Source organism: Pelatocladus sp. BLCC-F211, from assembly GCF_041928655.1.
Lineage (GTDB): Bacteria > Cyanobacteriota > Cyanobacteriia > Cyanobacteriales > Nostocaceae > Pelatocladus.
Window position 1 is genome coordinate 115,343 of record NZ_JBHFLM010000201.1, and the last position, 57,671, is coordinate 173,013.

General features: G+C 39.3%; 49 protein-coding genes and 1 pseudogene (1 of these 50 cut by a window edge). 36 read left to right on the forward strand and 14 right to left on the reverse strand.

What is annotated here, in order from left to right; translation table 11 throughout:
- Nucleotides 1–764 precede the first annotated feature (764 nt).
- Both ACE1AT_RS24450 and ACE1AT_RS24455 read left to right on the forward strand, forming a co-directional pair.
- Complete coding sequence (locus tag ACE1AT_RS24450; RefSeq protein WP_374873114.1) at nt 765–1,718, forward strand: ParM/StbA family protein; 954 nt, start codon at nt 765–767, stop codon at nt 1,716–1,718.
- Nucleotides 1,719–1,725: 7 nt separating this feature from the next.
- Complete coding sequence (locus ACE1AT_RS24455) at nt 1,726–1,980, forward strand: hypothetical protein (protein ID WP_374873116.1); 255 nt, start codon at nt 1,726–1,728, stop codon at nt 1,978–1,980.
- Between the two features lie 67 nt (nt 1,981–2,047).
- On the opposite strand, the gene ACE1AT_RS24460 is transcribed toward ACE1AT_RS24455, so the two are convergent.
- The 5 genes from ACE1AT_RS24460 to ACE1AT_RS24480 form a co-directional block, all read right to left on the reverse strand.
- Nucleotides 2,048–2,980: a ParB/RepB/Spo0J family partition protein gene (locus ACE1AT_RS24460; protein WP_374873118.1), complete on the reverse strand. Its 933-nt coding sequence runs from the start codon at nt 2,978–2,980 to the stop codon at nt 2,048–2,050.
- Between the two features lie 59 nt (nt 2,981–3,039).
- Nucleotides 3,040–3,822, reverse strand: coding sequence for a ParA family protein (locus ACE1AT_RS24465; protein ID WP_374873120.1), 783 nt, complete (start codon nt 3,820–3,822; stop codon nt 3,040–3,042).
- Between the two features lie 71 nt (nt 3,823–3,893).
- The gene (locus tag ACE1AT_RS24470; RefSeq protein WP_374873122.1) at nt 3,894–6,074 is read right to left on the reverse strand and encodes an ATP-binding protein; all 2,181 of its coding nucleotides are present in this window, start codon (nt 6,072–6,074) and stop codon (nt 3,894–3,896) included.
- A gap of 397 nt (nt 6,075–6,471) precedes the next feature.
- Nucleotides 6,472–7,905, reverse strand: coding sequence for a DUF4157 domain-containing protein (locus ACE1AT_RS24475; RefSeq protein WP_374873124.1), 1,434 nt, complete (start codon nt 7,903–7,905; stop codon nt 6,472–6,474).
- 73 nt (nt 7,906–7,978) lie between these two features.
- On the reverse strand, nt 7,979–9,433 hold the full coding sequence (locus ACE1AT_RS24480; protein WP_374873126.1) for a DUF4157 domain-containing protein: 1,455 nt from the start codon (nt 9,431–9,433) through the stop codon (nt 7,979–7,981).
- Nucleotides 9,434–10,010: 577 nt separating this feature from the next.
- Between ACE1AT_RS24480 and ACE1AT_RS24485 the strand changes: the two genes are divergently transcribed.
- From ACE1AT_RS24485 to ACE1AT_RS24585, 21 genes and pseudogenes are all read left to right on the forward strand, one after another.
- Nucleotides 10,011–10,589, forward strand: a complete 579-nt coding sequence (locus ACE1AT_RS24485; RefSeq protein ID WP_374873128.1) for a DUF4255 domain-containing protein — start codon at nt 10,011–10,013, stop codon at nt 10,587–10,589.
- A gap of 88 nt (nt 10,590–10,677) precedes the next feature.
- Entirely contained in the window at nt 10,678–11,313 is a 636-nt protein-coding gene (locus ACE1AT_RS24490) for a carboxypeptidase regulatory-like domain-containing protein (protein ID WP_374873130.1), read from the forward strand.
- A gap of 231 nt (nt 11,314–11,544) precedes the next feature.
- A complete protein-coding gene (locus ACE1AT_RS24495) occupies nt 11,545–12,993 on the forward strand; it encodes a phage tail sheath family protein (RefSeq protein WP_374873132.1) in 1,449 nt (482 codons plus the stop codon).
- 131 nt (nt 12,994–13,124) lie between these two features.
- A complete protein-coding gene (locus ACE1AT_RS24500; protein ID WP_374873134.1) occupies nt 13,125–14,243 on the forward strand; it encodes a phage tail sheath family protein in 1,119 nt (372 codons plus the stop codon).
- A 141-nt stretch (nt 14,244–14,384) separates the two neighbouring features.
- On the forward strand, nt 14,385–14,825 hold the full coding sequence (locus ACE1AT_RS24505; RefSeq protein ID WP_374873136.1) for a phage tail protein: 441 nt from the start codon (nt 14,385–14,387) through the stop codon (nt 14,823–14,825).
- 36 nt (nt 14,826–14,861) lie between these two features.
- Entirely contained in the window at nt 14,862–15,224 is a 363-nt protein-coding gene (locus ACE1AT_RS24510) for a phage tail assembly protein (RefSeq protein WP_374873138.1), read from the forward strand.
- A gap of 17 nt (nt 15,225–15,241) precedes the next feature.
- Nucleotides 15,242–15,376: pseudogene (locus ACE1AT_RS24515) on the forward strand (DUF6760 family protein); the annotation flags it as partial.
- Nucleotides 15,377–15,448: 72 nt separating this feature from the next.
- Entirely contained in the window at nt 15,449–15,931 is a 483-nt protein-coding gene (locus ACE1AT_RS24520; RefSeq protein WP_374873140.1) for a phage tail protein, read from the forward strand.
- Between the two features lie 3 nt (nt 15,932–15,934).
- Nucleotides 15,935–17,365, forward strand: coding sequence for a hypothetical protein (locus tag ACE1AT_RS24525; protein ID WP_374873142.1), 1,431 nt, complete (start codon nt 15,935–15,937; stop codon nt 17,363–17,365).
- Nucleotides 17,362–18,024, forward strand: a complete 663-nt coding sequence (locus tag ACE1AT_RS24530) for a LysM peptidoglycan-binding domain-containing protein (RefSeq protein ID WP_374873144.1) — start codon at nt 17,362–17,364, stop codon at nt 18,022–18,024. The genes ACE1AT_RS24525 and ACE1AT_RS24530 overlap by 4 nt, the downstream gene beginning before the upstream one ends.
- A 94-nt stretch (nt 18,025–18,118) precedes the next feature.
- Nucleotides 18,119–19,183 (forward strand): phage late control D family protein, encoded by a 1,065-nt coding sequence (locus tag ACE1AT_RS24535; protein ID WP_374873146.1) that lies wholly within the window; start codon nt 18,119–18,121, stop codon nt 19,181–19,183.
- A complete protein-coding gene (locus tag ACE1AT_RS24540; RefSeq protein ID WP_374873148.1) occupies nt 19,180–19,887 on the forward strand; it encodes a phage baseplate assembly protein V in 708 nt (235 codons plus the stop codon). The genes ACE1AT_RS24535 and ACE1AT_RS24540 overlap by 4 nt, the downstream gene beginning before the upstream one ends.
- A complete protein-coding gene (locus tag ACE1AT_RS24545) occupies nt 19,887–20,273 on the forward strand; it encodes a GPW/gp25 family protein (protein WP_374873150.1) in 387 nt (128 codons plus the stop codon). Before ACE1AT_RS24540 ends, ACE1AT_RS24545 begins: the two co-directional genes overlap by 1 nt.
- A 6-nt stretch (nt 20,274–20,279) precedes the next feature.
- Nucleotides 20,280–23,975, forward strand: coding sequence for a baseplate J/gp47 family protein (locus tag ACE1AT_RS24550; RefSeq protein ID WP_374873152.1), 3,696 nt, complete (start codon nt 20,280–20,282; stop codon nt 23,973–23,975).
- Between the two features lie 31 nt (nt 23,976–24,006).
- Nucleotides 24,007–24,369, forward strand: coding sequence for a four helix bundle protein (locus ACE1AT_RS24555; RefSeq protein ID WP_374873154.1), 363 nt, complete (start codon nt 24,007–24,009; stop codon nt 24,367–24,369).
- A 50-nt stretch (nt 24,370–24,419) separates the two neighbouring features.
- On the forward strand, nt 24,420–25,376 hold the full coding sequence (locus ACE1AT_RS24560; RefSeq protein WP_374873156.1) for a baseplate protein J: 957 nt from the start codon (nt 24,420–24,422) through the stop codon (nt 25,374–25,376).
- Complete coding sequence (locus ACE1AT_RS24565; protein ID WP_374873158.1) at nt 25,357–26,955, forward strand: phage tail protein; 1,599 nt, start codon at nt 25,357–25,359, stop codon at nt 26,953–26,955. The genes ACE1AT_RS24560 and ACE1AT_RS24565 overlap by 20 nt, the downstream gene beginning before the upstream one ends.
- Nucleotides 26,956–26,970: 15 nt before the next feature.
- A complete protein-coding gene (locus ACE1AT_RS24570) occupies nt 26,971–28,293 on the forward strand; it encodes a polymer-forming cytoskeletal protein (RefSeq protein ID WP_374873160.1) in 1,323 nt (440 codons plus the stop codon).
- A gap of 50 nt (nt 28,294–28,343) precedes the next feature.
- The gene (locus tag ACE1AT_RS24575) at nt 28,344–28,916 is read left to right on the forward strand and encodes a hypothetical protein (protein WP_374873162.1); all 573 of its coding nucleotides are present in this window, start codon (nt 28,344–28,346) and stop codon (nt 28,914–28,916) included.
- Nucleotides 28,917–28,983: 67 nt separating this feature from the next.
- Nucleotides 28,984–29,412 (forward strand): hypothetical protein, encoded by a 429-nt coding sequence (locus tag ACE1AT_RS24580; protein WP_374873164.1) that lies wholly within the window; start codon nt 28,984–28,986, stop codon nt 29,410–29,412.
- Between the two features lie 7 nt (nt 29,413–29,419).
- Nucleotides 29,420–29,641, forward strand: coding sequence for a hypothetical protein (locus ACE1AT_RS24585; protein WP_374873166.1), 222 nt, complete (start codon nt 29,420–29,422; stop codon nt 29,639–29,641).
- Nucleotides 29,642–29,648: 7 nt separating this feature from the next.
- On the opposite strand, the gene ACE1AT_RS24590 is transcribed toward ACE1AT_RS24585, so the two are convergent.
- Entirely contained in the window at nt 29,649–30,728 is a 1,080-nt protein-coding gene (locus tag ACE1AT_RS24590) for a hypothetical protein (protein WP_374873168.1), read from the reverse strand.
- A 773-nt stretch (nt 30,729–31,501) separates the two neighbouring features.
- Here ACE1AT_RS24590 and ACE1AT_RS24595 point away from each other — a divergent pair.
- Nucleotides 31,502–34,900, forward strand: a complete 3,399-nt coding sequence (locus tag ACE1AT_RS24595) for a DUF3987 domain-containing protein (RefSeq protein ID WP_374873170.1) — start codon at nt 31,502–31,504, stop codon at nt 34,898–34,900.
- 238 nt (nt 34,901–35,138) lie between these two features.
- Nucleotides 35,139–36,137: a hypothetical protein gene (locus tag ACE1AT_RS24600; protein ID WP_374873172.1), complete on the forward strand. Its 999-nt coding sequence runs from the start codon at nt 35,139–35,141 to the stop codon at nt 36,135–36,137.
- Nucleotides 36,138–36,146: 9 nt separating this feature from the next.
- On the opposite strand, the gene ACE1AT_RS24605 is transcribed toward ACE1AT_RS24600, so the two are convergent.
- The 3 genes from ACE1AT_RS24605 to ACE1AT_RS24615 all read right to left on the reverse strand — a co-directional run bounded on the left by ACE1AT_RS24605 (nt 36,147) and on the right by ACE1AT_RS24615 (nt 39,689).
- Nucleotides 36,147–36,929, reverse strand: coding sequence for a MinD/ParA family protein (locus ACE1AT_RS24605; RefSeq protein WP_374873174.1), 783 nt, complete (start codon nt 36,927–36,929; stop codon nt 36,147–36,149).
- A gap of 417 nt (nt 36,930–37,346) precedes the next feature.
- The gene (locus tag ACE1AT_RS24610) at nt 37,347–38,621 is read right to left on the reverse strand and encodes a sensor histidine kinase (RefSeq protein WP_374873176.1); all 1,275 of its coding nucleotides are present in this window, start codon (nt 38,619–38,621) and stop codon (nt 37,347–37,349) included.
- 213 nt (nt 38,622–38,834) lie between these two features.
- Entirely contained in the window at nt 38,835–39,689 is an 855-nt protein-coding gene (locus ACE1AT_RS24615; RefSeq protein WP_374873178.1) for a phosphate/phosphite/phosphonate ABC transporter substrate-binding protein, read from the reverse strand.
- Between the two features lie 102 nt (nt 39,690–39,791).
- Here ACE1AT_RS24615 and ACE1AT_RS24620 point away from each other — a divergent pair, with 102 nt between their 5' ends.
- Nucleotides 39,792–40,694 carry a DUF3365 domain-containing protein gene (locus tag ACE1AT_RS24620; RefSeq protein WP_374873180.1) on the forward strand — a complete coding sequence of 301 codons (903 nt, stop codon included), beginning with the start codon at nt 39,792–39,794 and terminating at the stop codon, nt 40,692–40,694.
- Here the strand turns inward: ACE1AT_RS24620 and ACE1AT_RS24625 are convergent.
- Together ACE1AT_RS24625 and ACE1AT_RS24630 are read right to left on the reverse strand one after the other, a co-directional pair.
- A complete protein-coding gene (locus tag ACE1AT_RS24625; RefSeq protein WP_374873182.1) occupies nt 40,691–41,653 on the reverse strand; it encodes a sensor histidine kinase in 963 nt (320 codons plus the stop codon). The two genes, ACE1AT_RS24620 and ACE1AT_RS24625, sit on opposite strands and share 4 nt — an antisense overlap.
- A gap of 287 nt (nt 41,654–41,940) precedes the next feature.
- The gene (locus ACE1AT_RS24630) at nt 41,941–42,588 is read right to left on the reverse strand and encodes a response regulator (RefSeq protein WP_374873184.1); all 648 of its coding nucleotides are present in this window, start codon (nt 42,586–42,588) and stop codon (nt 41,941–41,943) included.
- 406 nt (nt 42,589–42,994) lie between these two features.
- Between ACE1AT_RS24630 and ACE1AT_RS24635 the strand changes: the two genes are divergently transcribed.
- The 10 genes from ACE1AT_RS24635 to ACE1AT_RS24680 all read left to right on the forward strand — a co-directional run bounded on the left by ACE1AT_RS24635 (nt 42,995) and on the right by ACE1AT_RS24680 (nt 53,368).
- Complete coding sequence (locus tag ACE1AT_RS24635) at nt 42,995–43,213, forward strand: CTB family bacteriocin (RefSeq protein WP_374873186.1); 219 nt, start codon at nt 42,995–42,997, stop codon at nt 43,211–43,213.
- Nucleotides 43,214–43,333: 120 nt separating this feature from the next.
- Complete coding sequence (locus ACE1AT_RS24640) at nt 43,334–43,555, forward strand: CTB family bacteriocin (protein ID WP_374873188.1); 222 nt, start codon at nt 43,334–43,336, stop codon at nt 43,553–43,555.
- A gap of 109 nt (nt 43,556–43,664) precedes the next feature.
- The gene (locus ACE1AT_RS24645; protein ID WP_374873190.1) at nt 43,665–43,886 is read left to right on the forward strand and encodes a CTB family bacteriocin; all 222 of its coding nucleotides are present in this window, start codon (nt 43,665–43,667) and stop codon (nt 43,884–43,886) included.
- 109 nt (nt 43,887–43,995) lie between these two features.
- On the forward strand, nt 43,996–44,217 hold the full coding sequence (locus ACE1AT_RS24650) for a CTB family bacteriocin (protein WP_374873191.1): 222 nt from the start codon (nt 43,996–43,998) through the stop codon (nt 44,215–44,217).
- A gap of 97 nt (nt 44,218–44,314) precedes the next feature.
- On the forward strand, nt 44,315–44,566 hold the full coding sequence (locus ACE1AT_RS24655; RefSeq protein ID WP_374873193.1) for a CTB family bacteriocin: 252 nt from the start codon (nt 44,315–44,317) through the stop codon (nt 44,564–44,566).
- A gap of 99 nt (nt 44,567–44,665) precedes the next feature.
- Nucleotides 44,666–44,863: a hypothetical protein gene (locus ACE1AT_RS24660; RefSeq protein ID WP_374873195.1), complete on the forward strand. Its 198-nt coding sequence runs from the start codon at nt 44,666–44,668 to the stop codon at nt 44,861–44,863.
- Nucleotides 44,864–45,218: 355 nt separating this feature from the next.
- The gene (locus tag ACE1AT_RS24665; protein WP_374873197.1) at nt 45,219–46,316 is read left to right on the forward strand and encodes a cyclic nucleotide-binding domain-containing protein; all 1,098 of its coding nucleotides are present in this window, start codon (nt 45,219–45,221) and stop codon (nt 46,314–46,316) included.
- A 109-nt stretch (nt 46,317–46,425) separates the two neighbouring features.
- Nucleotides 46,426–47,865, forward strand: coding sequence for an NHLP bacteriocin system secretion protein (locus ACE1AT_RS24670; RefSeq protein ID WP_374873199.1), 1,440 nt, complete (start codon nt 46,426–46,428; stop codon nt 47,863–47,865).
- A gap of 111 nt (nt 47,866–47,976) precedes the next feature.
- Nucleotides 47,977–50,364 carry an NHLP family bacteriocin export ABC transporter peptidase/permease/ATPase subunit gene (locus ACE1AT_RS24675; RefSeq protein WP_374873239.1) on the forward strand — a complete coding sequence of 796 codons (2,388 nt, stop codon included), beginning with the start codon at nt 47,977–47,979 and terminating at the stop codon, nt 50,362–50,364.
- A 79-nt stretch (nt 50,365–50,443) separates the two neighbouring features.
- Nucleotides 50,444–53,368, forward strand: coding sequence for an NHLP bacteriocin export ABC transporter permease/ATPase subunit (locus ACE1AT_RS24680; protein WP_374873201.1), 2,925 nt, complete (start codon nt 50,444–50,446; stop codon nt 53,366–53,368).
- A 32-nt stretch (nt 53,369–53,400) separates the two neighbouring features.
- Here the strand turns inward: ACE1AT_RS24680 and ACE1AT_RS24685 are convergent, their stop codons facing one another.
- The 3 genes from ACE1AT_RS24685 to ACE1AT_RS24695 form a co-directional block, all read right to left on the reverse strand.
- Entirely contained in the window at nt 53,401–55,872 is a 2,472-nt protein-coding gene (locus tag ACE1AT_RS24685; protein WP_374873203.1) for an acyl-CoA dehydrogenase, read from the reverse strand.
- A 109-nt stretch (nt 55,873–55,981) separates the two neighbouring features.
- Nucleotides 55,982–57,163 (reverse strand): thiolase family protein, encoded by a 1,182-nt coding sequence (locus ACE1AT_RS24690; RefSeq protein WP_374873205.1) that lies wholly within the window; start codon nt 57,161–57,163, stop codon nt 55,982–55,984.
- Nucleotides 57,164–57,256: 93 nt separating this feature from the next.
- Nucleotides 57,257–57,671, reverse strand: partial view of a 3-hydroxyacyl-CoA dehydrogenase/enoyl-CoA hydratase family protein gene (locus ACE1AT_RS24695; protein ID WP_374873207.1) — the 3' portion only. The gene runs 1,835 nt beyond the window's last position; 415 of the gene's 2,250 nt are visible here — the last part of the coding sequence; the start codon falls outside the window, past its right edge; its stop codon occupies nt 57,257–57,259.

A 57,671-nucleotide genomic window follows, 5' to 3' on the forward strand; every position in this document is an offset into this window, starting at 1 on the left:
TAATTAATATTTTAATGATATTCTTAAGTTTTTTATTAAGTAAATTATACATGAGATATAAAAATAGTTTTATTATTCCGGTCATGTATAAGCTGAAAATTTGTGCAAAAACAGGTATTAGACGCATATATTTAGATTTTAGCTTTTGACTACTTAGGAGTTGATGTCTGATAAAGGAGTAAAGTTTCTATTACTGTAAATTTCAGCTACTGCAAAAAATATTTATATATTTTATTTGATAGATTGTTTCGTTAATATGATATTTTTTCCTAAAAAGTTATCAGATTAAATTGATAAAATATCAAATAATGCTGGAAAATATCTAGAGACGTATCAAGAAAATATTATTACATTAATATTAGGAAAAAGTTTAAAATTTTCCCTAACAATTTTCAAAAAATTTATTAAATGTATGCCATATGTACCACATATGGTAGTCGTATTTGACATCAAAAAAGTGGGGTCAAACGAAATTGATCAAGTTATTACACACTTGTATCCGAAAAAATCAGCCAAGCACTTTATGTGTTTATTGATGAACAACAATAGCAATCAATTGCTGTAAGTATTGCCAAGTAAGCTTTTTAGGCATTTTTATGTTCTCAAAAATTAGAGGTAAGCTGCTGGAGATTTACAACTTAGTTAACAGTTTTATTGATTTTTCAAATTTTTGAATGGCAGACAAATGGTATACATGTGACATGCTTATGGGGTACACTCATTCTGTAATCCTTTTTACTCCCACACTTCAGGATAGGTCAGATATGGTACGTCCGAAACAGAATTTTAAGATAGCTTTAGATTTAGCCAACTCCAGCATTAAAATAGCCACTCTTGACTACGAAGATCGCATAGAGAGTTACATCGATACTCAATGCAGTCCATCAGATAGCTTAGGCAATGTCGTGATTAAAGATAGGACTCTTAACAATACAGAAGTATTCTGTGTAGGGTATGGTGCAGCAAAATCTCCAACTGGACGAGCGACAGTCATGGATAAAAGCGCCAAGATCAAAGAGATTCAGAAACTGTATTTAGGTGCTTTGGCGCACTATCCTCAACTTCCGAGTGTGATGAAAAATTATATAGTAGTGTCCTCTCATGCTTGGCAGTCTCATAAGGAAGAAATCAAGGGGAAGTTAGAGGGTTGCTTAAATTTGTGCCTCGCAGGTAAAGATGTGGAATTATCAACAGAAGTACTTTTAGTAGTACCAGAAGGATTCGGTGCAATAGTAGACTACAGCGAAGAAAGAATAGCGACCCTCGATTTTGGAGCAGGAACAACTCTACTGACTCCTTATATTCGCAAGCGTCCGCAAGAGACATTAGTTTCTAATATAGGAGTCAATCAACTGTACCTAATGATCACTTCAGCGATGAAAGGTAAGAATTACGGTTACACAGGTGATGTGCGAAAAATCCGTGAACAAATAGAACTAGGTTCTTTTTATATGGAGGGGTGCAATATCAAAGAAATATATCAGCAATGCCTAGTGCAGTGGTGGAATGAAAATCTCAAAGAACACAGTTATGAAGCTGTGAGATTGACAAAATCTGGTTACAGGGTAATTTGTATTGGAGGTGGTGTAGCCCTACCAGGTTTTTCAAAAGTGCTGACATCTAAGGGATTAGAAGTGGTGAGCGATCGCCCAGAGATGGCTTCTGTGCGAGGGATGTTCAAGTTGGCGATGCAGCAAGCAGCGAAAAAAGGAGTATAGATAGATAATGAGCGATTCACCAAAGTGGGAAAAAGCAAGGATTAGAACCAGAGAAGCTGAAATAGTTCGAGCAGTAGCAGCAGAGAGAGGAGAAAAATTTATTGATGCACTTTACCACATGATTAATTTTTATTGGGATTACAAAAGAGGTTTACTACCACATACTCCGTTCACCTCGAAAGCACCTGTGGCGACAGTTGAGCAGACATCAACACCACAAGATGAAACAACAATAGAAGTTGATCTTGATATGTTTACGTGAACTGAAAAGGTGTGTATCTAAGGTAATGCAGTCAATGATTTCCTCTGCGTGCTGGTGTGTATGCACTTCATGTAGTTCCCTTTGCTAATTGTTGAAGTTCAGCAAGCAGTTGCTGTAGTCGCTGACGTTTTTCCGGTTCTGACCAAATTGTGGATGATTTCAATGTTTTAGAAACTTGATTGAATTGTTGTTTTAAAGCAGCGATTTCTTCTGACTGTATTGGTTGAGTGTGATCATGAATAGCTGCACGAATTTGACTCAGTGACCATTGTTCCGCAATTGCCTGGTTCAAAAGTTGATCTAGCAGAACAGGGTCTTTAATTCGTGCCAGCGCTCTCGCTTTTGTGTACTCAATTTTTCCTGCCCGAAGTGCTTCTAAAATTGAGTTTGGCAGGTTTAGTAAAGGTAAACGATGACTTGCAAAGGATTCCCAACTAATCTTGGCAACTAAAGCAAAGACGGACTCTACTACTAAGAGTGTTGACTCATTTCCGACAACGTTGTCAGAACCCCGTTTTGCCAAACGATGTAGTAACTGAGGAATTTCAGTAGAAGGAACATCCAATTTAGTAGCCAAAAGTGCAATAATTCCTTCTGTTTCTTCAATGGGATTGAGATCCTCTCGCTGCAAATTTTCAATGAGTGCTAGTTCCATTGCCTGCAATTGAGTCATTTCCCGAATTACTACAGGAACTTCACTAACCCCAACTTCTTGTGCTGCTCGATAACGGCGTTCTCCTGCTACTAACTCGTAGTACTCATCTGAAATAGGGCGAACTAGTAATGGTTCCAGAATACCATGTACTCTGATCGACTCAGCTAATTGCTGTAATTTTTGAGGATCGAAGTAGCGACGGGGTTGTTGAGCAGATAGTTGAATCCTGGATATATTAATGACCATAGAATTTTCAACATCTGCTTTAGTTAGTTCTGTTGAGCTAAAAATGCTCTTTGTGGAGCTACCTTTGAAGGGATTGTTACCGAGACCTCTTTTAGACATAAAAACTTACAAATCCTGGATATTTTTCCGACAACGTTGTTGGAATGAAATTATGCAACCTAGAGACGCTGAAGTAATTCATTCATTAAATCTCTGTATGCTCTTGCTCCTGTACCTTTTGGATCGTGTTCAAAAATAGAGACTCCAAAGCTGGGAGATTCGGAAATGCGTACAGTTGTGGGAATAATTGTTTTGAACATACGTTCTTGAAAATACTCTTGCAAATATGTCAATACATCTTTGCTGATCTTCTGCCGTCCGTCAAATTTAGTGGCGAGTACACCCAAGACATTTACTTCATGATCTAAAAAATTTTTAACCAGATTAAAGGCGTATTCAACTCCCTGAACTCCTAGTAACCCAACATAGCTCATATCAACAGGAACAATAACGCCATCACTTGCCTTGAGTGCATTAATTGAGAACACTCCTATATTAGGTGGACAATCAATCAGTATGAAGTCATATTCACTATCAATTTCACTCAGGGTTCGCTTTAGTAAATTTTCTCGTCCAGGCAATCCTGAAATTTGCAGTTCCTCAACAGCAAGCAATATATTGGATGGCAAAACATCAACTTGATGGGAACATTCCTTGATGATCGCTTGCTTAAGGCGTTGCTTTCGCTCGCTGAGAGAATCACTCTGAAGAACATCCTTCAATTGAGTCTCCAATTTCCAAATTTCAATGCCAAGAGAAGCACTTGAAGTTCCTTGGGGATCGATATCCACTAACAAAACTTTTTTGTGCTTAAATCGGGAGATTCCATCTGCCAGGTTTGTTGCAGTAGCAGATTTGCCAACTCCTCCCTTCATATTAAAAATTGCAATTTTGTAAGCCATGATGCTATTTACAGCAACTAAATGTTTTGGATTGTGTTACAAAAATTTTTTAAAGTAAAGATAAACTCGTATTATCGCAAATCCACATATTGACCTAAATCTTTATCCCTAAGAATCTGTCCCATTTTATGATATTCCCGACGTATTGCTCGGATCAAATGTACCATCTCAATTACTCCATTATCGACTGCTGCTAAAAAAGCTGCTGTCAGCGCAATATTGCGAATATTAGCACCTGTAATATCAAAATTCTGTGCCAGAAACTCTAAATCTAGATGGGGGTTACAAGGTGCATGTTTTGGAAAAATTCCTTGCCAAATCAGATGACGGCTCTTTGCATCCGGTAGGGCAAACTCGATAATAAATCGGAGTCGCCGCTCAAAAGCTTCATCTATATTAATACGTAGATTAGTAGTTAAAATAGCAACACCCTCATATTCCTCCATTTTTTGCAACAGATAACCCACTTCGATATTGGCATAGCGATCGCGAGCATCTTGCACCTCAGAACGTTTGCCAAACAAAGCATCTGCTTCATCAAAAAAGAGGATGGCATTAGAATTAGTTGCGGCGGTAAAAATTCGGTTGAGATTCTTTTCTGTCTCACCGATATATTTACTGACTATTTGCGACAAATCAATTTTATAAAGGTCTAATTGTAGTTGATGAGCAATTACCTCCGCAGCCATCGTTTTACCTGTACCAGGAGAACCAGAAAATAGAACATTTAGACCTTTTCCTAAAGATAGCTTATCTGCAAAACCCCATTTTTTATGGACTAAATCTCGGTATTCTGCTTCTTTGCAAATCTCTTGTAGTTGCGTCAGTTGATTGGGATGCAATACAATGTCGTCCCAGGTATATTTCGGCTCAATTTTACGGGCGAGGGTTGCTAAGTCGTGACCGGATTGGGCGCGAGCTGCGCTACATAAATTAACAAATGAGGGTAGTGGTTTTGCTGTTTTGCGGTGGCTGTTGTTTTTAGTTGAGCCGATTTGTTGCCAACGGCCGGTATTATAGGCAGTGGCGACAGCATCAGCAATTTGATCTGGGGTGAGAAGAAAGCGATCGCTCAACACATCTAACTCTGAATCTTCAAGGTTAATCTGGGCTGCTTTGAGGTGAGTTTGCCAATATTCTCTACGTTGGCTAGACTCAGGAATCAAAAAAGGAACTGTAATTAAGCCGGTTATTCCTGTGGCTGTGGGTATCCAATTTTGCACACCTGCGAGGATAGTAATACCTCGATTTTTTTCGAGTTCTGTGAGCAAAGATTGATAGGGAATTTGATTTTCTGGGAGGTAGAGAATATCGAAGTTATCCAGATACAGCAAACGCTGAAAAAACCAGGCTTCTCGTGCCAAAATTTGCAGTTTTTCCTCAAAATTGGCTTTCTCCTCTACCATCTTTGCTAAATCAGCGATTAACAAAGGCACTTCCAGAGTTTTAGCGAGAATTTGGGCTGTGCAGCGTTTACCAGTGCGATGGCGACAGCCACTCCCTGCGGGAGTATCAGTTCCTTGAAAATAGAGGAGTAGGGGTTGTTGTTTTTGCCAATCTTCGATCACTAAGGCTTCTAGAGAAGTTTGGACATCTGCCTTTAAATACAAAGTATCGGAAAATAGCTTTGGCTCTAGTAGCTGACAACAAGAAGTCAGTCGGGAATCTAACCCTGGTTGATGCAAGAGTAACTTAACCACTTGGGGGTCGAGTATCAGACGATGAGAAAGAAGTGTCGGATGCTGCTGATGCGGTTCTGGATACAGATGCAGCAGACAATGGTAAATGAGGGGTGCGTTGCTAGCAAAATGCTTGCGTCGTGATAGTTTTTCGGGAATGCTAGCACAGAGCAAGTTCAAGACCATATCTACTGTAGGTCTTTTGTTGCTCATATCATCTTGGAGATAGGCATAAACCTTTTCATAATAACGATCTAATTCTGGTGCGAGAGCGATCGCTAGTATATCCAAGTCAAAATCCGATAAACTAAAAGTTCTTTGTAACCATGCTACAAGGGAATCTGAGCGAATTTGTATCGATGTTGGCTCTGATGATATCTCGGTTGTTTGCAACCATGACACTCCCAGTTCTCCCTCTGCTTTCTGCTGTGTTTGCAGAACCGAAATAGCTTGTTTGATCAGCCAATCTAGTCGCAGCAAGAGAGGTTGCAAGCCATTTAAATCGGGAGTAATTTCTACTGCTTGGGAGATGGGTTTGGTAAATATTTTAGCTCCTGCTACTGTTGAATCCACTGGATATTCCTTGGGTGAGCAGTTATTTTATATGGAAATGAAACAAAGCTTGTGAGCGATCGCACTTTTTTTATTTTAGAAATCAGGCGATCGCTTCAAATAAATTCTTTGGTTAATTATCTGAACATCTTCAGCCAATCAAAAATCCTATTTGCTGTTAACTCTAAAGGTTTTAGTTGGTGTAGGTTGGGTTAAGCACAGCGCAACCCAACATGAATCTCGGAAACCCAACTCATCCTGACAATGTTGGGTCTCGTAAACTCGACCCAACCTACAAAATCTAACGCATCATTTTAGTCGTGTCAGTCCAATAGATTGGGTTAACGCAAGGAAACCCAACTCATCCTGATGATGTTGAAAATCTACTACTTATGAGTTATTGAATTCTAGTCATCAATTAATAGTTTCGTCTTCTGCGGGCTGTATTGCCCGATGCTGTGACCTGTGAGAATTTTGAATCATATACCTGCCGTTCTTGGTACCTTTGTCTAAATACGTCGAGGATATCCAACCACCCTAAATCTTTGTAGATCGCATAGATATCTACCTCATTAAGACTCCATTGTGGATTTGCGGCAACCTCTGTAGAGGTTGCGAACAATTCAGTTCCCCCACTTAAATATCCTCCAATCATATGTTGAAACATATGAATCCATTCTTCCAGGGCTACGGGTAAAACTTTCATCGCCATGTAGTTATTATTCTCAGGTGTTATTGCTTGCGAGATGTCATTATTAGGCAGGAGCGCGACATCGGGCAAATTCAACTTTTTGTCGTTGACAAAATACATTCCTTTATCTACACCCAATTCTACTTCTACATTGATTTTTTCATTACTTAACCCGGTTATGTCAATGTACTTACTTCTGAGATTGATTGTATGATTGAAGCGGTCTGCCATTGCACGACTATATAAAAGATTATATGCTTGTTGCCACCTGCTATTTTCTATGTGACCGATGATGTCTAATATATGAGTGGCAAGCCTGCTCACCTTTACATCTTGTGATGTTCTGTAGTGATTTAACCTATTTATTATAGGGTTTCGTTGGATGACCGATGAATCTTGATTTTTCGCCTTGAGATTGAGAGTACCTCCCTGATTCTCTGTGGATAGATAATTTAAATTCCTTTTTTCATGATGCAAATTAATAGGGTTAGACTCGATTGATTTAACTGATAGTTCCGCCTTTGCCCCCATTACATCTGCTTCTGTTTCTAATCCCTCATCATCATTAATCTGTACTTCTTTCATCTGCATTGTGGGTTTTACCCTTCCCTGCATCTGCTGGACAACGTGCCAAGCTTCATGGGGTAAATGTTCATCTTGTCCGGGGGCTACATGAATATCCGTCCCCTGAGTGTAAGCTAATGCCTGTACTTGGGCAGGTTTCGGCGAATTATAATGAACTCTGACATCATCAAGGGAATATCCTGATAGATTTTCTACTCCTGCTTTGAGATTATCGGGCAAACCGGTTTTGTTGGGTCGCAGTTCCACTGATGACTCTGGGAGATCAACCGTTGTGTCACCTTTCGCTTGTATGGTTTCTCCCCCATGACCAGCATCAGCCCAAAGTTGCGCGGATATCCCCTGAAATTGTGGAACCCAAGGGGTTTTCTTTCCCGCCAAAATCTCTCGTGTTGACCTTGTACCGATCGCACTCTCTAACTGTTGTCTCTCATCCCCATTAACGGTATTTGGGTCTTGTTGCACTCTTTGTACTACCGCAGATAATGACCCATAAGTTGGACTGGTTGCCATGTCCTGACTTTTTGGCGTTGACCGTAGCGGGGGTGAAGCCTTTTGAGATATTTGCTTTCGGTACATATCATCTCCTACATCTGGCTAACAATAATTGAATGAAAAACGGTGCTTAACTATACTTAACTATTTATGTTGGTTATGAGTCTTCGTCGCTAGAGTAGTTTAAGGATTTCAAAGAGTCTAATATCAAGTCTGTCGTTTCTCCCATTGTTTCACTCCTCGGAGAGGGGGGAATGCGGTCGTAAGACCATCTTGCTTTTTTTCCTTTCTTTGGATTTGGTTCACGAAATTTAAAATATTCCTTATCTCGTGGATCATACGCACTTTTCCTGAGTTTCTTGCGATTATATTTAGTGGGATTGTTAATGTAATCTTTGATATATTTATCAAGTCCAGCACCTTTGCCCATATTCTCGTCGCCCGGACCCAACCACACATTGTCGGGGTGATTAAAAAAGTCCTTTGACATATCCTCAAGGTTGTGACCATATTTGTAAGCATCCTTAAACATGTCTCTATCCCAAGTTTGCCACTCGGAAGGTAAGAAACACCTCTCCTGAAGTTTTTGCATATCTTTTCTAGTCCCCTTGCGAAGGATTGCATTCACTCCTTCTCGCCAGAGAGACCATGCTAGTTTATGTCGCCTATGAATTGTTGGAAGTTGGAAGGAAACTCCATCATCTTGGGAAAACTTCACGATGTATTCCTCCCCATTTTTATCAGCATCGCGGTGAATATCTTTTTTTAGTTCAGTTGTGAAGTCAGGACGACCAGTTATTTGATATACTTTACCTTTCTTCACGATTCTCAATGTGCTTCGCTGGATAACGTCTTTGCTTCTGTTACTGGGAGTTAGAAATAATTGTTTGGGATGAATAGGAGATACTTCTTTAGCTTCTGCTGAATTCAATCGAAGGTCATTAGCCGTACTTTTTGACTGATATTCCTCTCGCTCTGCTTTCTCTCCCATCACATCCGCTTCCCGCTCAAGCCTTGCATCATCATTAATTCCCACTTCCTTCATCTGTATCGTCGGCTTTACCCTTCCCTGCATCTGCTGGACAACGTGCCAAGCTTCATGGGGGAGATGCTTTTCTTGTCCTGGCGCAACATGAATATCTGTCCCTTGGGTATAAGCTAACGCTTGTAATTCAGGGGGTTTAGAGGAATTGTAGTGAACCTTCACATCATCCATCGCCATCCCAGAAAGATTTTCTATCCCGGCTTTGAGCTGATCTGGTAGTCCGGTCTTGTTTTCTGGTTGCACTTCGGACGCACCAACATCATCCTTTCCCTTCGCCTGAATAGGTTCGCCAACTTGCCCAGCATCACCCCAAAGCTGCGCGGATATCCCCTGAAATTGTGGAACCCACGGGGTTTTCTTTCCCGCCAAAATCTCTCGTATTGACCTTGTACCGATCGCACTCTCTAATTGCTGTCTCTCATCCCCATTAACGGTATTTGGGTCTTGTTGCACTCTCTGCACTACCGCAGATAATGACCCATAAGTTGGACTGGTTGCCATGTCCTGACTTTTTGGCGTTGACCGTCGCGGGGGTGAAGCCTTTTGAGATATCTGCTTGCGGTACATGTCATCTCCTGAGTTTGGCTAGGGGTAATTGAATGGAATGAAAAACAATACTTAACTATTACTTAATTATTTCTGTTGAATATAAATTCACTCTCTCTATATTTAGAGAGTTATTTAGTTATTTAGTATTTATTACAAATAGTCACAATATTTATTGACAATACTTAATGAAATTTTTGTTTACTAAGATACTAACCTAACTGTATGATTCTGAATTATAGCAGTCTTAAATTCTTTGCGAACAACAATATATCCGACTTTGATAATAAGTCGGGTATATAGAGCTTGCAATTTTTCAAAAATCAAATGGAATTGCGATAGGATTCCTATTTAATTTCTGAAAAAACTCAGTACAGTTTTTGTTCCCTGTTCCCTGTTCCCTGACTCAAAGAATAATTTAATAAATCAAATTGGATTTCTATATATTAGGATTCTTATTTGGTTTTTGTTGATGTAGCCTGCGTTCTGTGCTTAAGAAATCAGTACGCTTCAAAGAGCTTTTTTGACTGTTGCCTGTTCCCCGTTAAGAGTTCTCTATTTCATGAATGAATTTAATTTTGTTCAACCACTTTAGATTATGTTAGATGCTCTAGACCATACCTTAGAATTGCTATTGAAACGAGAACTTCCACCTGATGTTCCTTCAACAGACACGGAGGTTTTTATCAGTTTTGATACGCCTTATCAAGGAGCAATTAAAAGAAAGCCAGCTATCAATTTCTTTCTTTATGACGTACAGGAAAATCTAGAGTTACGCAACAGTGCATGGTCAGTGGAGCGCCAAAGTAGTGGTAAAGCAATGAAAAAACGTCCCCCGGCGAGGGTGGATTGTTCATATCTAATTACTGCTTGGCCACAAAATGAAGATGATATCCAGACAGAACACCAACTTTTAGGAGCAGTAATAAAGGTGTTACTGCGCTATCGGAAATTACCCGAAACCTTTCTTGCAAATAATTTTGAAGGTCAAGAACTCCCGTTAAGATTAACTAGTTTGCGTCCTAGTAACTTACAAAGTTTTGGGGAATTTTGGCAAGCAATGGGGGGAAAGGAAGGGACTAGACCCAAGGTCGTATTGCATTGTACTGTTACTATTTCCGTTCCTGTGGATGAAGCAGGAGAAGAAGCGGGATTAGTAGGAGTTTTGAGGCAATAGGCAATAGGCAATAGGCAATAGAGAAATAGAGAAACAATCTGTGTAATTAATTTCTGTGTGGGTGCTTAAATTCATGAGGGGAGCGACTATGCTCAAAATGAGTGTATCTAACCAACAAATAGCGATCGCAGGTAAAGTTCTGGAAGGGGAAAGCGAAAAAACAATCTCTGGCGCGATAGTCGAAATTATTGCAATGCCAGAAAAATTTAAAACTCAATTATCTCTGAAAGCACTTCAATACGGTTCGCAATGGGAAAGAATGTTAGAGCGACCTGATCGGAAAATTACAACCAGCGATGGTGATTTTCACTTTATCAATTTACCTCCAGGAGAATATCTTCTAGAAACATTTTTACCAACAAGTGCAACTCGATATAAAAATGGCAGAAAAACAGTAACAGTTTCTGCTGTTGATGGTAAAATCTTAACTACGATGACAGAAATTGTTCTTTTACCAACTGGAATTAAAGGCAAAATCACCGATGCAGATGAGCCAAATAAAGCAATTATTAATGCTAAAGTACAGATCCAAGGCAGTCGAGATAGTACCTTAAGCGATCAAAAAGGTAATTATCGCTTACTAGGTTTAGAATCTTCCAAATCAGGTGAACACACCGTAACTCTAACTGTCTCTGCGATAGGCTATCAACAAGTTTCTCAATCAGTCGTTATTCAACTCGGGGAAGTAATTGCCGAGCAAAATTTTTCTCTTAAACATAAATAAGTTAAGTAGGTAAGCACAAATCAAGCTAACTGGTTAGGGTCGTCATTTGTTATTTGTCATTTGTCATTTGTAAGCGTTGCAGTAATTTTATATTTCTTAACTAGTTATGTTTATTTCCGCTTACTTACCTAAACAGAATTAATCACACATATTATTCCCCTATCCCCTATTCCCTATCCCCTATTCCCTATTCCCTATCCCCTTTTTCTAATAAATCAAGGAGTAAATCAAATGCCAACTTATCTCTCTCCAGGTGTTTACGTCGAAGAAATAGCTTCCGGTTCTGCTCCAATAGTAGGAGTTGGAACCAGTATTGCTGCTTTTATTGGCACGATAAAAGCCAATGCTTGGTCATCAAACAACACCACTAATGCAGCATCAATTAGGTCTGTAGGAAGCTCTACAAATCCTGTTAGTATTGGTGACGGCAAAGGTGGTAATCAAAAAAATTATCCATTGTTGTCGGGAGATTATCCAGTAGTTACCACAGCAGGAACTTATGGGTTTTTTGTTGATGGGAATCCTGTTAATTTAGATGATGTAAACCCGATTACAAATAATGATACAGACAAGTCTGCAACAGTAAAGTTTAAAGATGCGGTAACTTCAGGAGCAAAAATTACCGGATATTATCAAGTTCAAATACCAGCAACACCAATTCCAAGTGATCCTAATATTGCTAAAGAAGGGGAAATTAAACTCTGTACAAACTTTAGTGAATTTAAGAAATTCTTTGGTGACTTTTTGTCTCCTAGTGGCGATACTCAAGGACAAAACACTTTAGCTCATGCAGTTTACGGCTTTTTCAGAAATGGTGGCACTCGTTGTTATGTCACCTGGATCACTGGAGAAAATAAGATTGCCGGCGTTTTAGATGCTTTTGAAGCTATTGACGAAATTACTATTGTCGTTGCGCCAGGAAATTTAGATTTGATGGATGATATCAAAGATCATTGTGAAAAGATGGGCGATCGCATTGCGATTCTCGATAGTCCAGATACCATAGATTTGAGCAAGGCTGAAGATGTAAATAAACTTAAACCCTTCTATTCTGCTTATGCAGCTTTGTATTTCCCCTGGATTCAAGTTTTCGACCCTGCCAGCAATAGTAATATTTATATTCCACCCAGTGGTCATATTGCTGGAGTTTATGCACGGGTTGATGGACAAAGAGGAGTACACAAAGCCCCTGGCAATGAAACGATATTGGGAGCTTTAGATTTAAAATATAATCTCAGCAAAACCAAACAAGATGGACTCAATCCGGACGGAATTAACTGCATTCGCAAGTTAAACGGTAATATCCGCGTTTGGGGTGCGCGTACCTTGGGTGGAGATGCAAATACAGAGTTTAAGTACGTAAATATTCGGCGTCACTTTAGTTACCTGCGAGACTCCATTGACAAAGGAACTCAATGGACGGTTTTTGAACCCAATACCCCCGAACTCTGGGCAAAAATCCGCCGCAATATCAGTGCTTTTTTGATGATGGAATGGCGCAAAGGTGCATTATTTGGCACAACGCCCCAAGAAGCTTTTTATGTGAAATGCGATGAAGAAAACAACCCCCCAGAAGTCCGGGATTTAGGCCAAGTCGTCACAGAAATTGGTCTAGCAGTGGTTAAACCTGCGGAATTCGTGATTTTCCGTCTCAGTCAATGGGCTGGTTCGGGGAAATAGGCAATAGGCAATAGGCAATAGGCAATAGGCAATAGGCAATAGGTAATAGGCAATAGGTAATGACTCTTGACCCTTGACCCTTGACCAATGACAGTCTTAACTAGTTAGCTCTATTTTTTTCTGTGAATCTTATGCCGACTTTAGAGCCAAAAATACCAGGTATCTCTCTCAACCATATTGTTCCGACCCCAGAGCCTGAACTGTTGACAGGTGTTCCGGTTTTCTTTGGCTTGGCATCGGTAAAATCAGGTGCGAAGGAAGCAAAAAAGCTAACATTGGTGACTCATTTTGACCAATATTTTCATCAAGCACAGGGATATCTGCGAGATGCAATCACAGGGTTTTTTGAAAACGGAGGTCGTCTTTGTTATGTCATCGCTTTAGCAGATAATACTCTTGATGCTCTGCGACAGGGGTTAGAAACAAGCGAAGTCCTAGAAAATATCGATTTGGTTTGTGTTCCCGATATCATGCTGCTTGGTGCAGATATTGAAATTATTCAAATGCAACAAGCTATTTTAGAGCATTGCGAGCAGATGAGCGATCGCTTTGCCATTCTGGATGCATTGAATGTAACTGATGTCACACACCTACAGCAACAACGACAGGGGCTTTCTAGCCACAACGGAGCATTATATGCACCTTGGCTAAAAGTAGAACATCGTTCCGATCCGATTCCTCCCTGCGGTCATATTGCTGGAATTTACGCCCTTTGTGACCAAACTGTCGGATTTCATGCTCCTCCTGCTAATTTTGAACTGCAAGGAGTTTTGGATTTGAGTCTTCACCTCACAACTACAGAGCGAGAAGAATTGCTCAATACGAAAATCGGATCGACGGTCAACTGTATCTGTAGCTTCCGAGGGCGAGGAATGCGAGTCTGGGGAGTGCGTACTCTCAGTCCCTTAACTGAATGGCAATATGTTAATGTGCGTCGCTTATTTCTAACTTTTGGACGCTGGGCAAATCGTAACCTGGCCAATACTGTATTTGAACCCAATGCTTTCCCTTTATGGGTGCGACTGCAAAGGGAATTGAGCGTTTATTGTGAATCTTTGTGGCGACAAGGTGCTATCCAAGGTAGTGTACCCCAAGAGGCATTTTACGTTAGATGTGATGCCCAAACTAACCCTCCTGAAAATCGAGAGATGGGACAGGTAGTCGCAGAAGTAGGATTAGCCCCTACTATTCCGGGAGAATTTATCCAACTTTTACTTGTTCAAAGTAGTAGCGGAATTACACTCAAATAGGGAATAGGGAATAGGGAACAGGCAATAGGCAATAGGAAATAGGAAAAGATGGGTAAGAAAGGAGGTAGATATGTGTTGAATTTTTCAAAAATCAAATAGGAGTTCCATAATTGATAACTGATAACTGAAGGAGATAATTTTATGCCAACAATTTCTAATCCCCACGACCCCTATAGCGGTTATAATTTCTGGGTTGAGTGGGATGGTATTGTTCACGCTGGGTTTCGTGAATGCAATGGTTTAACAGCGACTCGGAAGGCGGGAACTTATAGAGAAGGAACAGATAAAGCTTTAAGTCAGCGTCAAATTCCCGGACTTAATAGTTATGGCAACATTACCCTAAAACGGGGAATTACTGACAATAAAGAACTGTGGGAATGGCACAAAAAATTACAAAATGGAGAAACAGATCGCCGCAACCTTTCGATTATTTTGGCAGATGATAAAGGAGAAGAAAAAATTCGGTGGAATTTAGAAAACTGCTGGCCTACGACTTGGAATGCTCCAGACTTTAATGCTACCTCTGACGAAGTGGCGATCGAAACCCTGGAACTAGTTCATGAAGGTATTACTGTTGGTTAATATTTCCTTTGAGCAATATTTCTTTTGATTACAATCATGCAGCAAACTGAATTTCCTTTTATATTGCCCCAAGGATATCTGGATTCAGAAGGTAATACCCACCGTGAAGGCATTATGCGGCTTTCAACTGCTTATGATGAAATTGCGCCAATGCGAGATCCAAGGGTGCAGAAGAATCCAGGTTATTTGGTGATTATTCTCTTAGCACGGACAATCGTCAAACTTGGAACTTTAGATCAAATTAATACCAAGATTATTGAGGGGTTATTTTCAGGAGATTTAGTTTATTTACAAGATTTTTATCAAAGAATTAACCAAAACGGTCACAGTCGTTTTCGGGTAGCTTGTCCCCACTGTCAGGGAGAGTTTGAAGTAGAAACTATTCCGGTGGGGGAGTAGTTTGCTACCCCTCAGAACGACTCTTGGAGGAGGTAGCTTATCTTGCGTACCATTTTCACTGGTCTTACGAACAGATTATGACAATGGAACACCGAGAACGTCAGCAGTGGGTGACACAGGTAGCACAAATTAATCAGCGACTCAACGATTAAAAAAATCTTGACTTTTGTACAGACGCGATTAATCGCGTCTACAGACTCTTGAATTCCAAATGAGACGAAAAAATGAATCCCCTACTTATCGGACTTAATGCAGCTTTAGCGGCAGGTTCAACCCTAAGTTTAGTAGGACACGATCCCTACATGGCTTACAATTTTGCTGTCGAAATAGGGGGAGTTGTCGTTGGTGGTTTTAGCGAAGTTAGCGGCTTAAGTAGTGAAATTGAATTGGAACCCTATGAAGAAGGAGGTTTAAATGGTTATGTTCATAAATTCCCCAAACATACTACCTATCCAAATTTGGTTTTGAGCCGGGGATTAGTCAATATTGATCTGTTTTATATCTGGTATCAAGCAACTAGCCAAGGGCTGATTCAACAGTTAAATGGTACGATTCTCTTACTTAATGATCAGCAAATTCCCATGATGTGGTGGACATTTCAAAATGCATATCCCGTCAAATGGGAAGGACCACGTTTTAACGCTAGTAGCGACGAAATTGCTGTGGAACGAATTGAGCTGGTACATCAAGGAATTTCTAAGTTGTAAATCATGGCAAATTCTTTATCAAATTGGCAAGATTCACTCAATAATGGATTGGTAAATCGACTCACTCGTCCGTTACGTCAACCAAGAATGATGAAAATGGCGATGAGTCAGAGAATAATTAATCGTTGCGATCGCTTTTTAAATCGCTTACCTCTTCTGAACCAACAAATGCAACGTTGGGGTAATACTAACAGCATATCATCTGAGTCTATCCCTATTGTTTATGCACAGCCTGTTTCCTTAGCAAAGGAAGAGGGAATAGACAATAGAGTAGATAATTTTTTGCCAACTGTCCCTCAAAATCAGCCAGATGTTCCTCTCATCCAAAGAAAGTTAGATTCTTCTCAATCTTTACCAAGCAAGATAGTTAATAATACTATACCTATTCAAAATTCTACTAATTTATCAAGTTCTGATTTTGGTGATAAGACAAACCAATCCTGGACTTTAGAAACACAAATTCATCAACATTCTATATCTTCGTCAGAAATTCCGGTAGTTACACCACAAGCTATATCTGACGAATTAACAAAAACATCAGAAATGCCGTTACAAGCTAAATTTACGGATTCTCAAACATCTTCATCATTAAATACCAATATTCCATCGACACCGATTTTAGATGCAGAGATAAACACAACTTCTATATCTTCGTCAGAAAGTTCGATAGTTTTTCCTCAAGTTATTTCTGAAGAATTAGTAAAAACATCAGAAATGCCGTTCGCACAAGAATACGTGAATATTTCTCAGCAACCACTTCCTATTATTCAAGCAAAGTTGCCCAATTCTTCTATATCACCTTTATCTCTTCCTGTAGTCCATAATTTACATACTTTAGATTCTTCAAAGCAAACGCAAATAAATAATTATTCGCAAAATTTAGAGTTAATTAAACAACAAATTTTAGAATCTAATTTTGTTTCTACAAGTCTTCCCATTGTGACCGCTCAATCTCCAAATTATCCAGCCAATTTAAGTAATGAAAGAATATCATCGGCCATAGCTTTGCCAATTTATCAAAATCAACCGACATCTATCATCAACAAACTATCTTCTGACACTTATAACCCAGAAATTAATCAAAATCATCACAATCAAAATATCTCTCCCCTTACGCATATTTATGTAACTTCTCCCATTAATCCCCCCTTGCAGTCTCAATCTTTGCCTTTACCTCTTGTTAAAACTACACCATCATCAAGGAGCATTAGCCAGCAGCCTAACCTATCGAACCAGAATCCAAAAGTATCAACTACAGATTATTTATCATCACCTCCCAAAATTTTCAGCAGCCCTTTATCAACACCAGAAACTTCCATTTCTCCAATAGCAACTCAATCAAATATTGATGTTGATAGCATAGCTAATCAAGTTGAACGCAAACTTATGCGAAGGTTAGTAATTGAAAGCGAACGCAGAGGAAAAATTCGATGACACTAGAGAAATTAACTATCAAAGCAGAAAAAAATAACTCTGGAAAGTTCGACGAAAAATTCAAAGTTCTTTTTAACCCTAATCAAATACAAATCGTCAAAACTGGCTGGAGAATGGAAAAATATGGCCCTGTTGCGTCTCAAGAATTGACTCAACTCAGCCTTGATTTATTCTTTGACACCACACTGCTTGGCTATCCACCTGAAAATGTCCAAAATTATACGCGCAAAATTTTTAGTTTGACTCAACCTCGCGTTGGCACAAATCCTAAACGTCCTCCCCGTTGTCAACTAATTTGGGGAACTATATCCGGTAAAGATAGTGTGTTATTACCTGATGGTTTTTTAGAAAGTGTCACCAAAAAGCTAACTCATTTTCTGGAAGATGGTACGCCTGTCAGAGCAACTTTAAGCTGTACATTTAAAGAATGGAAAGAACCAAGAAAAAAGGCAAAAATTGCCAACCCCATTGATGATCCTGTGAGAATTGTGAAACGAGGAGAAACTTTAAGTAGTATTGCAACTGAAGAATATGGCGATCCTTCTTTATGGCGTGTGATTGCAGAAGAAAATCACCTGATCAACCCTCGTCAATTAAATCCTGGAATGGTTTTGACGATTCCTCCTTTGCGGATTACTAGCGTGACTCAGAGAGGGTAAGGAGGATAAGGAGGACAAGGGAGAGAAGGAAAGGAGGAATAAATTGTGTTGGATCTATGAATTGGATAATTTATTTTTTGGAGCTTTCTAAATCATGCCGAAAGATGCTTCCTTATTAAATCCTAATCTCAAAATTTTGATTCAAGGCAAACCCCTTGCTCCAGAGATACAAGCTGATTTGGTATCGGTTTTAGTATCAGAGGATTTGGAAGCTCCAAGTATGTTTACTCTGCAATTAGTGACTTGGGATTTAGTAAAACAAGAAATGACATGGGTAGATAACAAAGTATTTGATGTTGGGAATGAAGTAGAAATTCAGATGGGATATGAACAAGAACTTAAAACTATCATCGTGGGAGAAATTACGGGATTAGAACCAGAATATAGCCAAAATATGATACCAATATTAGTGGTGCGAGGCCATGATTTACGCCACCGTTTATTGCGAGGTCGCCACACAAAATCTTTTGTGAAAATGAAAGATAGTGAGATTGCTAGTCAAATTGCTAGAACGAGGGGACTGACAGCAAAAGTTACCGATAGTAAAGTGAAATTAGAATATATTTTGCAACATAATCAAACAGATTGGGAGTTTTTACAAGAGCGAGCAGGACGCATTGGCTATGAAGTTGTGGTGGATAGTAAAACTCTTCATTTTCGTCCCCATGAAAATGCTAAATCTAAAGTTTTGACCTTAACCTATGGAAAAGATTTACAAGAATTTTTACCCCGTTTAAGTACTTTGAGTCAGGTGCAACAGGTAGAGGTAAGAGGTTGGATTCCTAAAGACAAGAAAGAGGTAATAGGTAAGGCTGCGGTAGGGAAAGAAGGTGGAACAATGCAAGGATCAACTTCTGGTGCTAAAGCAGTCAAAAAAGCTTTTGGTGAATCTAGTTATACTCTTGTAAATCAACCTGTATCAACTAAAGCAGAAGCTGATCAAATAGCATTAGGACAGTTTCAAGAACGAGCGATCGCTTACATTACTGGTGAGGCAACTTGCCAAGGGGATCTCAATGTACGCGCTGGTAAAGTGATTGAAATTGCTGGAGTCGGTAAAAAATTTAGTGGTCTTTATTATATCATAAGTGCAGAACATTCCTATTCACGGGATCAAGGTTATCAAACTTCATTTACTGTCAGGAGAAACGCCACATGAACGGACTAGATTTGTTAATCAATAATGACAAAAATCACCATGTTTATGGTGTCACTGTTGGAATAGTTACTAATAATAAAGATCCAGATGGATTAGGAAGAATTAAGGTAAGATTTCCTTGGCTTTCTTCAGAAGAGGAAAGTTATTGGGCTAGAATTTTAACTCCTATGGCAGGAAATAACCGAGGAATTTACTTTTTGCCTGAAGTTGATGATGAAGTGTTAGTTACTTTTGAACACGGTGATATTAATTTTCCTTATGTTTTGGGGGCTTTGTGGAACGGAAAAGATAAACCACCGCTCAAAAATGATGATGGTAAAAATAATCAACGAGTGATTAAATCTCGTAGTGGTCATCAGATTATTTTAGATGATACTGATGGAGAAGAACAAATTATTATTCAAGATAAAACTGGCAAAAATCAAATTATTATTAACTCTAAAGAAAATAAAATGAATATAAAAGTTGAGAAGGATTTAACTATTGAGACTAAAGGTAAAATTATCTTAAAAAGTAGTGATGATGATGTTTCAATTGAATGTAAAAATTTATCAATAAAAACTCAACAAAATTACCAATTAGAAGCAGGTTCAAATTGTACGATTAAAGCTAAAGCTAAATATGAGTTGGAAGCCCAATCAGGTTTAGGAATTAAATGTTCAGCCGGAGTCAAAGTCAATGATGGTTCCTTGGAGGTGATGTAATGGAGATTGATTTTTTAGGTGTAGGCTGGACTTTGCCAATCAAACTTAATGAAAATGGTCAAATTGAGGTAGCACGATATGAAGATAGTGTGCGTCAGTCGATTTTGATGATTCTGAGTACGGCTAAAGGAGAGCGGGTAATGCGTCCTGATTTTGGCTGTAGTATTCATGAAAAGGTGTTTTTTCCTAATAGCTTGGGAACGATAGGACAAATTGTTAGTGATGTGCGAGATGCTTTAGTTGAATGGGAACCTCGGATTGATGTTTTAGATGTCGATACGATTCCCGATCCGCAACAACCGAATGTAATTTTAATTCAAATAAATTATCAAATTCGGACAACAAATAATATTTTTAATTTGGTTTATCCTTTTTATTTGCAGTGATTTCGTATGACTTCTTTACCTCCTAAAATTGATCAACGCACCTATGAGGAGATTGTTGAGCAAACCGAGACTTTAGTCCAACAATTTACCGACTGGAAACCTGCACCTGAAGGTAAAACAGATGCAGGAGAAGCATTAATTCGGATCTTTGGTCGGATGGTAAAATTAGTAAGCGATCGCCTTAACCAAGTTCCGGATAAAAATTTCCTGGCTTTCCTGGATTTAATTGGGGGAGAACTCAAACCACCTCAACCAGCTAAGGTTCCCTTAACCTTTTATCTAGCAGAAGGAAGTCCCGTAGATGGGTTAGTTCCTGCTCATACTCAAGTTTCTGCACCACCTGCTGAAGGTTCAGACGCAGAAATCGTCTTTGAAACGACTCGAGAACTGGTGGTGACAACGACGCAATTACAAGCAGTACTTGTGCGCGAACCAAGTCAAAACCAGTATAGCGATCGCACTTTCGCAGCGACGGGACAAGAAGATACAGAATTTTTCGCTTTTGTTGGCGATCGCCCGATTCCACATTCTCTTTATATAACTTGTCCCGAAATTTTCAGTTTACCAGAGTTAAAAACACTAAGACTGATTATTACTACCAATAGTACCAGTCAATTTCAAAGTTTAGTCCTAAATTGGTCTTATTGGGATGGTTTGAAATGGCAAGCTAGTCCAATTCCTACCCAAAGTTACGCAAATAATCAATGTACTATTACTTTTACCAATTTACCGATTCCGGTTGTTTCTGAGATTGAGGGAAAAGCCGCAAGATGGTTGCAAGTAAAGTTAACTAATATATCTCCTAATTTACCTCATATTACGAATATTCAAGGTAGTATCAATATTACGCAATCTAATTTAATTCCAGAAGTTTGTTTATTTAACAATAGTCCTTTAGACCTCAGCAAAGATTTTTATCCCTTTGGTGAACAACCAGAACTTAATGATACATTTTATATTGCTTTAAATGATAAATTTATTAAGCCAAATACAATTGTCACTATTAATATAAACTTAAGCTATAAACCTGTAAATGTAAATAATTTAACAATTAGTTGGGAGATTTATAACGGTCAAACCTGGCAAGAAATTACAAATAAAACTTCGGAACTGAGATGGATAGAAAATTCCTCAGCGATTAAGTTTACTGAATCAGATTCTATCCAAGCAAAGTTACAATTTCCTAATCAAGAAAACCTACCTTCTCCTAGCATTGTGAATGGAGAGACTCGTTACTGGATTCGCGCTCGGATTGCTCAAGGTCGTTACGGAAAAGCAGCAGGTGATCGCAAATATCCTATTTATGATGACTTGGCAGTTCTGAAAGAGGAAATCAAACAAAGAAAAGGCGAAGTTAAAGAAATTAAAGTTGATACTTTGGATTTATTTAAAGTTGGTGATACAATTCGTATTCTGCCTCTGACTGGTGGTTTTCCAGAAGAAAATAAAATTAAAGAAATCATTGAAAAGGATAATAAACTGAAGCTAGAAAACGCAATTTTGAATACGGATTTAGCTGTTGGAACTCGGATTATGCGTAAGCTAATTATCACTGAAACAATTCCCCCAACCTATGACCCACCTCGGATTAAATCATTAAAATTAACCTACGATTTTACTATTACAGAAAACGCCAAGTATTGTGCTGAGAATGATTTTAAATATTCTCATGCAGACAGCTTTACCACACAATTAAAACAAAGGGCTGAGATTGGAGATCAATTACTGAATTTAACTGAAGTGAAAGGTTTAGCGGTTGGTGAGTTTATCACAATTAATTCCGAAACTTATCAAATAGAAGCGATAAATTCCGCCACCAACCAAGTTATACTGACATCGAAAATTAACCAAAAATACAGTACAAATACTACTATTAATCGCTATTTTCGACCCTTTACTCCTTCCATAGATCGAGAGCCAACCCTATATTTAGGATTTGATAATTCTTTTGATAATAAAACTGTTACACTTTATGCACAGCTTGAGCCACCATTACCAGATGAATTATCAACTGATATTACAGCAGAAACCTTCCTCACAGAAACTGCAAACTCTGGACAAACAACATTAAAACTTGCCGATATCACTGGTTGGCAAAATGGCGATCGCCTGGAAATTAAAAACCCACGTAACCCGAAACAATACGATAAATATACTATTAGTAATATTAGCGATCGCCAAATTACTATCAATCAACCTCTGCAACAAAATTATAGTCAGGGAAACCTAGTTATTCGCCCCCAACAACCCGAATTAGTTTGGGAATATTCTAGTCCTCTAGGTTGGCAAGCATTAGGGGTACAAGACGAAACTCAGGCATTTTCCCAACGAGGTTTAATTCAATTTATTGCGCCCGCAGACTTCAGCAAAGAAGAAACCTTTGGGAAACAATTATATTGGTTACGAGTGCGTTGGCAAGGAGGTAATTTTCGGATAAAACCTCGTCTACGTCGCTTATTAACTAATACCATTTGGGCAGTTCAAGCAATTAGTCTCCAGGAAGAAGTTTTAGGTTCAAGTAACCACGATCCAAATCAGGTTTTTATTGCTAGTAATACTCCGATTTTGATGGGACAGCAATTGGAAGTTCAAGAAGGACAAATTCCTTCTCAATTAGAATCTGATCGAGTCAAAATAATTCGAGATGATTTAGAAGAAATCGAAGCAGTGTGGGTACTTTGGCAAGAAGTAGCAGATTTTTACGGTTCTGGTGCGAGCGATCGCCATTATACTTTGGATCGCCAAACCGGGGAAATTCGCTTTGGCAACGGACAAGCCGGGATGATTCCCCCCAGAGGACAGAATAATATCCGACTATCTTTTTATCGGACTGGAGGAGGTAAACAGGGAAACGTCACCTCACAAAGCATTAGCGAACTGAAAACTACTGTTCCCTACATTGATCGAGTCATTAACCTGGAAGCAGCAGCAGGTGGCGCCCAACAGGAAACTATAAATCGTCTCAAACAACGAGTACCAAAGCAACTACGTCATCGCGATCGCGCTGTCACCCTTGAGGATATCGCAGATTTAGCTTATGAAGCTTCCACAGATGTCGCCAGAGTCAAAGTCGTTCCCCCAGATTTGATGACGACTAACTTTAGTCCATTAAACGAACATTTTTGGCTCGATCCAACCAAAGCAGATGTGTCCTTTGAAGATAGTCTGAGTCAGAAATTGCGGGCTATTACCAACGATAGCGAAAGAGCTAATTTTGAAAAGATGATGCGGGAAATTAACCGCCGTGCTGGTCAAGTTCAAGTAATTATTTTGCCCCATAGTAGCGATCGTCAACCAACCCCTAGTTTAGCTTTACTAGAGCAAGTCGAAACCTATATCCGTTCCCGTTCTCAAGCAACGGTAGATTTAACAGTTACAGCCCCAAAATGGCAAGAAGTCACCGTGACTGCAACCATAACTCCTGTCTCCCTCGAAAACGCAGATTTAGTTAGAAACGCCGTCAAACAAAGCTTAGAAGCATTTCTGCATCCCTTGACTGGAGGAAGAGGAGAGGGATGGCAATTTGGTCGTTATCCCCAAAAATCTGATTTTTACGCCATTATTCAATCTATCGCGGGAGTAGATCATGTGGATTCTCTGGAAGTACTAACTTTATCAGAAGTAAACTTATCATCTCTAAGAGCCGATACTTTAATTTATTCAGGTAATCACACTGTCAAAATGGAAGGCAATAGGCAATAGGCAATAGTTTAGTGAGTATAGAGAGTTAAAAATGTCAGATATTCAGGATTTTAAAGACTTAATCATTTGGCAAAAAGGTATGGAAATTGCAGAAAAATGTTATTTTTTAACTAAAAAATTTCCTAGAGATGAACTTTTTGGAATGACTCAACAAATAAGAAGAGCATCCGCTTCTATCCCAGCCAATATTGCAGAAGGCTATGGAAGAAGATCATCTGGTGATTATGCGAGATTTTTAAACATCAGTCAAGGCTCAATTAATGAATTACAAACTCATCTTTTTCTATCGTCAAGAGTCGGACTATGCACTGTAAAAGAAATAGAATTGATTATTCAGCAACTTCAAGAAGAAACTAGAATGATTATTTCTCTGCTCAAAAAGTTAAATAATTAAAAACTATTGCCTATTGCCTATTGCCTATTCTTTATCTAACCCACCTACTTATGAATTTACCCTTACCCAATCTTGATGATCACACCTATGCCAACTTAGTAGAAGAAGCAATTTCTCAAATAGCAGTTGAATATCCGGAATGGACAGATCATAACCCGACAGATACGGGAATTATTCTAATTGAATTGTTGGCTTGGTTAACAGAAATGACCCTCTATCGGGTTAATCAAATTCCTGATGATAATTATGCCAGTTTTGTGAGTTTACTTAAAGGAGAACAATGGAATTTACCGATTAATCTTTCTGCTGAAGAACGGCAAAAAAATTTGCAATCGGCAATTCAGAATACTTTATTAGAATTACGAAAAATTTATCGAGCCATTACTCCAGAAGATTTTGAGAACCTGGTACTTTTCGATTGGAATCAATCAAAAGAGTCTGATGGATTAAAAATTGCACGAGTTAGATGTTTAGGGCAACGTAATTTAGCTCAGTCGGATGCTGATACTTTTGCCAAAGGACATATTAGTTTAGTAGTTGTTCCCAAAAATAATAATCAAGTCGAAGACGAAGAAAACAAATATCAACCCTTATTTAACTTTCTCGATCAACGACGACTTTTAACAACTCGCCTTCATATTGTAGAACCTGATTATGTATCTGTCACCGTAGAAGCAGAATTAGTACTTGAAGATGGTGCCTATGCAGAAAGTGTCAAAGAACAGGCAAAAACAGAAGTTAAGATGTTTTTTGAACCTCTGCACTCAGAAAAATATTGGCAGGGACAAGGATGGCCTTTTGGTAGGAGTGTTTATCTATCAGAATTATATAAATTATTAGATAATTTGGAAGGTGTTGATTACGTTGAAAATCTTCAAATTAAAGATAAAGATAAAACCACTAAATCAGAAATTTATTTAGCAGATAATCAATTAGTAAACATCAACATCGAAGATAGTAAATTTATAATAGTAGTAGAAGTTGGCAATGAACGAAAAGAACTCTGAATTAGTCAGTACCTATCAGCAATATTTACCTGCAATTCTCCAAGAAGATATTTTTATTGGTCAGTTTTTGCTGGCATTTGAAAAGATGCTTGCTGGGCTGAATGAAACTCCTAACAAAGAGCAAATTATTACAGCAAAGACTCAAAATCCACCCGGAATCGAAGAAATTCTTGATAATATTCATACCTATTTCAATCCTCAAAAAACTCCAGAGGATTTTTTACCTTGGTTAGCAGGCTGGGTAGCTTTGAATTTACGGGATGATTGGCAATTAGAGGTCAAAAAAGCATTTATTCAACAAATTGTTAAGTTGTATCGTTTGCGAGGAACAAAACAAGGATTAACCGAAATTTTGGGTATTTATTTAAAAAATTCAGGATTTGGAGAAAAGGTCGAAGTCTTCGATCAATTTGATAATTTTCCGAATTATTTTCAAGTTCAACTAACTCTCAAAGACCGTAATCCTGATAAGTATTGGCGACAGGCTAAAATCGCTAAAGCAATTATTGATCAAGAAAAGCCCGCACAGACATATTATACCCTGAAAATTCTTGTGCCAACGATGCAGCTAACTAAGCGATCGCACGTTGCTTATGCTTTTAAATTATTTGAACCAATCCAAAATCAAAAATTTGCTATAGAAGTTAAGATTACTCCCAATCAAATTAATAGTAATCAGGTTAATCAGTTAGCTAAACAGTTAGTTGTCCAACTCCAAGGGAACTCAAAATTACTTGCTTTAGAATCGCCTAAAATAATTATCAATAATCAATCTTTCTCTGTTAAACAAAATCTAAATTATCAGCATTTGCAGGATAATTTTACAGGTTTAAATATCACTTTATCTAACCGTACAGATAAAGCTTTTGTTGGAAATTTATCAATCAAACTTTATTTTTATATCAATGGAATTGAATATAACAATACACTACTAGAGCAACCGATAAATCTATCACCCGTTCTCAAAATTTGTCGTCGCAACAATACGGGAGCAATTATTGAAGGTAATACAATTTTTCAACAATCTAGTCAACCGCAACTATCAGGAATGAAGCTGACAGAATTTATATGGACTAAACCCTATAGTTTTCAAGTATTTGACCCACCCAAAATTCAAGAATTACAACCTAATATTATTGCAATTGTTGAAAAATTAGAACTGGAAGCTATTGTTGAAATCACCCAACCTAGCACAGTCACAGCAGATTTTATCAATAAAATTACAGTTCGCCTCAAAGATGATTTTTCTGATTATTATTTATTGACACCAGAAACTATCAGAGAAGATAATAAAATTAGAATTAAGCGCACCCTCTACTATCAACAGTTTTTGCAAACGATAGATAGGTTAACAGTAACCATCAAAAATCTCAATAATGTTAATATTGTTGGCAAGGTAATTGTGCAAGCAAATTTAAATACTAATCAGCGCTTATCTACTTATAAATTACTAGAACAAAGCTTTAATCTTGCAGCCGTCCTTCCCTATAATATTTTACAAATTTGCCGTAAAAATCAGGAAGGTGAAATTGTTGACGGCAATACTATTCTTGGAACAACAAGTCAATCATTGAGTTAATTTTCAGGAGCAAACATGGCTAAAACTACTGATTTTACTAACTTTGCTAACGAACACCCTAACTATTTTCCAGGACAATATCTGCTAGAAGATGACTTTGAAATTCAACATCAATATTTTAGCGATCGCCAACGCTATCACAATCAAAAACTTCATATCTCCGGAATTATTGAAGGGCTGGAAGTTGAAGTGATTACAAGTAAAAAATCTGTTTTGATTAAATCTGGTTCTGCTATTGATGGTAATGGAGAACTTATTATCGTCAAAACAGATATCACCTTTTCTGACTTCAAAACCGTTACTAACGGTGAATTATATATCCAATTTTCCCAAGAAAAACAAGTTAAACAGCAAGAAGATATAGCCGATAGCTACACTCGTTGGATTGAAAATCCTATTCTTGGATTTGCAGCTACAAGTCCTGCAAATAGTGTGAAATTGGCAAAACTGACAATTTCCGGAGATACGATTACCCTTGATACTAGTGTTCGAGAATATTCCGGTTTATCTTTACCCAATTCTAATAGTAAAGCTTTAACTTTTCGTTCTGGGGGAAATGCAAATCCCAACTTAGCAGTTTTGACAGGTAGTTTAAAGATGGATGGGGATTTAACGGTTAATGGAACCGGGAATTCTTCTTTTTCTGGTAATTTAACTGTAAGTGGGACAATTTCAGGAAAAATAGATGCAGCCAGTATTACAACAGGACAATTAGTTGTTGAACGCATCCCTAACTTACCAGCTAGTAAAATTACCTCTGGAGAATTAGCTGTTGAACGCATCCCTAATTTATCAGCTAGTAAAATTACCTCTGGAACAGTTTCTGGTGATTTAACTGTTAGTGGTAATCTCACAGTAACAGGCGTGATGAGTGGTGTTCTTAACTTGACTCTATCAAGTTTTAAAGTTGCGGGAGACGCTTCAACCTATTATCCGGTAGTATTTCAAGACAATGCTTGGGGTAATGGTACGATGATTCTGGAAATTTCTCGACCCAATACTCATACTGATAGTGCATGGCGAGGTTCCCTGATTAGTACATTTACTTGTCATTCCAGTCGTTGGGGACATGGATCAGATTTTACCAGTGCTGAGATTCATCAAGATCCAAAAACAGGCTATTTTATCGCTAGTTATGCGAATGTTTACTATAGTCCAAACTTTATAGTTTGGTTAAAAGGAGGAGGAACTACTTACTATTGGCGTTCCAATCATCCAGTAGCAGTGGCGAATTTTGATACAACGAAGAAAGTTCTCGCTAATAATGAAACATTTGATCTAAAAACTACCGTAGATACTGATTTACAAAAAAATCATGTTAGCAAAAAATCTTGGTAGTTAGATTGTCCTCAAGTCCCTGCTTAAGTTTATTTTTTTGATAAGGAATTATGTACATTGTTATTAACAAAAAAAACAAAGAAGTTATTCATATAAACACATCAAATCTGAGCAAAAATCTCTCGGATACTGAGGTGTATGAAAATTTTTCTGCGGGAACAATGGAAATTATTAAAACCGATGAATTGATTCCTGCTAATTTCAAGATAGGACAAAATAATGAAATCCTTGAAATGCCTTGGTTAGAACAAGTTGGTCTTGGTATATTGTCAATTGAATCTGCACTTGAGCAACATTTAGATAACAGTGATTATTGCAAAAGTAAAATAAATGAATTAGTGAATAATAATCTTTTTAAAACTATTGAACAATGTAAAAAAGCTTTAGAGATTATCAATAATATAATTGAACGAAAAGTTGCACAAGAATACAATAAAAGTTACGAAATGAAAATAACGAAGGACTATATGGGGTGGATTGAAGACAATAAACCCGATAATGATCCAAGACAAATAAAATATCAAAATATGCAGAATTATATCAATAGCGTAAAAATGGAATTTAGTGATATTAAGGAAACTTTAAAAAGCCTAATTTCTGAGTTGGAAAAATCACAAATCTAAAATTACAAACTGAATTTAAAATTGCCTAATTTCTGTTAAATATTATTTATAAACCTGATGTCACTTTATGTCTGACTTCATTCTCATCACTGGCGATAAAGCCATGTTTAACCCCACCTTTGGACAAGCAATTGTCACTGTGCGTCCAGGAGACTTAATTGGCACAGGCAAGGATAAAATTAACCAAAAACTAGTCTGCGTTGATGGTGATGAGAAAAAAGTCATCGTCCCTGGTTGTACCTATATCACCTCCCAACATAGTATCCCTGGAGTGGGAATGCTCTCGATAGAATCCCTGGCTGGCAACCAAAAAGCCAAAAAGACCAAATCCGGTGGTAAGCCTGTCCTGCTCAAAGGCGCATCCTTCAAAGCCAAATTTCAAGTCATGGTTCCCGCACAACAACCTTCTGCACCCAGTCCAATTCCCGATGCTACCCCCGAATATTCGGGTTCTGGTACATTTATTTCCATGAATATGAAAGTTAAAGGAACTTAATTAAATAATGAAAGAACAACTGGAAAAGCGTCTGGCTGAACTCAAAGCCGAATTTGCATCAGGACAAAAAGTCATGGCAGATTTAGAAGCAAAACAAGCAAATCTGCGAGATACCTTACTGCGGATTAGTGGAGCAATTCAAATTCTGGAAGAAGAAATAAGCAAAGCTAGTAAAGAAGAAGACAATAGCCAACAGGCAAAAGATTCATTAAATTTCCATAACATTTAGTTACAGCTTAATTACAGCCTAGTTTCTCAGGATTGATTTGAAACTGTATACTGGTCATCTTTCGCTTTCCAGGTAGCTCTTGAGCATCCAAAATATATCCAAAAGTTTGGAGTTCCTCTATAGTCCGCCACAAAATTTGGTTGTTCCTAGAGAGGTTACTGCCCAACAGGTCTAGATTTTTGAACAGATATTGCTTAGAAATCACTAAATATTGTCCATCAATCAGCTTATCCCATTTCATCCGGCTTGCAAGATAAACTAGCAGTTTCATCTTGTAATCATTCCTGGCATTACTCCCCAGCTTTTGCTTGGTGTCTATGCTGTTGGAGAACAGTATATAATCTCCCGTCCGCTCTGATCCCTCAAAGAATTCCAACGCCACCGTATAAGCATCTGCTAGTTCATAAGTATAATCGGCAGCCTTGGCCAAATCGAAGTCTCGCGGCACATTGTCGATTTCGTAATCTCGGATGCGGAGGATACTTTTGACAATGACCTTCGCTCCCATTGTGTTGCCCTTTTTCAAAGACTGGGCGAACACTAACTCAGTTCTATGCAAAGCAACCAAGTCTTGATTAAGCTGCGATCGCGACCTAGCTGTAAAACTACCATCCTTTGCACGGGTATAACCCAAGCTTTCTAACAGCTCATTGGAACGAAAACAAACAAGACAACCCTTGTCCTGCTCCTTTGCTTTCTTGTACAAAAACAGCACAATCGCAACCTGTCGTGGATTTAAAAAGGTCAGCAATGCCTTAAATAAACGCTGAATTCGGCGATCTTGAATTTTCTCCAGCCCTCTACTAATTCCCTCTTCTGTACAAACTTTCAGATTTAAATTAGCATACTGGGCTTTGAGATCCTCCCACTCCTGAGCAGAAAGTTCCTCTAATTGAACACGACGAGTTAATGCGACTTCGCTCTCGTCTTTAGGGTCAGCATTAACTCGCATCTCTAAATAATAACCATCTGCATCGGCACGGAGAATCGGTTGTTGTACATCAGGGTTTCTAATTGATGCTCCTGCTCTAGGCAATACCATCAGCAGTTGTCCATCCACAGGAAAACCAGTATGTTCATTACTCACAACTATTACCTAATTATTGAGCAAATTTTACCAAGTTTGCAAAATTAAAGTTATGGGTGGAGGCAAGGGAACAGGATAAAAAATGTGTAATTAATTTTGTAATCGTATCCATAAATCAACTAAATCAATAATACTCTTACTTAACAAATCTTTATGAAGACCTGTGACTCCGGCGTATGATTTTTACGCTTTTACCTGTGACTCCGGCGTACAGTTTTACCTGTGACTCCGGCGTATAGATGTCCTGTTTACCTGTGACTCCGGCGTATAGTTTTACCTGTGACTCCGGCGTATAGTTTTTTGATTCAATTTTTTGAAAGCCTGACACTGCAAACTATCCAAACATTGACCTGTGACTCCGGCGTATAGTTTTACCTGTGACTCCGGCGTATAGATGTCCTGTTTACCTGTGACTCCGGCGTATAGTTTTACCTGTGACTCCGGCGTATAAAGCACCTGTGACTCCGGCGTATAAGCGATTTTGCCCCCTTGATATCAAAATCTTTCAATGCTAGTTTCAAATTTGACAGGCATGACGAGCAGCCTGTCAAAATGAAAAAGCCGAGGAGAACAGCAAAGGTTCTCTCCCGACTTACCTACTAAATACTAGGACTTTGTTAAAGGTCAACGCAGTACCAGCTGCGTCGAACAAAAGCCAAGATACAAAACTATCTAGACTTTAACAAAATTCTCGCGAAATGGTAAGCCTACAGAACTTTACTTTTGCTGTTTCCCCGGCTCTGTAAACTAAAAATTCACGGAGTTCGTGTTAAATGGAAGTAAGCTCTAATAAATTTGCATTATCTGACTTTTCTGACTTTCTTGAAATTGATAGCTCACAGGCGATTAAGCAGCTACAGCTTTTGGGATACCAGCGGGGTGATGCTATTTATATCCGGGCTTTCTTGCCTAAAGAGGACCCCCGTTATGCCCCTAACACAGGACGCAAAGCTGATAAACTCAACTTCAAACAAATTTTAGAGTGGCAGCAGCAGGGTTATGGCATATATTTTGTGATTAACGGCGGGGGTCACAAAGATGAAGACGTGCAACTGTGTCGTGCAGTCTTCATTGAGCATGACGACCTGGCAATAGAGTTACAGAAAGATTTGTGGCAAACACTTTCGCTACCAGAACCAACCTTTCAAATCCAGACTCGCAAATCCGTACATTCTTACTGGGTGTTTGAAAAACCCATCCCGGTTGAAGAGTGGAAACAGTTGCAAAATGATCTACTAACCTACACTGGTGCTGACCCAGCCATCAAAAATCCCAGTCGGGTGATGCGATTAGCTGGTGCATGGCACATCAAACCAGGGGAAAAGCCGCAAAGGTGCGATATCATCTCCCTGTCTGGTATTAACTACACCTATGAAAAATTGCGTTCCTCTGTGCCGTTGTCGCAGAATCCTGAGTTAATCCAACGAGAGCCTAAAGCAGTGCAATCAACAACCCGAACGTTTGCACAGGAGCAACAGTACACTCGCTATGCAAATATTTCTGTACCCGTTCCAGTGCCAGTACCACTCGAAGTCTGCCTCTCCAAAGAGTCTCGTACTCTGCTCAACTTTGGGGTAAACGAGGGGGGTCGCAATAACAACGGAGCCAAACTAGCACGAGACTTAATTGGCGCTGCCAATTACCTTACTAAGATCAGTCAGCAGTTTGACGGCGATCCGCAGTTAATGTTACAAGACTACGCTAGTCGTTGTCACCCACCGCTACCAGCCAAAGAAGTTGATGCCATCTGGAAGTCAGCCGAAAAAGACCACCCTGAACCCAGCTGTACTCCGAATGGTGTGGAAACTTGTATTCGGGCTTGGTACTGGAACACTCGTATTAAGCCGAATCAAAATTCATTGGCTAGTTCTGGTAGCCCTCCTAGAAATTCTGGGTTTGGTAATGTTTCCAGTGTTGGGAAGAAGCCGGCTATTGCAGATGTCGCACTGCACAAACGCATTCTAGAAATTTTGAGCAGTTGTGATTCCGAATCAGGGCGAGCAGGAGCATTAATGGAATTGGCTGCTGAGGTGGGGTGTCCTTATCGGCAGATTGAGCAGTTCGCTAAACTACTTACTTTGGAAGCAGATTTGCAAACTGACACTTTAGTTGCCACACAAAAGCTTTCATCTCTGCTTAAAACTCATCCCCAAGAACTTGATCTTACGCGATTAATTGAACCTGAGTTCGCTCAACTTTTGATGGATACCGCCCAGGCCATGCCGACGGCCCCGGAATTTTTATTTACGACACTCTTGGGAACTGCGGCATCTCGAATTGGATCAGCAGCACGAGTAATTGTCAAGCCGTCTGCAAAATACGCTCAACCGATGGTGATGTGGACAAGTATTGTAGCTGATTCTGGTTCTATGAAAACTCCAGCGCAACGGTTAATTATTGACCCCTTGGTGGAATTAGAAGCTGAGGCTTTTGAGCGCTATCGGATGGAACTGGCTGAATACAATAAGCTGCAAACAGTCAGTAAAGGCAAAAAGCAGGACTCTTCACAACAAGAAATGCCAACAGCACCAACCCGCCAGCGCTACCTAACTAAGGACAGCACACTGGAAACATTACAGCGAATTCATAGTGAAAATCCTCGTGGACTGCTCTACTACCGGGATGAGCTAGCAGGATTATTCAAAGCCCGTAATCAATATCGCGGTGGTCTAGGGGCTGATGAAGAGCAGGAACTCGATCAATTCAATGGAGCTGCAATTATCTATGACCGCTCAGACAAATCTGTGTGCTTACCTAAAAGTGCCATCTCACGTACGGGCAGCATCCAGTGGGAAGTTTTAGCTAAGATGATGGGTGATCACAACGACAGCAATGGCAATTTTGCCCGATGGCTGTTCTGTGCTGCCAAGTCTCCCAAACGTTATCTGCGGTTAGTTGGAGAAAGTAGTGTTGCCGATACTGGTATTTCCCAAGCACTACGTCAGCTTTACATAAAACTCGGCCTAGTGCCAGAACAAGATTATTTTTTAAGCACGCAAGCGGCTATGTTTTTTGAGGCGTGGCAGCATTCTCTTGTAGATGCCCAAGTTGCTGAAGAATCTTATGGACTGAGGGTAGTCTACCCCAAAATTGAAGCTTACACAGCGCGTATATCACTATGGTTACACATTGTCAATGCTGTGTTAAGGGGTGAAACTCCGAGTCAAGTCATCTGTGGTGACACGATGGAAAAAGCCATTGAGCTAGCAGCTTATTTTCTCTGGCAACATAAATCAATTCATGCTCAAAACTCTCCAGAATCTGGGCTAATGTCTTGGGGTCTAAAAATCCAGAAAGTGGCTGAACGTCTAGGAGAAGCTACAGCTTCCATGCTCAAGAGTAGCATCCGCGCTTTTCGCAAAAAACCGACTTTTGAAATCCGGCAACTGATGGAAATGATGGCAGCAGCAGGTTGGGGTCGCGTTGAAAATAAAGGATCTAACTTAGTTTACGTGCCAAATAGTGTACCACTAAACGAGATTGACAAAATTGACAGAAATTTGACACCTGTGTCAATCCTGCAAACACAGACCACTCCCGGATTTGACAACGAAATTGACTCATTTGACGCAAAATTGGCAGCACCTATTTCTTCAGAGAAAGTCACTAGTTGCCACTCAATTTCCTCATTACGATTGGAAGACTTAGAGTTACGTCAATTTGTCAATTCAAACGCTCAAATGCTCGCTGAAGAAGACACTGATTTGATTGACACTAACTGTCAATTGAAACGTCAATTGTCAACGGATGAATGGTTAAATATAGAATTTTTAGACAATAGTCACGATGATTCGTCCCAGTTCCTTGGAGGAAATAATGTACCATCTCCTCTGCCATCAAATGGTAATGCTGCTGAGGCACTATCTGAAATCTTACAAGAATCTACTGAGATACTAGGTGCCAAAGTTATTGTTGACTCAAATTTGCCAAATCCTAATGCTCAGACAGATCAAGATGTGATCCCAATAGTTACAGGTAAAAATTTAAACAACCGCAAGCTTCAGCGAGTCGAAGTTTTGACGACAGCTGGGGAGTGGATTACTGGGTATTTCATTGATGCTTGTGTCACTGTTGGTAATTTCGTAGGGCAGTCGCGGCGATTTAGTTTGTTTGATGCAGACGGAACAATGCATGTCTTTGAAGGACAAATCCGAACAGCATCATCAGGCTAGGTGCAAGCACACCTTTAACACCTAGTTTGAAAATGGGTGTGGGGGTGTAGGGGTTTAGAGATGTAGGAGGAGTTCTATTTTTATGTTTTGTTGTGGGATTTTCCCATGAATAGCTGTCTTGAAAATCGGTGTGTGGGTATCAGAGGAGCCATATTTTCAGTGTAAAAACACATAACAACTTTATCCTAAGCTGATCATTTCTCGTACAAAGTTTCGGCTGTTTTATTAGGTGTCAATTATGACAGTTGGAAAACTTAAATTAAAACCTGATCAAAAAGTTGATATAAACAAAAGTGACAAACGGGTAAAAAGAGGTGATAGTGAAATTTCTGTCACCACGACCTGTAATTCTTCCCAACAGGAGTTAGTAGAACAGGAACCCCAACTAAGAGAAGAATTTGCAACAGATTCACAATTACCGACAGCTGATAGTGTAGTTGTTGCGATCGAAATGCTCTCGGAGTTAAGCGAGGAGGAAAAAGCTGACCGCCACAGATTGGAGCTAAAAATAGAACGGGCATTTTATGAAGCAGGTTCTGCTTTGAACGAACTGCGGGAACGGCGGCTATACCGGAGTACTCATAGAACTTTTGAAGAATACTGCCGCGATCGCTTTAACTATAGTCGCGATACTGCTTACCTGAAGATGGCGGCTGCTGTTGTCTATGACAATATTCAGAAATTTTTGCCGACCATTGGTCGGCAAACTCCCATGCCGACCAACGAACGTCAGTTACGTGATTTAGCTAAAGCGAATTTGGAACCAGAACTTCAAGCGGCTACATGGTTGCGGGGTGTAGAAGAAGCAGGTGGGAAAGTTCCTAGCGGACGCATTATTAAGGGGATTGTGGAACAGCTTAAGGAAAAGCCTCTGCTTCTTGCTAGTGATTTTTGCCAAATAGGTGACGTATTTATCTTAACTAGATTAGAAGGCACTGAACGCAAATATAATGGCTGTTGGGCGATCGCAATTGTCCTTAAAGAATTTAGTGTAGAAGTGGACGTTCATGACACTACTCTAAACGTGAAACCTGAAAACCTCAACAAAATTGATTCTCCTCAAGCACATCGCCAACTACCACAAATCAAAAAACGCATCAAGCGTTTGCGCGATTGTGGAATACTGGATCGCTGTGCCTACACACTTTTGGAGTCTCTGGGACGCCAGACTTACTTAACTCCTGTCGAGGAAGGCTTGTTGGAATGGTTGGAGAAATATTATGGAGTTAGTAGCTGAAAATTTGATTTATTTTTTGGATTTACTTTCTATTTGCTTGGCGATCGCATTTACTTCCTGTGTCCAAGGATGATTAGGATAGCACAAGCTAAAAATATCCTTACTACCCAAATAAAACATTTCTTCACAGACAGGTAAAACGCCAGCTACAGTTGTGCCGTAGGTTGAGAGTATTTGTTGCCGCAAAGCTTGAAAATTAAAAGCTGGTAAAGCCTTATTAACTACCAGCATAATATTAGGAACATTCAACTTGCGTGCCACATCCACAGCTACAGCCGTACCTTGATAATCTTGCTGGTCTGGTCGGAGGATAACAACAAGAATATCAGAAATGATAATAGACAGCAGAGTTTCTTCATTAATCCCAGGATGAGTATCAATAAAAAGATAGTCGAGTTTCAAACGTTTGGTTAAATGCTGAAAACCATCATTAAGCAAACGTGCATCGTATCCTTCACGCAGAATGCGAGAAATTTCACTTGTTTTAATACTAGAGGGAATTAAAAAAATATTACCTTTAATTCCAGCATTTTTTTGCCTCATTTTAATTAATGGTGTGACATCGTAAGCAGCTTTTTCAATCGGACAGCGACCCCATAAATAATCATTTAGGGTGTAGCCTAACTTATCCTCTCCTAGACCGAAAAGAACGTGGATTCCAGGCGATTGAATATCTGTATCAACAATACCAACTCGCTTACCAGAACGAGCAATTAAAGTAGCAATATTAGCAGTTACATTTGATTTGCCTGTTCCGCCACGAAATGAATGGATAGAAACAACTTTAGACATAATATATATCCTCAATTAAAAATATTACCCAGTAACAGTTATCAGTTATTGCAATTAAATAAAAATAATAACTAATACTTCATTACATAAACTTTAAAGTGTTCATAATAAAGACTTTAGGGTTCAAAATGATTAATTTAATAACTATAAATTCTGTAAAAATTTTTAAAATCATTTGTTTTTAGCATTTTTATTTATAGCGAAAACTTTTTAATGGTATTGTTTTTATCATATAAAATTAACAAGATAATAACATCTGAAAAATGTCTTAATTTTTTCTTCAACTAAATATATAAACTGCCTCTAACTTTCGTTGATTATTTAAGTAAAATTAACTATAACTTTAGTCATAGCTAATTTTGTTGTTGGTTGGTTGTTAAGAATTCCCCTTGTCCCCCTTCCCAATCCCTATTCCTGTTAAACAAAGCCTTTCTGGAGCGTAGGATTTTTTCTATCTGGAACTGGAGCTAATTCTAGAGGTATATTAGTGGAAAATTCTGATAAAGGTAGTCTTACACTTAAGCAACAACCAGATCCCAACTCACTTTCAATTTGGAATTGACCTTTTAAAAGTGCAACTCTTTGTTGCATTTCTTGGAGTCCAAATCCTATTGATTGCTGATCTAATTGAAATCCTCTGCCATTATCTTCAATAGTGAGATAGACTTGCTCTGGAATTGCGCTTAACTGAATATGAACTGCTGTTGCTTCTGCATGTTTGTAGATATTCGTCAGTGCTTCTTGGACAAGAAGGTAAAGTATCTTGCTAACTTCTCGAGGTAGTATAAAGGCTAAAGTCAACTGAGTAGTAGGTAAAATACCTGTGGAATGATGAAATTCTCGTACCAAGAACGTGATCGCCATCTGAAGCGATCGCTCTCTTGGTACATCTACACGTAAAGTATTGACTGAACGGCGAACCTCTTGCATGGCAAAAGAGCCGAGACGTTTTGACTCTACAATATAACGGTAAGCTTGCTCTAGATCAACTTGCCAAAATCTCAAAGCAGTCTGGAGTTGAATATTCATCACAGCTAGAGCATGTCCGAGAGAATCATGAATATTGTGAGCATTATGATTACGTTCCCGCACGACAGCAAGGTCTTCAACTTGCACGACATACTGTTGTAGTTGCTTGTGAGCAATTGCTAGCTGTTCTTGGATCTGGCGCTCACTCATCACTGTATTTACTAAATGCAGTAAAAATAATAATCCTGTACCAAATAAGAGTGTATGGGTTAACTGGTTCAACCAAAAATTTCCTTGCTCCGAAGATGGTAAGGATAAAGTCATACTGCTGACAGATTGAATCTGTAGAACCAAGAACAGGAAAAAAACCAAACCAGCCAGCAGATAGCGTTCTGATAAATCAAACAAGAAGCTACTGCGGATTACTACTACAATCAACAATAACGGCCACAGCTGTAGATATCCTAACGCTGCTCCAAACAAAATTAACCCAACTTCAATGATGGTATAAAGTATTTTGTAAACTATTTTGCCATAAGGTAGTATAAACCCCATTAAGCCGAAGACAAGCAAAATCAAGAAAGATGGAATTAATGAATCAAGGGTTTGAGAAAAAACAATTGGTATCAAGGAGTTAGCTACAGCGCAAGTCGCCACTAACCCCCATTCGGTGTAGAGCAAAAAGCGAAATGGATTTGAGCGGACAGGAAATGACAGACTCATAGAAAGTGGTAACTACTGCTAAAACTAACCTTGTTACCTACTTATTTTGAATCTTTTAAATTTAATTTCAAGAGCAAATCACAACTTCAAGACTTTTGTTAGAGTATTTGCTTTCTAATCAACGAAAGTTGTAGACAGATTTACTTGTATTATTTTTCATGTTAATTACGATACATATAAATCCTGTACGAACCAAAAGTGTTGTGTTTCTGCTTAAAATAAACGAGCAGGCTTGTTCTGTAATTGAGAAGCGATCGCCATTACTCGATCTACCACAGTAATCATATATTTATAATCTGGTACTTTTCCATTAGGTACATATTTCACTTCTTGAGCCAAAATTGAAGGGTAATCATTTAAGACTTGACGGATGTATTCTTGATCTTTGCGTTCCACATTTGGCCCAACCAAAAGCATACCAGATGGAATTGAATGAGGATCTTTAAAGAGTATGCGAAGCTCATTCTGCTTTAACTGAGAGTTATAAATATCCAACTCTGCGATTGAAACTGCACCAGCATTTGCTTTTTTTTGAACTACCCACTCTAAAACAGTTGTGGGTGTTGGTGCAAATAATATTTCAGCCAATGTCAGACCATAAAGATTGTAAAGGGGTAAATAATACCCTGTTGTTGAACCTGGCTGACCTAATACAAGAGTTTGACCTTCTAACATTTTTAAATTGCTCAGTGAGCTATCCTGATGTACAACAATAATTGAGCGTAAATTATTCTCACCAAGTAAAGGAAAAAGCGGAGTATATTGATAGCGAGAAATTGCAAGAGCTGCTAAACCAGGTGGAGCAAATACTAATGACCAAGTGCTATCTTTTAAACGCTCAATTGCTTGATTTTCATTGAAAGCAGGCTCTAGCAGAACGTATGCTTTCATTTTTTCACTCAAGTACTTATTAAACTGAGTATATTGATTAATAATCTCTTCTCCACCACTGTAGTTGATGACACCAATAGTTAATTCCCCTCCAGACGCCGCTTTAGATTTACAGGCACTTACGATTAAAGAGATTAGAAATAAAAAAAAGTTACGACGTGAAATTTGTTTACACATTTTTACTAATAATTATGAAATAGAAGATTAGGAAATTTTAAATAAACTTATACACATCAATTAATATATTAAAATAGTGTCTCGATTCAACGATAAAAAACTATGTTAAAAAACTTAAAAATAGGCACTAAAGTAAATTTACTGTTGATACTAGTTTTTATAATTAGTATTCTAGTAACTAGTACAACCCTGTCAACTTTACTACAACATAGAGCGCAAAATGAAGTCACTTCTAAAGCAATAATTCTCATGCGTACAATGAATTCCGTGAGAAAATATACACAAGATCGCATCAATCCTCTACTGAAATCTAGACTAGAAACAGAAACACAATTCATCCCAGAAACAGTACCCGCTTTCTCTGCAATTAAAATCTTTGAGAATTTTCGTAAGGACGACGAATTTAAAAGTTTTATATATAGAGAAGCGGCAATCAATCCTACTAATTTACGAGATAAAGCTGATAATTTTGAAACCAAAATTCTACAAAGCTTTCGTAAAAATCCGAAAAATCAAGAAATAACTGGTTTTCGCAAACTTCCTCAAGGAGAGGTATTTTATATTGCCAGACCACTGGCTATTACACAACCAAGTTGTCTTGAATGCCATTCAACAGTAGAGAAAGCTCCTAAGAGTTTGGTCGCAAGTTATGGTACAAAAAATGGTTTTGGTTGGCAACTTAATGAAATTGTTGCCGCTCAAATCATCTCGGTTCCTTCCCAAGAAGTTTTTGAAGATGCTGATCATAGTTGGTCTATGATCATGGGACTTGTGATTGCTATCTTTGCCCTTGTAATCCTCTTGCTTAATTTATTAATCAAACGAGCTATTGTTCAGCGAATTAAAAGCATAGAAAAAATTGCCCAACAAGTCAGTGTAGGTAATATGAGTATTGATTTTGATGAAAAATACAATGATGAAATTGGCGGATTAGCGGTAGCATTTAACCGAATGAAAGCTAGTTTGCAAATAGCTCTAAACCTCCTTGAAAAAAATGAAAATTAATTTAAATTAGAAAGTAATTTTTGTTGAAAATTTTGAGCTTTTTGTGGGTTGGAAATTTCTACTGATAAAATTTCCACGAGTTCTGTACAGGACAAATGAGGATTATTTTTGATAGCTTTTTGAACAAGAAAAGATGCTATGGGACCGATTAATTCAGCTAAATAGCGCTCACATTGACGTATAAATCTCTCTTTTAAAGCTAAATTTTCTACTTTTATCTCCTGTTTAGTGGTAGATTCTTTCAAAGATCCTGGTGTTTGTTTTTCTAAAATAGAAAGCTCTATTAATGGTAGTTCAACAGTGAGTTTACAGCCATTTCCTAGCTCAGTTTCTATATTGAAATTACCTTGTAAGGCTGTCACTCTTTCTTTTATACCCTGGATACCAAAACCTGTTTTTCTTTGCGATAAGCTAAAACCTTTACCATTATCTCTCACAACAAGTAATACATTGTTGAAATCGGTATTCACCAGAATTTCTACTTCTGTTGCTTGTGCATATTTACATATATTTGTCAGAGATTCTTGCACAATCCGATAGATAGTTGTCACCACCTTAATAGATAAAGGAGTAGACAAGTTGATGCTGGTATAAGGTAAAATTCCAGTGGTTTGATAAAAATTTTCAACGACAAGAGTGATTAGTTCTTCTAGTGATTTCTCTTGAGTATCATTTGTACGTAAAGCACAGACAGATTGACGAACTTCATGGATGGCAACAGATCCTAATTTTTGAGCTTCTGTGAGAAACTGTTCTGCTTGAGAGGGGTCAATATGCCAAAGTTTACGAGCCGTTTGCAACTGTATGTTAAGACTAGTTAACGCATTACCCAAAGAATCATGTATTTCACGAGCAATACGTTTGCGTTCTTGTACCGCAGCAAGCTCTTCAATTTCTAGAAGATACTGTCTTAGCTCCTTGTATTGCAGTAATAAATCGGTGTAATGCTTAGATCCCACGGTATTAACCATCTAATTTAAGACTAACGGATTATTCAATACCACACATTGCTTTGCTTACTTGCAATATCAAACTTTGATGAGACTACTCCTTTTAAAATGAAGATCATATTCTTACCCCACAAGATTAGTTAGTTAATTTCCGGATTCCATTGCAAAATGCAGATATGAAATTACGGCTTTTTTTAGAGGCTGTGTGTACTTATCTGAGGGAAATTAAGGATTTACGCGGCTATTCAAGAAATTGATATTTCTTTACAAATTTTTTGCGGGATGTATGAAACGACTTACTTGCTATAAACTGAGTTAGCATAAATCGCTAGTTGCGATCGATTTTTTAGGTTTAGACGATTAAGTAGGTGGGTGACATGGGTTTTAACTGTCCCTTCTGAAATATAAAGTTGTTGGGCAATTTCGCGATTCGTAGCACCAACAGCAATCAAGCGCAATACATCTTGTTCGCGATCGGTCAGCAAGTCCAATTTTGGCTCTGGTAACTTCGGGCTAACAGGTTCTGAAACTTGAACTTTAGCAATTATCTTTTCTAACACTCCTGGTCCCATTTGAGTGTATCCTTTATGGACAAACCGAATCGCTTGTGCTAACTCCTCAGACGGCATATCTTTTAGTAAATAGCCCTTTGCTCCTGCTCGCATTGCATCGGCGATGTATTCATCGTCATCAAACGTACTTAGGACTATCACTTTAATATTGGGAAACTGCTCGCAGATAATGCCAGTAGCAACTTTACCATCCATTACAGGCATCCGCACATCCATTAACACAACATCTGGCTGTAGTGCTTTTACTTGTGCGATCGCACTTTCGCCATTATCAGCAGTTCCTACAACTTCTAAATCAGGCTCTAAATTTAGCATAGCCCTAATACCATCTCTAATGAGAGTCTGGTCATCTACAAGTAACAGACGAATCATATAGGAGTACATCTAAAATTTTGCAAAAGTACTACCCCAGTGTAGAACTATGTCTGCGTCATGGATAGTCCAAGAAGAAGCGAATTTAAGGGTAACTGGTGAGTGTTACTCATTCATTTTAAATCAAAAACTTGAAGAGATTGAATTTTGATCTATAGTCTCCAACTTTAGTTATAGGAATATTTACTCAATTAATCAACGAAAGTCCTAGTAAGTTTATCTATTTAGTTGAGATGAGAGTATAGACGTTTTTCAGATGTTTATCTCTAATCAAAATTCTACTATGAATACAGTTGCGAAGGCAATCAAACAGAGGCGACCAAAAAATAAATTAAAAGGTTTCCAAACTTTTGCTTTCTTCAACTACTAAACAACACACAAACAAAACACACAATCGAGGTAAATTATGTCTAATGAAATGAATAAAGTCACTGAACTGTCTGAACAAGAATTAGATGTTGTTGCAGGTGGTGCGATCGATAGTCAAGAAGCTGCATTTTTTCAAGCCTATCAAAATAGTTTAGATTCTACTTTAGTTGTTGGCCCTCAAGGTGTTATTTCTACAACCAGTGCTGACGAATTAAATGTAGCATCTGCGGCTTTCAAAAACATAAAAGTAGGTTAATAATTCTCGTTATTTCCGTAAGCAGAGATATTGCTCATGAATTCATTAAACAAGTGATAATTCTCTGCTTTTCTCAAATTTGATCACAACACACAATCATTAATTACAAAGGATTCAATCATGTCTAACGAAATCAACAAAGCGACTGAACTATCTGAACAAGAATTGGATGTTGTTGCAGGTGGTGCTATTGACAGCCAAGAAGCTGCATTTTTTCAAGCTAATCAATATAGTCTTGATTCAGCTTTAGTTGTGGGTCCCAACGGAACTCTATCTGCAACTAGTGCTGATGAATTGAATGTAGCATCTGCGGCTTTCAAAAACGTAAAAGTAGGTCAATAATTCTCGTCATTTTTCGTAAGCAGAGGTATTGCTAATCAATTAATTAAATAAGTGATAATTCTCTGCTTTTCTCACAAACACACAATCATTAATCACAAAGGATTCAATCATGTCTAACGAAATCAACAAAGCGACTGAACTATCTGAACAAGAATTGGATGTTGTTGCAGGTGGTGCTATTGACAGCCAAGAAGCTGCATTTTTTCAAGCCAATCAAAATAGCCTGGACTCAGCTTTACTTGTGGGTCCCAACGGAACTCTATCCGCAACCAGCGCTGACGAATTGAATGTTGCATCTGCGGCTTTCAAAAATATTAAAGTAGGTCAATAATTCTCGTCATTTTTCGTAAGCAGAGGTATTGCTAATCAATTGATTAAATAAGTGATAATTCTCTGCTTTTCTCACAAACACACAATCATTAATCACAAAGGATTCAATCATGTCTAACGAAATCAACAAAGCGACTGAACTATCTGAACAAGAATTAGATGTTGTTGCAGGTGGTGCTATTGAACTTACCGAGGTTGGTATTTTCCAAAAGGAAGCTAATAATCTTGACTCAGCTTTACTTGTTGGTCCCCAAGGAACTCTGTCTGCAACAAGTGCTGATGAATTGAATATTGAAGCTGCTGGTTTAAAAAACATAAAAGTAGGTCAATAATTCTCATTATTTTCCGAAGCAGAGGTATTGCTCATAAATTAATTTAAATCCTCTGCTTTTATCTTTACAATAAACATCACTGACTATGGGGGAATTTATGTCTGATGAGAATAACAATGCAATAGAATTATCTGATGAAGAATTAGATGAAGTATCTGGTGGTCTGAATCTATCTGGGTTGTTTAGAGATATGAATCAAACAAGCCTGTTAAATATAGCGAATTTCAAACAAAGTAAATTTGTTCTAGATCAGGTAAGCATTGTTAATTCCGAAGGTTCTTTCAATTCCTTACACATCGAAATTGTTAATACTGAGTCAACCGCTATCCAAAGTCTAAATATTAGCTAATTTAGATTTGACCAAAACAGAGAAGATATAAAAAATATTTAACTATAAATAATTCTCTGTTTTTATAAACGTAATTTTTTAGAAATAAAGGAAAAATTTATGTCACATGAAATACCTAACGACAATCAAATTATAGAGTTGACTGAGCAGGAAATAGATGCTTTAGCAGGCGGGAAGGAAAATGCTCAATATGTCGCGAAGCAACTTAGTTTGGTTCCGAATGATTTAGCACAGTCAGTTTCCCAATCTGTGGATAAAATCTTCTCTGCTATTCCTCTCTTAGGCTTGAATTTATAGACTATGTTGTCATGACCATGCTTCTCAAGAGGGTAAAAGAGATTTTACGAGTCATCTTGAAAAAGCTGGTATTAAGCTTAAGCTGATAATACTGAATCAGGAAATGTTGTAAAGAAATATAACATTTTTAAATGGCTGCATAAATTTCTAAGCTACCTCAGATAGTTACAAAAAGGTTCAAACAGAAGTCGCTCGATTTTATGCTTACATTCTGTAACGCTTCTAGTAGTCTGCCACAAAGATTTTGACAGGCTATAAGCACCAAACGTGCTTATAAGAAAGAGGGCTAAGAGCCGCTTACTACAAACCTATCAAAAACACTCTCACACCCTTAGAAAATATAAGAGAGTCAATTATGACAGAAGTTCTACTCAAGGAACTTAGTAATAGTGATATTGATTGGATGCTAAAGACTGGTACTAAAGAAGAAATTACCACGGGTCAAGTTCTCATCCGCCAAGGCGAACCTGTCAATGCTTTATATATTCTCTTAGATGGAGCATTAACAGTTTCTATATCTCAGGCTGACAATAATCCACTAGGACGTGCGTTTGCGGCCCTAGAAGGTGGTGAAATGTCAGGGCGTGAAATCGCCAGATTATCTAGTGGTGAAATGGTAGGAGAAATTCCTTTTATAGAGTCATACTTACCTTCTACCACTGTTAAAGCACTCCAAGATTCGCAAGTTTTATCGATTCCACAACAACAGCTAACAACAAAACTGAAACAAGATATCAGTTTTGCTGCTCATCTTTACCGGGCGAGTGCGATTCTGCTTGCAGATAGACTAGAAAAAATAGTCAATCAACTCGGTCATAGTACGCTAGTCCTCAGTCAGCCTCGGTTAAGAGAAATATTATTTATTTTCGCAGAATTGCATGATAGTGATATTGATTGGTTGATTGTTGCAGGAAATGTAAACCAAATTCCCGCAGGTACTGTCCTTATTCCTAGTGGTAGGCCTGTGGAAGCGCTGCATATCCTCCTTGATGGGAAATTGTCACTTTCCACCTCCGAGGACGATCGCAATCCTTTAGCTCGTGCATTTTCTAATCTGGAAAACAATGAAACCGTAGAACGCGAGTTTGCTAATTTGTCTAGAGGTGACATTGTAGGAGAAACTCCTTTTGTAGAGGCTCCCCCACCTTCTATGAGTGTTAAAGCTGCGGAGGATTCAATAGTTTTGTCGATTCCCCGCTGGCGATTAGCCGCTAAACTGCTGCATGATGTTGGTTTTGCTGCTCGTTTTTATCGCGTATTAGCAGTTTTGTTAGCAGATAAACAACAAGCAATAGTCAGTCGCCTTGGTTACGGTAGGCTCAGTTATAGTACGGGTCAGTCGCTGGGTGAAAATATCGAATATGAAAATGAACTGGATGCCGATTTTTTAAGCCAAGTGGCGCTAGCTGGAGCTAGATTTGACTGGATGTTGAAAAGAATTAGTCGCACTTGAATTCAGGGAACAGGGAACAGGAAGATAATGTATGTAATTAATTTTCTCTGAGTACTTAACTGATAACTGGTAACTGATAAATCATAACTCATCACTAAATATTAAGATTATGGTTACTCAAAAAAATAATCTATTTCGTAAACAAGCTTTAGATCATTCGTCTTCACCTGAGCGCTTAGATCAGTTAATGCAAGTAGTTAGCCCTACTAAGTGGCTACCTTTAATTGGTCTAGGTATTTTGGTTGCATCTGGTTTGACCTGGAGTGTATTGGGTCGTATTCCGATTACCGTTGAGGGTAAAGGTGTACTTGTCTTTCCTAGCAAAGTAGTCGGATTCGACTTTCCTTCTTCAGGACAATTGCAGACATTGAATGTACGTGTTGGTGACTTTGTTAAGAAAGGACAAGTGATAGGAACGATTGACCAAAACGAACTGCAAGCGCAGATTTTACAACAGCGCACTAAACTAGCACAACTGCAAGCCCAGGATCAAGATGCTAATTCACTTCAAGACCAACGTACTCAACAGCAGATCATTACGATCGCTCAACAGCGCCAAAATTTAGAAGTACAATTACAGCAAGCTCAGGCTCTAACTCCAATTCTTAAAAGCAAAAATTTGGGTGCGATCGATCAACAGCGACAAAACCTATTACAAAATTTGCGCGATGCTGAAACTCTGGCTCCGACCCTCAAACAGAGACTTGAGCGACGCCAAGGGCTGAAAAATGAAGGAGCTATTTCAGATGATGCGGTGTTGGAAGCACAACAAACCTACCTTAATAGTCTGCAAAAAGTTTCCGAACTCAAACAACAACTTAAGCAGCTCGACATCAGTCAGGTTCAAGCCCAAAAATCTTACTTAGAGAATCTCAGCCAAATTGATAATTTCAAAACTCAATTGACAGAACTAAACGCTCAACAAAAAAGTTTAGCAGAACGAAATTTTCAAACTTCAGTTACTCGCAAAAATCAGATTCAAGATTTGCAGCGTAGCATTGCCCAATTAGAATTACAGTTAAAAAATAATACTCAAGTTATCAGCAATTATACTGGACAAATTTTAGAACTTACCGTCAATCCTGGACAAAGCTTGGCTCCAGGAACTCGCCTTGGCACAATAGATATCCAACAAACACCATCTACAAAGTTACAAGCAGTTGTATTTGTTCCTGTTAATGATGGCAAAAAACTGCAAAAGGGAATGAAGTTACAAATTACACCATCAACTGTTGAGCGAGAACGTTTTGGTGGTATTGTTGGTGCGATCGCTGATGTTTCGTCCTTTCCGATCACAAAAGCAGGTGCAGCAAAAGTCGTAGGTAATGCAGACATCGTTAACAGTTTAGTAACTGCACAACCTCAGATCCAAGTCATCGCCGAACTTCAACCAGACACATCAACCTTCAGTGGCTACAAGTGGTCTTCTTCTAAAGGCCCAGAACAGAAAATTACTTCTGGAACAACTTCCTCTGTGCGAGTCACCGTGAAAGAAGAAGCACCAATTAGTTTTGTATTACCCATTCTTAAGTCAATTGGTGGATCGTAGGGAATGGGGATCGGGGATCGGGGAAGGTAGGGGTTCCCTTTGGGGATAAGGGGCAACGGGGATCGGGAAGGGGGATAAGGGAGAAATACTAATAATAAATGATTAATGACTATGTTAAAGCGAAAATTACAAACATTATTTAAAAAACGTCAAGATGCTCGGCGTCGTACTCCTACCTTACTGCAAATGGAAGCTGTGGAATGTGGCGCTGCTTCTTTAGGAATTATTCTTGGTTATTATGGTCGAATTGTGCCGTTGGCGAAACTCCGTCAAGATTGCGGTGTGTCGCGTGATGGAAGTAAAGCTACTAATGTTCTCGCTGCTGCTAGAAGCTATGGATTAAACGCCAAAGGTTTTAAGACAGATTTGGATGGACTGCGGGAAATGGCATGTCCTTACATTGTGTTTTGGAATTTCAACCATTTTTTAGTAGTAGAAGGATTTAGTAAGGAGCGAGTTTATCTTAATGATCCTGCTAGTGGACCACGCCATGTCTCGGTGCAGGAATTTAGCAATTCTTTCACAGGTGTAGTGTTGGTTTTGCAACCTGGCCCAGATTTCAAAAGAGGGGGACGCAAACCCAGCATTATTGCAGGTTTGTGGCAAAGAATGCGCTTTTCTGTTGTGGCACTTGTATATTGTGTGGTAGCAGGATTGTTTTTGGTGATTCCTGGGATGGCAATACCGGCCTTTTCTCAGGTATTTGTAGATAATATTTTAATTCAAGGTCGAAAAGAATGGTTGAATCCCTTGATTATAGGGATTTTATTTACAGCATTAATTACTGGATTTTTGACACTGTTACAGTTGCAGTCTCTGCGTAGGATGAAAATCAAGCTGTCTGTGGGAATGTCCAGTCAATTCCTGTGGCACATTTTACACTTACCTATTAGTTTTTACGATCAACGATTTGCTGGGGAAATCAGCAGCCGTGTCCAACTCAACGACTCTTTAGCGGGTCTGCTTTCTGGTAAATTAGCGACTACTGCGATCGCAGCAGTAACGGTAATTTTTTATGCAGTGATTATGCTGCAATATGACGTAGTCCTAACTTCGATTGGCATAGCTTTTGTTGCTTTTAATCTCCTCGCCTTGCAATGGGTGTCACGACGGCGCGTAGATGCAAATATGCGATATCAACAGGATCAAGGTAAAGTTACTGGAGTATCAATTTCTGGTCTTCAAAGTATGGAAACGCTCAAGTCATCCGGCTTGGAGTCAGATTTTTTCTCCAGATGGGCTGGTTACTATGCCAAATCGATCAACGCTAAACAGGAAATGGATGTTACCAACCAAGCTTTAGGGGTGTTACCTTCTTTCCTCTCTAGAATTGCCTCTATGTTACTCATCACTGTGGGCGGTCTGCGGGTAATAGATGGTCATTTGAGTATTGGGATGCTGGTAGCATTTCAGGCTCTCATGCAACAATTTATGCAGCCTGTGAACAACCTGATTACTTTGGGAAGCAGCTTACAAGAAGTAGAAGGTAGTATTACGCGCTTGGATGATGTGTTGCGTAATCCGATGGATCGGGGAGCAAGGAGCGGGGATCAGGGATTCTCCAGAGGAGACGCTTCGCGAACGGGGATTGGGGAGCGGGGACAAGGGGGACAAGGAGGACAAGAAGTAGAGGCTGGACTCCCAGGAAGGAAAGGAAATCAGCAAATGAAGGATATTTTTGAGAAATTATCTATTTCGCCTGATCAAACTGTTATTCAAGCTTCTGTGTCACCGCGTGTTTCCGTACCTGCTGCGCCAACAACTAAATTGCAGGGATATATAGAGTTACGCAATGTCACATTTGGCTATAACAGGGTTGCTGCTCCTTTAATTGAAAATTTTAATTTCTCTCTCAAACCAGGACAGCGAGTTGCTTTGGTGGGTGGAAGTGGTTCTGGTAAGTCTACGATCGCCAAAATGATAGCTGGATTATATGAACCTTGGGAAGGAGAGATTCTATTTGATGGTCAACCTAGAAGTGAAATTCCTCGTCAAGTTTTAGTTAATTCTCTTGCTCTAGTAGAACAAGATATTTTTCTATTTGCTGGCAGTGTCAGAGAAAATTTAACGCTCTGGGATACCACTGTACCAGAAAGTAATTTGATACGTGCTTGTAAAGATGCAGCTATCCACGATATTGTGATCTCCTTACCAGGTGGTTACGGTGCTGAACTATTAGAAGGCGCTAGTAATTTGAGCGGAGGTCAGCGACAACGTTTGGAAATTGCTCGTTCTTTAGTGAATAATCCTGCGATTTTAGTGATGGATGAAGCTACCAGCGCTCTAGATACTGAGACAGAAAAAATCATTGACCGGAAACTCCGCCAGCGCGGTTGTACTTGCATTATAGTGGCGCATCGACTTAGCACGATCCGCGATTGCGATGAAATTATTGTCTTGGAACGAGGAAAAGTTGTCCAACGCGGAACCCATGACGAATTAAAGCAGGTTGAGGGTAAGTATTTGGAGTTGATTCGCAGTGAGGGAGGAGCGCTCTGAAGAATTAAAAATTAAAAATTAGAAATTAGAAATTAGAAATTAGAAATTAATTTTGTATTTTAGATTGGAGCAGTGACTGATGTTAGAGCAAATCAGTTATGTAATACCACAGGGACAAGAATATATATTAAAGGGTAATCAACCGATTCTTTTAAATGACCCGCAGACGGTTTGGTTGATTAAGTCTGGTTCGATGGCGTTGTTTGCGATCGCAGTTAAGGATGGTGTTCCAGAAGGTTCGCGGCGTTATTTATTGACTCTAGGAGATGGGGAGGCGATGTTCTCTACAATACCTAGTCAAGGTCAGGAACAACGCCAGATTCTAGCGGTATCGATGGAGGAGACAGAACTCCTAAAGATGTCAAAAGCTGATTTTAACAGGTTGATTGCCAACAACAATGATGAGGCGGTGTCTCTAGTGGAGGGCTGGGTAAATCAACTAGGTTTGGCACTATCTGAAATTGTTCCTCCAAAAATGCCTGTCAAACCAGAGGGAATTAACTTTTTCTCTTTAAATAAGGGCGATATTTTCCAACCCCAATCTAGTACTGTGTCTTGGGTGGAAATTCAGGAAGGGTATGCTTGCTGGATGGGGATTGAAGAACTAGAAATTTATCCCAGTTCTGGAATTCTGCCTTTGAATGCAGATATGTGGTTGCAAGCAGATAGTATTGTTGAGCTTTCTACTACTAACACCTCAGATTTGAATAATGGAGATGTTATATTAAGTAGCTTGTCTCAATTGACAATCTATTTCCTGCAAGGTATTGACCTATTAGATCAGTCGGTAAAATCCGTAGAGCTACGTAGATTTCAAGAAAGAGAGCGTCTCAATTATCAAGTGATGCAGGAGGCGTTGGGAGAACTATCATCTGTACTAGAAGTACGGAAATCAGCTTTTTCTTCAGAAACCAAATCAGCTGATGATCCAGATCAGGCTTTGATGATTGCTGCTGGTGCGGTGGGGCGTGCTTTGGGGATTAAGATTAATCCTCCGGCTCAATCAGAGGATCTCAGACGGGTAGCAGAACCAGTAGAAGCGATCGCGCGTGCGTCACAAGTCAGAATGCGCCGGATTTCTTTGGCTGATCAGTGGTGGAAAAAAGATTCTGGCCCCATACTGACTTACACCAAAGACGATCACCCCGTAGCAATATTACCAATCTCTGATAATCACTACGAGATTTTTGATCCTCTGGAACGGACTCGTACTCCAGTAGATGAACACACTGCTGTTAAGTTATCTCCGACGGGCTACGTATTTTATCGACCTTTTCCTGATACAAAATTTAAAATCCAAGATTTACTCCAGTTTGCACTGCGAGGACACATTAAGGAGCTAATTTATATCATGCTGGCGGGAGTTATCACTAGTGTACTAGGGATGCTCACACCCCAAGCTACTGCTATCCTGATTGACAACGCCATTCCGGATGCTAACCGGGGATTATTAACGCAAATTGGCTTAGGTCTTTTGGCTGTCACCTTTGGACAAACCATGTTTGAACTGACTCAAGCATTTGCCATTATCAGACTACAGACTTTTGCTGAATCTTCTACACAGGCGGCGGTATGGGATCGACTGTTAAATTTGCAAGCCTCGTTTTTCCGTCAGTACTCAGTTGGTGATTTGAAATCTCGCGTTAGTAGCATCTCGCAAATTCACCAGAAACTAAGTAGTACTGTGATCAAAAGCATCTTTTCTAGTTTCTTTTCTTTGCTTAATCTCGGATTGTTATTTTACTACAGTTCAACACTTGCTTTACTTGCATGTTTGGTTGCTGTTGTCAATATTGGCATCACTATTTTTTCTGGTATTTTGACTGTACAAAAGTTTCGTCCCTTACTAGAGCTAGAAGGACAAATCTTTGGTGTGATGGTGCAATTGATTAATGGTGTATCGAAAATCCGAGTTTCTGGTGCAGAGACACGAGCTTTTGCCTACTGGAGTAGACAATACACTCATCAACTCAAACTGATGTTAAGAACCCAGAGCATCGAAGATGGTGTTAGTTTTATCACTAAAGTTCTACCACCTTTAACGAATGCTCTCCTATTTTGGGTTGCTGCTAGTATGATTCAAGAGTCACCTGGAAGCGGTGGTTTATCTACTGGGATCTTTCTGGCTTTTAATGCTGCATTTGGTAGCTTTATTGGTGGAGCGACTAGTTTGAGTACTACAGTCGTAGACATTATGCAAGTCTTACCAATGTGGAAGCGTGCTGAACCAATTCTCACAGCCATACCAGAAATCACTTCCAGCAAAACCGATCCTGGGAGACTATCGGGTAAGTTACTTGTAGACCATGTGATTTTTCGCTATCGAGATGATGGGCCGCTGACTTTGGATGATGTCACCATCAAAGCTGAACCAGGAGAGTATATTGCTCTTGTTGGCCCTTCTGGGAGTGGAAAATCAACTCTGTTTCGTCTGTTACTAGGCTTTGATCATCCTGAATCTGGCACGATTTACTACGATGGGCAAGATTTGGCTGGATTGGATGTTAATGCTGTGCGCCGACAGCTGGGTGTCGTGATGCAAAATAGCCGGATGATGTCAGGTTCGATCTTTGATAACATTGCCAGTGGGGCAATGATTACGATGGAAGAAGCTTGGGATGCAGCGCGAGCCTCTGGTTTAGCGGATGATATCGAAACTATGCCGATGGGTATGCACACAGTAATCAGCGAAGGCGCTACTAATTTATCTGGGGGACAACGACAAAGGTTATTAATTGCACGGGCGTTAGTATTGAAACCTCGGATTTTGTTATTTGACGAAGCTACTAGTGCTTTAGATAACAGAACTCAGGCAATTGTCAGTGAAAGTTTGGAAAGATTACAAGTAACTAGAATTGCGATCGCTCACCGACTTAGCACTATCCGTAATGCTCACCGTATATATGTTCTTCAGGGCGGTAGGGTGGTGCAACAAGGTAGTTTTGATGAACTTGCAAAACAACAAGGGTTGTTTGCTCAATTGATGGCGCGGCAGATGCTATAGGTGATACAAGCAAACAAAAAAGCTATCTAAAATTATGCTAATCGACAATATTCCTCCAAGGTAAAGGAATCTACTTGAATTGCATCATTACGAGCAAAACCTGTCTCACGAATTAACTCAAATTCCTTCTGGTTAATCACACCAGCTTTCAAAGCTACGGAAATTAAGTGTTCGGGTTTTTGCTGTGGAAGTTTACCATCACGACTTGCATTTTTAATATTTTCAAGAATTGGTTCCACTTGAGATGACAGAATGAAGGCATGTTCCAAACGTCCCAAGGCTTCATCAGTTGTAGTTGGAATATAAATACCTGCGGTCAGTCTATCTCGTTGTTGTCCTGGCTTTTGCAGTTTGTGGGCAATTTCGCTACCAAGTTGATCACTAGGTAAAACACCAATCGGATTTATTCGTGACCACCAAGCTAATAGGCTACCAATAACTGGTAAAGGTAAGTTACTCAAAATACCTTCAAATCCTTGTTGAATTTGAGCAAAGGCATATTGCATTGCCCAATCAACAAAAGGTAAGTCTTCACCTTTGCGCTCTTCTGCCTCAAACCGCCGTAAAGTAGCAGTGGCCAGATACATCCAAGAGAGAATATCAGCAAACCGTCCTGTCAGTTTTTCCCTGCGTTTGAGTGAACCACCAAAGGTAAATAAAGCAACATCACTCAGAAAAGCGAAAGTCGCCGATGCCCATTCTAGTTTACGGTAATATCTAGCTGTTGCGCCTTTTACTGGTGAATACGCCAAATAACCACGGGAAATACTCAAGATTGCAGCCCGGAAAGCATTACGTACCATCAACCCAATATGATTCCAAAAAGCTTGATCGAAGGCAGTTATTGCAGACGCGCTTGAGGAAGACACGGAGAGAGGGAGACGCGGCGACGCGGTGACTATTTCATTTATATTCCCCTTGTCCCCGATCCCCCCATCCATTTGACTCAGGGCGGTAATTTCTGCATATACGTAAGGATGACAGCGAATCACTCCTTGACCGAAAATCATCATTGTTCGGGTGAGAATATTTGCTCCTTCCACAGTAATCGAGATTGGTGTAGCAGTATAAATATTTGCTAGTAAATTTCTTGGCCCGCGACAAATTCCTGCACCGCCCATGATGTCCATACCATCATTGATAATTTGCCTTGAGAGTTCTGTGAGATTGTATTTGGCGATCGCAGAAATGACAGCTGGCTGTTCACCTTTATCCACCGCACCACAGGTATAAACGCGAGCAGCTTCCATTAAGTAAGCAAAACCGCCAATCCGTGCCAGAGGTTCTTCGATACCTTCAAAACGACCGATAGACAAACCAAACTGCTGCCGCACAATACTATGAGCGCCTGTAACTCTTGCTACTAGTTTGGCGACTCCGGTACAGGTAGCCGGGAAGCTGATACCCCGACCTGCTGCTAGGCACTGCATCAGCATTTTCCAACCTTGACCCGCCTGTTCTACACCCCCGATAATTTGATCAACAGAGATGACCACATCATGTCCTTCTGTAGGTGAATTATAGAAAGGAACACCCATTGGATCATGTCGCCTACCCATAACCACACCAGGAGTATTAGTAGGAATCAGAGCGCAGGTTATACCAACATCATCATCTTTACCTAAGTAATTATTTGGATCGCGTAGTCTAAAAGCTAGTCCAAGTAAAGTAGCGATCGCTGCTAATGTAATATAACGTTTCTGCCAATTCAAACGCAGATACAGCTTACCATCTTCGCCCTTAAATATTACTCCTTCCGATTTGATACTTGCTGCATCAGAACCAGCAGTTGGTTCAGTGAGTGCAAAACAAGGAATTTCCTCCCCCTTTGCTAGACGTGGTAGATAATAATTTTTCTGTTCTGGTGTCCCGTAACGTAGTAAAAGCTTGGCGGGGCCGAGAGAATTAGTCACTCCAACAGTGGCAACATGGGTAAAAGAACGGGATGCTAACTTCGTCATTACTGTACTGTAATCGAAGTTAGAAAAGCCCAAACCGCCATATTCTTTGGGAATCATCATCCCAAAGAAGCGCTCTTTTTTGAGATATTCCCAAACTTCGAGAGGTAAATCCTTACGACGATAAATTTCCCAATCACTTACCATCTGACATATTTGTTCAACTTGGTGATCAAGAAAAGCTTGCAGTTTGCTGCTGACTTGGGGATAAGGTTCGCTGTTAGTCCTGTGAAAGTCAGGTTTACCAGAAAAGAATTCCCCATCTACCCAAACTGTTCCAGCTTCAATAGCAGCGCGTTCTGTATCAGAAATTTTTGGTAAAAGCTTAAGCTTTTTTATACCTTGCATCAGTGGAAACGTAATGATATTGCGCCGCAGCATGGGTATATTTAATACCGCAGCGATCGCACCAAAAATTACCCATATCCAGATTGGTGCATGAAAAAATACCAATAATCCCGCAAAATACAGCGACCACACCCACAACGGCACACCGATGTAACCTAGTAACAAGAGTAGGAGAGATGCGGGAAACAGAGTAATCATAGTTTTATCCCAACGCGCAGAAAACATTATTAAATTCTTTGTGTCTTAGTGTCTTCGTGTTTCAAAGATCATCTTTTTCACCACCAAGACACTAAGACACCAAGAAATGTCACCTGATCAAATTCTCAAACACCGCCGCCGCACCCATTCCACCACCAACGCACATTGTTACTAAACCGTAGCGAACGTCACGTCGTTTCATTTCGTGTAAAATAGTTGCTGTCAGCTTTGCACCTGTACAACCCAAGGGATGACCGAGTGCGATCGCACCTCCATTGACATTCACAATTTCCTCATTCAAGCCCAGTTTGTGAATTACAGCTAGGCTTTGAGCAGCAAAGGCTTCATTGAGTTCAATTAAACCCATATCTTCTAAATTTAAACCCACCTGTTTTAAAACTTTGGGTACAGCTTCCACAGGCCCAATACCCATAATTTCTGGTGGAACCCCCGCTACCGCAAACCCTAACATTTTTCCCAGAGGTTTGACATCAAGTTCCCGTAGCATCTGTCCGCTCATAAGTATTGTTGCAGCTGCACCATCGGACATTTGTGATGAGTTACCTGCTGTCACCGTACCACCGACACGAAATACAGGTTGCAACTTAGCTAGAGCTTCCATACTGGTGTCAGAACGAGGCCCTTCATCCACTTGGAAGATTGTCTCTACAGTTTCCGGTTTGCCATCTATATATAATGTTTCCCGTAGGGTAATCGGAACAATTTCCTCAGTAAAGCGACCTTGACGAATTGCGACTAGGGCGTTTTGGTGCGATCGCCAAGCAAAAGCATCCTGTTCCTGTCGGGTAATGTAGAACTGCTGCGCTAAATTTTCCGCCGTAATTCCCATCGTCGAGTAATACTTAGGCATTTCTGCCATCATCTCTGGATTAGGAGCCAAATAATGTCCTCCCATCGGTATCAAACTCATCGACTCCGCTCCACCCGCAATGATGATTTCAGCAGTTCCAGTGGCGATCGCTTGATGTCCCATAGCAATGCTTTGTAGACTGGAAGCACAGAAGCGATTAACAGTCACACCCGCAACCAAATCAGGTAATCCCGCCCGTTGAGCAATTACCCGTCCTAAATTAAATCCCTGTTCTGCTTCCGGAAACGCACAACCAAAGATCACATCATCAATAAATCCTGGTTCCAAATTCTTGACTTTGGCGATCGCTCCTTTGACTGCAACTGCTCCCATATCATCCGGGCGCATATTACGCAGAGTACCACGAGGAGCTTTTCCTACAGCAGTCCTAACGCTGCTCACAATATATACTTCTTTCATAGTTTTTTACCAAATTGAATTTTTCTTGGTGTCTTAGTGTCTTGGTGGTGAAAAAGATAATTTTTGAAACACCAAGACACCAAGACACAAAGGCTAATTCCGCAAAGGCTTCTTCGTCCTCAGTATGTGTGCAATGCGTTCGTGGGTTTTTGGTTGCTGCAATAGAGGTATAAATGTTTCGCGCTCAAGTTGCAACAGGTAATTTTCATCCACCAATGCAGGTACTGTCAGTTCACCACCAGTCATGACGTAAGCCAGGCGTTGAGCTAGGTAGTGATCGTATTCTGAGATAAAACCTCCCTGAAGCATTGTATAAGCTGCGTGTTCTAGCATTGCCCGTGCTGGACGACCCAAAACCATAATGGCGTTGCGTTCTGGAGGTGGGATGTAACCTTTGCTTTCCAGACATAGTATTTCTTGCTTGGCTACATCCAACCGACTATCCGCATTCATGACGATTGTGGTTGTTGGTGGGAGGAAACCTAATTCTTGGGCTTCGTAAGCACTA

What these genes read in the sequence shown, in the direction of transcription:
- ACE1AT_RS24450 (WP_374873114.1), top strand. Translation starts at nt 765, where the DNA reads ATGGTACGTCCGAAACAGAATTTTAAGATAGCTTTAGATTTAGCCAAC.
- ACE1AT_RS24455 (WP_374873116.1), top strand. Translation starts at nt 1,726, where the DNA reads ATGAGCGATTCACCAAAGTGGGAAAAAGCAAGGATTAGAACCAGAGAA.
- ACE1AT_RS24460 (WP_374873118.1), bottom strand. Translation starts at nt 2,980, where the DNA reads ATGTCTAAAAGAGGTCTCGGTAACAATCCCTTCAAAGGTAGCTCCACA.
- ACE1AT_RS24465 (WP_374873120.1), bottom strand. Translation starts at nt 3,822, where the DNA reads ATGGCTTACAAAATTGCAATTTTTAATATGAAGGGAGGAGTTGGCAAA.
- ACE1AT_RS24475 (WP_374873124.1), bottom strand. Translation starts at nt 7,905, where the DNA reads ATGTACCGAAAGCAAATATCTCAAAAGGCTTCACCCCCGCTACGGTCA.
- ACE1AT_RS24480 (WP_374873126.1), bottom strand. Translation starts at nt 9,433, where the DNA reads ATGTACCGCAAGCAGATATCTCAAAAGGCTTCACCCCCGCGACGGTCA.
- ACE1AT_RS24485 (WP_374873128.1), top strand. Translation starts at nt 10,011, where the DNA reads ATGTTAGATGCTCTAGACCATACCTTAGAATTGCTATTGAAACGAGAA.
- ACE1AT_RS24490 (WP_374873130.1), top strand. Translation starts at nt 10,678, where the DNA reads ATGCTCAAAATGAGTGTATCTAACCAACAAATAGCGATCGCAGGTAAA.
- ACE1AT_RS24495 (WP_374873132.1), top strand. Translation starts at nt 11,545, where the DNA reads ATGCCAACTTATCTCTCTCCAGGTGTTTACGTCGAAGAAATAGCTTCC.
- ACE1AT_RS24500 (WP_374873134.1), top strand. Translation starts at nt 13,125, where the DNA reads ATGCCGACTTTAGAGCCAAAAATACCAGGTATCTCTCTCAACCATATT.
- ACE1AT_RS24505 (WP_374873136.1), top strand. Translation starts at nt 14,385, where the DNA reads ATGCCAACAATTTCTAATCCCCACGACCCCTATAGCGGTTATAATTTC.
- ACE1AT_RS24510 (WP_374873138.1), top strand. Translation starts at nt 14,862, where the DNA reads ATGCAGCAAACTGAATTTCCTTTTATATTGCCCCAAGGATATCTGGAT.
- ACE1AT_RS24520 (WP_374873140.1), top strand. Translation starts at nt 15,449, where the DNA reads ATGAATCCCCTACTTATCGGACTTAATGCAGCTTTAGCGGCAGGTTCA.
- ACE1AT_RS24525 (WP_374873142.1), top strand. Translation starts at nt 15,935, where the DNA reads ATGGCAAATTCTTTATCAAATTGGCAAGATTCACTCAATAATGGATTG.
- ACE1AT_RS24530 (WP_374873144.1), top strand. Translation starts at nt 17,362, where the DNA reads ATGACACTAGAGAAATTAACTATCAAAGCAGAAAAAAATAACTCTGGA.
- ACE1AT_RS24535 (WP_374873146.1), top strand. Translation starts at nt 18,119, where the DNA reads ATGCCGAAAGATGCTTCCTTATTAAATCCTAATCTCAAAATTTTGATT.
- ACE1AT_RS24540 (WP_374873148.1), top strand. Translation starts at nt 19,180, where the DNA reads ATGAACGGACTAGATTTGTTAATCAATAATGACAAAAATCACCATGTT.
- ACE1AT_RS24545 (WP_374873150.1), top strand. Translation starts at nt 19,887, where the DNA reads ATGGAGATTGATTTTTTAGGTGTAGGCTGGACTTTGCCAATCAAACTT.
- ACE1AT_RS24550 (WP_374873152.1), top strand. Translation starts at nt 20,280, where the DNA reads ATGACTTCTTTACCTCCTAAAATTGATCAACGCACCTATGAGGAGATT.
- ACE1AT_RS24555 (WP_374873154.1), top strand. Translation starts at nt 24,007, where the DNA reads ATGTCAGATATTCAGGATTTTAAAGACTTAATCATTTGGCAAAAAGGT.
- ACE1AT_RS24560 (WP_374873156.1), top strand. Translation starts at nt 24,420, where the DNA reads ATGAATTTACCCTTACCCAATCTTGATGATCACACCTATGCCAACTTA.
- ACE1AT_RS24565 (WP_374873158.1), top strand. Translation starts at nt 25,357, where the DNA reads ATGAACGAAAAGAACTCTGAATTAGTCAGTACCTATCAGCAATATTTA.
- ACE1AT_RS24570 (WP_374873160.1), top strand. Translation starts at nt 26,971, where the DNA reads ATGGCTAAAACTACTGATTTTACTAACTTTGCTAACGAACACCCTAAC.
- ACE1AT_RS24575 (WP_374873162.1), top strand. Translation starts at nt 28,344, where the DNA reads ATGTACATTGTTATTAACAAAAAAAACAAAGAAGTTATTCATATAAAC.
- ACE1AT_RS24580 (WP_374873164.1), top strand. Translation starts at nt 28,984, where the DNA reads ATGTCTGACTTCATTCTCATCACTGGCGATAAAGCCATGTTTAACCCC.
- ACE1AT_RS24585 (WP_374873166.1), top strand. Translation starts at nt 29,420, where the DNA reads ATGAAAGAACAACTGGAAAAGCGTCTGGCTGAACTCAAAGCCGAATTT.
- ACE1AT_RS24595 (WP_374873170.1), top strand. Translation starts at nt 31,502, where the DNA reads ATGGAAGTAAGCTCTAATAAATTTGCATTATCTGACTTTTCTGACTTT.
- ACE1AT_RS24600 (WP_374873172.1), top strand. Translation starts at nt 35,139, where the DNA reads ATGACAGTTGGAAAACTTAAATTAAAACCTGATCAAAAAGTTGATATA.
- ACE1AT_RS24605 (WP_374873174.1), bottom strand. Translation starts at nt 36,929, where the DNA reads ATGTCTAAAGTTGTTTCTATCCATTCATTTCGTGGCGGAACAGGCAAA.
- ACE1AT_RS24610 (WP_374873176.1), bottom strand. Translation starts at nt 38,621, where the DNA reads ATGAGTCTGTCATTTCCTGTCCGCTCAAATCCATTTCGCTTTTTGCTC.
- ACE1AT_RS24615 (WP_374873178.1), bottom strand. Translation starts at nt 39,689, where the DNA reads ATGTGTAAACAAATTTCACGTCGTAACTTTTTTTTATTTCTAATCTCT.
- ACE1AT_RS24620 (WP_374873180.1), top strand. Translation starts at nt 39,792, where the DNA reads ATGTTAAAAAACTTAAAAATAGGCACTAAAGTAAATTTACTGTTGATA.
- ACE1AT_RS24630 (WP_374873184.1), bottom strand. Translation starts at nt 42,588, where the DNA reads ATGATTCGTCTGTTACTTGTAGATGACCAGACTCTCATTAGAGATGGT.
- ACE1AT_RS24635 (WP_374873186.1), top strand. Translation starts at nt 42,995, where the DNA reads ATGTCTAATGAAATGAATAAAGTCACTGAACTGTCTGAACAAGAATTA.
- ACE1AT_RS24640 (WP_374873188.1), top strand. Translation starts at nt 43,334, where the DNA reads ATGTCTAACGAAATCAACAAAGCGACTGAACTATCTGAACAAGAATTG.
- ACE1AT_RS24645 (WP_374873190.1), top strand. Translation starts at nt 43,665, where the DNA reads ATGTCTAACGAAATCAACAAAGCGACTGAACTATCTGAACAAGAATTG.
- ACE1AT_RS24650 (WP_374873191.1), top strand. Translation starts at nt 43,996, where the DNA reads ATGTCTAACGAAATCAACAAAGCGACTGAACTATCTGAACAAGAATTA.
- ACE1AT_RS24655 (WP_374873193.1), top strand. Translation starts at nt 44,315, where the DNA reads ATGTCTGATGAGAATAACAATGCAATAGAATTATCTGATGAAGAATTA.
- ACE1AT_RS24660 (WP_374873195.1), top strand. Translation starts at nt 44,666, where the DNA reads ATGTCACATGAAATACCTAACGACAATCAAATTATAGAGTTGACTGAG.
- ACE1AT_RS24665 (WP_374873197.1), top strand. Translation starts at nt 45,219, where the DNA reads ATGACAGAAGTTCTACTCAAGGAACTTAGTAATAGTGATATTGATTGG.
- ACE1AT_RS24670 (WP_374873199.1), top strand. Translation starts at nt 46,426, where the DNA reads ATGGTTACTCAAAAAAATAATCTATTTCGTAAACAAGCTTTAGATCAT.
- ACE1AT_RS24675 (WP_374873239.1), top strand. Translation starts at nt 47,977, where the DNA reads ATGTTAAAGCGAAAATTACAAACATTATTTAAAAAACGTCAAGATGCT.
- ACE1AT_RS24680 (WP_374873201.1), top strand. Translation starts at nt 50,444, where the DNA reads ATGTTAGAGCAAATCAGTTATGTAATACCACAGGGACAAGAATATATA.
- ACE1AT_RS24685 (WP_374873203.1), bottom strand. Translation starts at nt 55,872, where the DNA reads ATGATTACTCTGTTTCCCGCATCTCTCCTACTCTTGTTACTAGGTTAC.
- ACE1AT_RS24690 (WP_374873205.1), bottom strand. Translation starts at nt 57,163, where the DNA reads ATGAAAGAAGTATATATTGTGAGCAGCGTTAGGACTGCTGTAGGAAAA.